Below are 55,128 nucleotides of genomic sequence, written 5' to 3'. Positions count from 1 at the left end.
CTTGCCCCCAGCTCCGCCAGCCGGCTTCGTCCCAGGCGCCTTGCCCACCGGCGGGACCACCCGGCGGCCCTGGCCGGCCTGCTGGGTCAGGAAGGTCTTGCCTTTCGGCCCCTTCTCCCGCGGCTTGGCGGTGGCGCCGACCGGCTGCCAGGCCGGGATCAGCTGCTCCTCGCCGGGCCCGATCAGATCCTCGCGGCCCATGCGCTTCAGCGCCTCGCGCAGGATCGGCCAGTTCTCCGGATCGTGGTAGCGCAGGAAGGCCTTGTGCAGGCGGCGCTGCTTCAGCCCCTTCGCCGACGACACCATCTCAGACCCGACGCGGCGCACCGGGCGCAGGGGGTTGCGCTCGCTATGGTACATCGCGGTCGCCAGCGACATCGGCGAGGGCAGGAAGGTCTGCACCTGATCCGCCTTGAAGCCGTTCCGCTTCAGCCACATCGCGAGGTTCATCATGTCCTCGTCGGTGGTGCCGGGGTGGGCGGCGATGAAGTAGGGGATCAGATAGAGCTTCTTGCCCGCCTCCTTCGCGGCCTTCTCGAACATCCGCTTGAACTCGTCGTAGGCGCCCATTCCGGGCTTCATCATCTTCGACAGCGGGCCCGGCTCGGTATGTTCCGGCGCGATCTTCAGATAGCCGCCGACATGGTGGGTCACCAACTCCTTCACATATTCCGGATTGCGGACGGCGAGGTCGTAGCGCAGGCCGGACGCGATGTGGATCTTCTTCACGCCCGGCACCGCGCGGGCCTTGCGGTAGAGCTGGACCAGCGACGAATGGTCGGTGTTCAGGTTCTTGCAGATGTCCGGGAAGACGCAGGACGGGCGCCGGCAGACCGATTCCGTCTCCTTGTCCTTGCAGGCGAGCCGGTACATGTTGGCGGTCGGCCCGCCCATGTCGGAGATCACGCCGGTGAAGCCCTTGGTCTTGTCGCGGATCTGCTCGATCTCGCGCAGGATCGACCCTTCCGACCGGCTCTGGATGATGCGCCCCTCATGCTCGGTGATCGAGCAGAAGGAACAGCCGCCGAAGCAGCCGCGCATGATGTTGACCGAGAAGCGGATCATCTCCCAGGCCGGGATGCGGGCGTCGCCATAGGACGGATGCGGCGCCCGCGCATAGGGCAGGTCGTAGACGCCGTCCATCTCGTGGGTTTCGAGCGGGATCGGCGGCGGGTTCAGCCAGACGTCGCGGTCGCCATGGCGCTGGACCAGGGCGCGGGCATTGCCGGGGTTGCTCTCCTGATGCAGGACGCGGCTGGCATGGGCGTAGAGCACCTTGTCGGCCGTCACCTGCTCGAAGCTGGGCAGCCGCACCACCATGCGGTCGGCGCCGGCGGCGCGCGGCGACACCGGCACCGACGGATCGTCGATGGAGCTGCTGTCGACCACCGTCCAGCCTTCCGGCACCGAGGAGCGCATGATGGCGGTGCCGCGGATGTCGGTCATCGCCTTCGGCGATTCGCCCTTCAGCGCGCGCTGGGCGATCTCGATGATGGCGCGTTCGGCGTTGCCGTAGACCAGCATGTCCGCCTTGGAATCGACCAGGACGGAGCGGCGGATCTTCTCGCTCCAATGATCGTACTGGGCGATGCGGCGCAAGCTGGCCTCGATGCCACCGAGGACGATCGGCACGTCCTTGAAGGCTTCGCGGCAGCGCTGGGAATAGACGATGACTGCGCGGTCCGGCCGCTTGCCACCCTCGTCGTTCGGCGTGTAGCTGTCGTTGTGGCGCAGGCGGCGGTCAGCCGTGTAGTGGTTGACCATCGAATCCATGTTGCCGCCGGTAACGCCCCAGAACAGCCGCGGCTTGCCCAGGATCTTGAACGGCTCCGCACTGCTCCAGTCCGGCTGGGCGATGATGCCGACGCGCAGGCCCTGCGATTCCAGAAGCCGGCCGATGATCGCCATGCCGAAGCTGGGATGGTCGATATAGGCGTCGCCGGTGACGACGATAACGTCGCACTGGTCCCAGCCCAGCCGGTCCATTTCCGCACGCGACATCGGCAGGAAGGGTGCGGCCTTGGGGCGCACACTCCGGTCGGGGCGGTGAGTGAACAGGTTGGGGGCCGCGAGCATCGCGTTCTCCGGGTCTCGATCGAAAATGCGGATGGATAAGCCGACACTCTTACCCTGTCGGCCGGCAAATTCCCACCGCTGATAACGCAGCGGAGCAATGGGACATTGTTGGACATGGGGCACGGTAGCTCGCCCGCTATGTGGGACGCCCCACAGCCGGTGCAAGGGGAGGGCAGGGTGACAGCGTCAGGCTGCCATGCTGCCGGCCTCCTCCGTTCGTCCGTTGCGGCGCGCCACCGCCCAGCCGATCAGCGCCCCCACCAGCATCACCAGCGCCGCGATCAGGAAGGCGGCGCCGGGGTGCGGGAACAGCGGATCGCTGCTCACTGATGCCGAATAGACCGTACCGAAGAAGACCGGCGCCAGAATGCCGGCGACGCTCGCCACGCTCATGTTTGCACCCTGCAACTGGCCCTGTTCGGATGGGCTGACCCGCTGGGTCATCAGCGACTGGATGGTCGGCATCGCCAGCCCCCACAGGGCGTTGGGCACGATGGCGAAGGCGAACCAGCCGCCATCCGGCGCCAGCCCCATGCAGGCCAGCCCGACGGCACCGCCGAACAGGCCGACGACCATCGTGCCGCGGTCGCCCAGCCATTTGACCATGCGCGACACCACCACCCCCTGCATGAGCATGTCGAGCGCGCCGACCATCGCCAGCAGAAGCCCGACATCCCAGGCGCTCCAGCCATAGCGGTGCGCGGCATAGAGTACGAAGACGGCGGGGAAGACCTGATGGGAGACATGCAGCATGAAATTGACCAGCGCCAGACCCGACAGTTCCGGGTGCGAGCGCAGCAACAGGAACGCGCCGAACGGGTTGGCCCGGCGCCAGGAGAAGGCCATCCGGCGGTCATGCGGCAGCGATTCCGGCAGCACCACCAGACCATAGAGGAAAGCCAGCCCGCTGAGCAGGCCCGCCCCCCAGAAGGGTGCCCGCGGCGAGATTTCGCCCAGGATCCCGCCCAGCAGCGGACCGGCGATGAAGCCGGCGCTGAAGGCGGCGCCGATCAGACCGTAGGCGCGCGCCCGCTGCTCCGGCGGCGTCACATCGGCCATATAGGCGAAAACGGTGGTGAAGCTGGAAGACGTGATGCCGGCAACGGCACGGCCAACCACCAGCCACCACAGGTCAGGCGCCATCGCCATCAGCACATAGTCCGCCGCCAGCCCCAACGCCGACAGCAGGATGACCGGACGCCGGCCAAAGCGGTCCGACAGCGACCCGATCACCGGAGAGGAGAAGAACTGCATCAGCGCCCACAGCGCCACCAGCGCGCCGTTGATGGTGCCGGCCTGCGCGTCGGCCCCGACGAACTGCTCGATCAGCGCGGGAAGCACCGGAATGACGATGCCCATCGCCACGATGTCGAGTGCGGCGGTGACGAGAATGAAGGCCATGGCGGCCTTGCGTGGACGAAGAACGGGAGACATGGAAAACCTTCAGGAACAAACAGGTCTAAAGCGTCCAAATGAGGCACGCAGGCGTGCCCCGGCCGAAAAGGGCGGGCCGGGCTGCATCGCGAACAGAGGCGCGATCATAGAGGAAGCGAAGGTGGTTTGGAAGCGGAATATTTCCAATATCGGATGCTTTAGCGCGCCGTAGGGTCGGCAAACTCAGGATGCGGTTCAGCGGGAATTTGCCGGGATCACGGTCCCGGCACCTGCGAAAAAGTTTGGGCCATCGGCGGATGTTTGGGTCACGTTTCAGTGGAGTCCCTACGGATTCCAGGTTCCCACATTCATACCGCGAGGCGCGCCTTGATCTCGGCAACGGTATCACCGCCAACGGCGATATCGGTATCCGGCAGTTCGTGAACAGCGACGAAGAACAGCTCTTTCGGGATACCGGTCACCTGCACAGAAACCTCGGTCAGGCGACGTATCAATTCGGCTTTAACCTCGGGTTTCATTTGGCCCGCTTCAAAAACGATCAGTGGCATTGAGGATTTCCTCTGCTCAGCTAATGACGATGGGATAAAGCGACAACACGAGCAGCGCCGCCATCGTGATGTTGAAAGCGCCGACATAGGATGGCTTGGTCAGCAGGCGCCGCAAGCCGACACCGAAGATCGCCCATATGCCGACACAGGGAGCGTTCACAACGGCGAAAATCAAGGCGAGGACAGCAACCCCCATGATGGAGGTCTGTTGGGGCAGATAGGTCGTGATGGCCCCGAGAGCCATGATCCAGGCCTTGGGATTCACCCATTGGAAGGCGGCCGCCGCAAGGAAACCCATCGGCCGCTGCGCTGTCCGGTCGTCGGCCCGGCCGAGGGGAGACGACGTTGCGATGCGCCATGCGAGATGGACGAGATAGACGGCGCCGACACACCGCAAAATGTCGTGGATGACCGGATAGGTATCGAACACCGCGCTGAGACCCGCGCCCACGAGGACGACCATGATCGAGAAGCCGATGCTGATCCCAACGATATGCGGCACGGAGCGCGTCAAACCGAAGTTAACACCCGATGCCAGCACCATCATATTGTTCGGACCCGGCGTGATCGAGGTCACGAGTGCATAGAGCATAAAACCGGCAAGCATTTCGGGCATGATCATCTTCACAGCCTTCTTTGATGAAAACGCCCCATGATCATTTTCTCCATGCGTTCCGTGATCGACATTACGCGATGAGATGCTTATGATGAAATCCAATAGTGTCACAAAACACTTTTGGGTCGACCGTGCTCCTGAAATCCCCGTGGAAGCCACGCCTCGCAGATACCGAAGCAACGGTCGCCGAGCGGCTGGTCCAGGCCTTGGCCGATGACATCGCAGCCGGAACCTTGGAAACCGGAGATCGCCTGCCGGCTCACCGGGAACTCGCCTGGGCTTTGGAGATCGGCATCGGCACGGTCACGAAAGCCTATGCGATCCTTGAAAGGCGGGGACTGGTGCGTGGGGTGAAGGGGCGTGGAACTTTCGTTGCCGCGTATCAGGCCCGGCAAGGAACGCTGATCGACCTCTCGATCAATGCACCGCCTCCCATCCTTTCACACCGCGCTCTGGCGCGCTCGTTGATGGCGATAAGCCGAAAGGTCGATGCCGATTACTTCACCCTCTACGCGTCGCCGGCCGGTCATCTGGAACATAGGCGGTTGCTCGCCCGCTGGCTCGAAACGCTCGGCCTCGTCGCGGACCCGGCACGGCTCGTCCTGACCGGAGGAGCGCAACAGGCCCTCGCTTTGGCCTTCGATCTCGTCTGCGGCCGTGACGGCGTCATCTTGACCGAACGCCTCACATATCCCGGAGCGATCACTCTTTGCCGTCATACGGGCTTGAGAATGCGCGGCGTGGCAATCGACGACGAAGGCATGGTGCCGTCATCACTCGCCGAAGCGCTGGATTCGGAGGGCACCTCCCGCCGCAGAGCAGTCTATGTGACGCCGACGCTGCACAATCCAACGACCGCCACCATGACTCTGGCACGGCGGGAGGCCATTGCCGACATTTGTCGGCTGCATGACGTGCCGATCATCGAGGATGGCGTCTACGGATCGGGAACGGAAGGCACGCCGATCGCGATGCTGGCCCCGGAACGCTGCCTCCATGTCAGCAGCCTGTCCAAGACGATCAGTCCCGGCTTGCGTGTGGGCGTCCTGCTCGTCACTCCGGCGATGGAATGTTTGGCTACAACGGCGTTGCAAGCCTTGCCTTTTTCGCCGTCGCCCCTGTCATGCTGCGTCATCGAGGATTGGCTTGCGAATGGAACGATCCGCTCCGTTCGTCTGGAGTTGAAGCGCGAGGCGGCGCGCCGAAGCGAGTTGGCGAAGGCTCTTTTGGCTGACCGGACGCTGGTGAGCCACCCGGACGCCTACCAAGCCTGGCTACCCATGCCGCGCGAAGAAGCCGATATGTTCGCCTCCAGCGCCGCGAGTCTGGGCATCGCCGTGACACCTCCGTCGGCCGTCATGGTCGCCCCGGAGGAGAGTGACAGTGGTGTCCGTCTCTGTCTCGGAGGGGCGTCATTCGATGATCTGACGCGGGCGCTCTCTCTTCTGTCGGGCATTGGGCGGAGCACGCGGCCTCTTTGAGAGTCGGATCTGAAGCCACCAGCGCGCACAGGCCATCGCCCAGCTCTGGTGGTGGGAATGCATGACCCTACCCAGAAGCAGAACTTTGAGCGTATAATTTCAATTATGGAAATAAATTGGGCCTCGGACTCTCGCGACTATCCGATGGAGTAATTCAGGTCATGGGTGACGTGCGGCAGTTGAAAGGGAAAGGCTCCCGCCACCGGATGGCAGCGAGAGCCTTTCGCCGTACGGGGCATTCCGCCGATGGCGTCAGCCGAAACGGCCGGTGATGTATTCGGACGTCTTTTCCTTGGTGGGGTTGGTGAAGATCTCTTCCGTGTTCCCGAACTCGATCAGCTCGCCCAGATACATGAATGCGGTGAAGTTGGAGATGCGGGCCGCCTGCTGCATGTTGTGGGTGACGATGGCGATGCAGTAGTCGGAACGCAGCTCGTCGATCAGTTCCTCGCACTTGGCGGTGGAGATCGGATCGAGCGCCGAGGTCGGCTCGTCCAGCAGCAGGACCGACGGCTTGACCGCGATGGCGCGGGCGATGCACAGGCGCTGCTGCTGGCCACCGGACAGGCTCATGCCGTTCTGGCGCAGCTTGTCCTTCACCTCGTCCCACAGGGCGGCACGGCGCAACGAGAACTCGATCCGCTCCTCCATGTCGGCCTTGGACAGCTTCTCGTAAAGCCGCACGCCGAAGGCGATGTTGTCGTAGATCGACATGGGAAACGGCGTCGGCTTCTGGAACACCATGCCGACGCGGGCGCGCAGCAGGTTCAGATCCTGCTTGGGCGACAGGATGTTGACACCGTCCAGCAGCACCTCTCCGGTGGCGACCTGCTTGGGATAGAGGTCATACATCCGGTTCAGGATGCGCAGCAGGGTCGACTTGCCGCAACCCGACGGACCGATGAAGGCGGTGACCTGACGGTCGTACAGCGGCAGCGAGATGTTCTTCAGCGCCCGGTAGCCGTCATAGAAGAATTCCAGGTTCCGGACGCTGATCTTCTCGGGCAGCCCGGCGCCGGCGATGGGGCGGTCCGCGGCGGTCCCGGCCATCATGCCGGGGGGCATCTGGTGGCTGCCGTGGGCGGGGCTGTTGGCGTCCATGTGGGTCATCGTCATGGTTACTTTCTCGTCGTGCCGAGACCGGCCAGCAGCCGGGCGCCGATGTTGAGGAGCAGGATGGCGACCGTGATCAGCAGCGCGCCGCCCCAGGCCAGCTGGCGCCAGTCCTCGTAGGGCGACATCGCGTACTGGAAGATGACCACCGGCAGGTTGGCCATCGGCGCGTTCATGTCCGCGCTCCAGAACTGGTTGTTCAGGGCGGTGAACAGCAGCGGCGCGGTCTCGCCGCTGATGCGGGCGACGGCCAGCAGCATGCCGGTGATCATGCCGTTGCGGGCGGCACGGTAGGCGACCATCGTGATCACCTTCCATTGCGGAGCACCGAGCGCGGCGGCGGCCTCGCGCAGGCTGTTGGGCACCAGCTTCAGCATGTCCTCGGTCGTACGGACGACGACCGGGATGACCAGCACCGCGAGCGCCATGGCGCCGGCCCAGGCCGAGAAATGGCCCATGCGGACGACCAGCACCTCATAGACGAACAGGCCGACCATGATCGACGGCGCGCTCAGCAGCACGTCGTTGATGAAGCGCACCACCTCGGCCAGCTTCGTATTCCGGCCGAATTCGGCCAGGTAGGTACCGGCCATGACACCGACCGGCGTGCCGACCGCGGTGGCGACCGCGGTCATGACGATGCTGCCGAAGATGGCATTCAGCAGGCCGCCCTCCCCGCCCGGCGGCGGGGTATTCTCGGTGAACAGGCTGAGGTTGATTGCCGACAGCCCGTTGTAGAGCAGCGTCCACAGGATGGCGACCAGCCAGAACAGGCCGAAGCCGGCAGCGCCCAGCGCCAGGGACAGCGCCACTTTATTGGCAATGCGCCGGCGGTGATACAGCCCTCCGATGGGGGTCGCCAGCGTTGCGGAATTGGACATTGTCATGGGCCTCAGACTCCGGCCTTGCGCTGGAGGCGCAGCAGCATCAGCTTCGCGATCGACAGCACGGTGAAGGTGATCAGGAACAGGATCAGGCCCAGCGCCACCAGCGACGAAGTGTAGACGTCGCCGACCGCCTCGGTGAATTCGTTGGCGATGGAGGCCGAGATCGTCGTGCCCGGCGCCATGATCGAGGAACTGATGCGGTGCGCGTTGCCGATGACGAAGGTCACCGCCATCGTCTCGCCCAGCGCGCGGCCCAGCCCCAGCATGACGCCGCCGACGACGCCGGTGCGGGTGTAGGGCAGCACGACGTTCCACACCACCTCCCAGGTGGTGGCGCCCAGCCCATAGGCCGACTCACGCACCATCGGCGGCACCGTCTCGAAGACGTCGCGGGTGATGGAGGTGATGAAGGGCAGCACCATGATGCCCAGGATCAGGCCGGCGGTCAGGATGCCGATGCCGTAGGGCGGTCCCATGAACAGGTTCCCGAGGCCGGGAATCTGGCCCAGCGTGGCGATCAGGAAGGGCTGGACGGTCGACTGCATGAAGGGGGCGAAGACGAACAGACCCCAGATGCCGTAGATGATGCTGGGAATGCCGGCGAGCAGCTCGATGGCGACTCCGAGCGGGCGCTTCAGCCAGGCTGGGCACATCTCGGTGATGAACAGGGCGATGCCGAAGCTGACGGGAATGCCGACAGCCATGGCGATGACCGAGGTCACCAGGGTGCCGTAAATGGGGGCGAGCGCGCCGAACTGCTCGGAAACCGGGTTCCAGACTTCGGTGGCGACGAAACCGAAGCCGAACGCGCGGAGTGCCGGCAGCGCGCCGTCGATCAGGGAAACCGTGACGCCGCCCAGGATCAGCAGGACCAGCAGCGCGAATGCAAGGGTGGCATTGCGGAAAACCGCGTCCTGCAGGCGCTGGCGGCGGGCCCGTCGGGCGGTGGAAGCGTGTGCGTCGGTCAAGGTCAGCGCGATCTCGGTCATGGCCGCTCCGTGAGGCGTGCGGAGGGGACGGCGCAATTTCCGTCCCCTCCGGCGATCATGCCCCCAGGCGGTCCGACAGGCGGCCCGCCCGAGGTCGGGGTGGCCGTCGTTACTTGGCCGACGCGGTCCAGACCGGCTTGCCGTCGGCCTGGATGGTCTGGGCCCAGGTCTTCTGGACCAGCGACACCACGGCGTCCGGCATCGGGACATAGTCCAGCTCGGTCGCCATCTTGGAACCGTTCTTATAGGCCCAGTCGAAGAACTTCAGCGCTTCGGCCGAAGACGCGGCGTCCTGCGGAGCCTTGTACATCAGGATGAAGCTGGCGCCGGTGATCGGCCAGCTCTCCGCACCCGGCTCGTCGGTCAGCAGGACGTAGTAGCCCTTGCTGTTGGCCCAGTCGGCGTTGGCGGCGGCGGCCTGGAAGGCCTCGATCTTCGGCGAGACGGTCTTGCCGTCCTTGTTCTGCAGGTCGAGGTGGGTGATGTTGTTCTGCTTGGCGTAGGCGTATTCGACGTAGCCGATCGAGCCGTCCGTCTGCTTGACCATGTTGGCCACGCCCTCGTTGCCCTTGGCGCCGATGCCGGCCGGCCACTGGACGGAGGTGTTGGCGCCGATCTGGGTCTTGAACTTCGGGCTGGTCTTCGACAGGTAGTCGGTGAACAGGAAGTTGGTGCCCGACCCGTCAGAGCGGTAGACCGGGGCGATGGCGGTGTTCGGCAGGTTGACGTCGGGGTTCAGCGCCTTGATCTGCGGGTCGTTCCACTTGGTGATCTCGCCCATGTAGATGTTGGCGAGAACGGTACCCGACAGCTTGACCTCGCCGGCCTTGATGCCCTTCAGGTTCACGACCGGAACCACGCCGCCCATGATCATCGGGAACTGGATCAGACCGGCCTGCTCCAGCTCTTCCGGCTTCAGCGGCATGTCCGAGGCGCCGAAGGTGACCGTCTTGGCCTTGATCTGCTTGATGCCGCCGCCCGAACCGATCGACTGGTAGTTCAGGCCCGTGCCGGTCTCCTTCTTGTAGGCGTCAGCCCACTTGGCATAGATCGGGTACGGGAAGGTGGCGCCGGCGCCGGAGATGTCGGCGGCCGAGGCGACCGACAGCGGGGCGACCGACACGGACAGAACGGCCAGGGCACCGAAGGCGGCGCAGCGAACGAACGCCGAGGTCATGGTTTTCACGGCTAAACTCCCGATAGGTTTGGACGGTTTCGTTGGGTTTTCGCAAAAGCCCGGCCTTGGCCGGAGGTCGTAACCCGCCTTCTTCGTCGCGGTGACCATAGCCGCCGCCGATGACGGGTTTGTTTTGTTTACGTGTCAGTTTTATGAAACCGACCCGTTGACGGCCGGGACCGCGGATGCAGCGCGGGACTCATCGCGCGGCCCGGATTTCCTGGAGGAACAGATGCACGGCGGAGCCGAGGCTGGTCGCCTCGTGCGACAGGCTTTCCGCCACATGCAGCACGTCGCCGGCCTGGGCGCGCACCTTGGCGGCGGCCTCAGACAGGCCGGCGACATGGTCAGACGCCGCCTGGGTGCCGACCGCGACACGGTGGGAGCTGTCGACGATGCTCGACGTGATGGTCGCCTGCTCCTCCACCGCTGCGGCGATGGCCGAGGCGTTGGATTCGATGCGCTGGACGCTGCCGGTCATGGTCGCGACGACCTCCGCCGTCTGGCGGCTGGCCGCCTGGGTGGCGGCGATCTGGCGGGCGATCTCGGCGGTGGCCTGGGCGGTCTGGCCGGCAAGCGCCTTGACCTCGCCGGCGACGACGGCAAAACCGCGGCCCATCTCCCCTGCCCTCGCCGCCTCGATGGTGGCGTTCAGCGCCAACAGGTTGGTCTGACCGGCGATCTCGTCGATCAGGCCGACGACGGTGCCGATCTCCCCCGCCGTGCTCGACAGGTCGGCAACGGTCGCCTTGACCTGCTCCGCCCCGGCGGCGGTGTCGCCGATGATGCGGGCCGATTCGCCGGTGCGCTTGCTGATCTCGGCGATGGACTGCGAGATTTCCGAGGCAGCGGTCGCCACCTGCTGAATCCCCGCCGCCATCTCGCCGGACAGCTGCATCGCGGCCTCGGCACGGTCGTTGGCATTGGCGGCGATGTCGGTCAGCGAGCGGGCACGGGCGGCCATCTGGCGGGCGGCGTCGGCCAGCGTCTCGACGCTGCTCAGCACGTTGCGCTCGAACTGGTCGGCGATCTCCAGCATGCTGGTGCGGCGGGCCGACGCGGCGTTGCGGCGCTCGATCTCCACCTTCTCGTGCGCTTCTTCCATGGCACGGGCGTTGGCGATGAAGACGAACAGGGCACGGGCCATGTCGGTGATCTCGTCGTTGCCGTCGGCCTTCTGCTCCACCGTCAGGTCGCCGCCGGCGACCCGGCGCATGGCGTCGGCCAACGCCTCCATCCGGCCGACGACCCGGCGCCCAACATAGAGCGAGACGATCAGCCCGGCCAGCAGCACGCCGGCGGTCGCCAGCATGATCTGCACTTGGTTGGTACGCTCCAGCGCCTCATGGGCTGCGGCGGCGCCATCGGCCGTCGCCGTCTGCGCCGCCTGGACCAGCCCGTCGACCATGGCGGTCAAAGCGGCGCCGGTGCGGCGGTTGCTGTCGATCAGCGTGGCATTCTCGGCATAGGCAGCCAGTTCACCGGCACGCAGTGCCAGAATGCCCTCGTTGCCGAAGCCGAGATCGAGCAGCCGCTCGGCCAGCCGGCGGACCTCGGGGCCCAGATCGTCGCGCGACTCAGTCAGGGTGCCGCGGATCGTCGCCGCCAGCGGGTCCAGCGTGCGACGGGCGGCGGCCAGCCGGGCCGGCGTTTCGGCGTTGCCAGCCTCCGCCAGCTTGCCGGCCAGCAGGTTGGCGTCGGCCATAAGATCGCTCAGCACGGTGTAGCGATGTTGGGCCGCTGGCACGGTGTTGGTGGACAGATCCTGCATCCGCTCGGCGATGGCGTTGCCGGCCTCGGCGATGCGGCCGCGCGAATTCAGCATCAGCGGCAGCATGCGGGCGTTGGCGTCGCGGTCGAGCCGCACAATGTCGTCGACGCTGGCGTTCAGCGACTCGGTCAGCTTCTGCGCCTCCGCCTCGGGAATGCCGGGGGTCAGCTGGCGGACGCGACGGGTGTAGACGCTGGCATCGCCGTCACCGAAGGCGGCAAGCTCGTTGATCATCGCCGCCACCGGGGCCGCCGCTTCGCTCTTCGCCAGCGGGCGCAGCGCACCTTGCAGATCCGACAGGGCGGAGTCGAAGTCGGTGGACAGCGACATCACTTTGGACCGGTTGGTTTCAAAGGCGCCGATCAACAGGGATTTGGCGAGAGCGGCCTCTGCGCCGCGCAGCTGGAACAGCGGGATCACCGTCTGCCCGAGTTCGGCTCCGATGACCGCGGAGGATTGCGAGGTCGCCTCCACCATCGCTGCGATCGCCTGGGCCAGTTGCCCGCGCGAGGCTTGCATGTCGGGCTTCAGCGCGGCGAGCAGTTTGGCATGAGCATCGCTCAGTTCCGCCAGCCGGCCGCTGCGCTGTTCCTGCAAGGTCAGCCGCCGGCCGGTCGCCGTCCCCAGCGCGTCGATGGTGCCGAGCAGCGTGCGCGCGGTGCCGGTCAGCTCGGCAACACGGTCGGCATCGCCGCCGCTATGCCCTTGCCCACCGGCCAGTTGGGCGAGCTGCCCGTCCAGCGTCCGGCGCTGCTCGGCCACCGCGGTGCGCAGCCGGCCCAGATCCTCGTCGGAGGACGCGGCGTCGATCAATGGCCCCAGCGCCAGCACCCGCGCCGTGGTGGTCGCAAGCCCCTGAGCGGCGCTGAGCACCGGAACCTGCGTTCCCGTTATGTCGGCGACATGGCCGCGGACGGCGCCGTAGGACATCCAGCCGACCACCGCCGCGATGCAGGGAAGTGCCGCCACGGTTCCGAAGGCGATCAGCATCTTCGACTTGATGCCGGACCGCCGGCGCTGGTCGATAGGCTTTGCCATATGGCCCACCCGTGGCTTGGAGATTGTCCGTCCCGCGCCCGCGGTTCTCCGCGGGCCGGCGGCGCCATGGGTAGCCCTTCTGGTTGGATGATTCGGTGACGGTTGGATGAAGTTTTCGCTACGCACAATCGAAAGAGTGACGGGAACGGGAAATCATCCGTCCCGCGGCTGTTCATAGTGAATCGATCGTAAACAGCGCGCGAAAGCAAAAGCGGCGCCCGGCTCTGCCGGACGCCGCTTTACTGCACGTATTCCGCGTAAAAACTTTGGAGCGAACGCAGGCCTTATACCGGTGGCGCCGTCCGCCGCAGGCTGTCGCGGTCGGATGCCTCGGCGAACCATTCGGTCAGCGCCGGTCGATCCTGGCGCCAATCCTCGTGGCCGAAGCGGAAATCGAGGTAGCCGAGTGCCACCAGGACCGCCAGACGGCCGATGGTCGGCTCACCTCCCAGTGACGCGGCCTCCGCCTCCAGCAGATCGAGTGAGCGGGCGACCGCCTTCCGCTGGCGCTCCATCCAATTGGCCGATTTCTCACCGTCCGGGCGCATGGATTCCAGCCGGCGCAGGATGGCGGCGTCGCAGATGCCGTCGGCGATGGCCTGCTGGCGCAGTGCCGTCCAGCGCGTCGGACCAGCCGGCGGGACCAGAGGCGCCCGGTCGCCCAACGAATCGAGATACTCGACGATCACCGGGCTGTCGAACAGGGTGGTGCCGTCCTCCAGCGTCAGGGCGGGCACCTTGCCCAACGGGTTGTCCTTGGGCAGATCGGTATCGGCAGACCAGGGATCGGTCGCCACACGCTCCACCCGGTCCTCCAGCCCGCGTTCGATCAGGACCATCATCACCTTGCGCACATAGGGCGAGGTGGGGCTCCAGCGCAGTTTCATCATGGGCGCTCCCTCCGCTTTCGATCGGTTGAAAACAGACTAGCGTCGGACGGAGCCGCAAATCCATGCCCCGCCCCGCAGCCTTTTCGACAATCCTCACCCGCGGAAATGGTCCTTGCGCCGGCGCAGCTCGGCGAAAACCTCCACCGCCGGGGCGCCGGCCATGCCGATGGCGGTCTGGACGCCGGGATCGTCGGCGCGCAGGAAGGGATTGGTGCGCCGCTCAATGCCGATGGTGGTGGGAATCGTCGGCCGGTTCCGGTCGCGCAACTCCGCGACCTCCTCCATCCGCTGACGCAGCGCGGCGTTGGCCGGATCGACGGTCTGGGCGAAGCGGCCGTTCGACTGGGTGTATTCGTGGCCGCAATAGACGCGGGTCTGGTCGGTCAGTGCCCGCAGGCTTTGCAGCGACTCCCACATCTGCGCCGGCGTGCCCTCGAACAGCCGTCCGCAGCCCAGCGAGAACAGCGTGTCACCGCTGAACAGCGTCTCCGCCGCCTCGAACCAGAAGGCGATGTGGCCGCTGGTGTGGCCGGGCACGGCAAAGACGCGGGCGGTCTGTTCACCGAACACCGTGCGGTCGCCGTCGCCGAGCATCACGTCGAGGCCGGGAATGCGGTGGGCGTCGGCACGAGCACCGACCACGCTGGCGCGATAACGGTCCTTCAGCGCCGCCGCGCCACCGATATGGTCGTCATGGTGGTGGGTCAGGAAGATGTGGGTCAGGGACCAGCCGCGCCGCTCCAGCTCCGCCTGCACCGGCGCGGCGTCGCCGGGATCGACCACGCCGACCTTGCCGGATGCCGCGTCGCGCAGCACATAGATATAGTTGTCGGCGAAAGCCGGAACGAGAATGACCTCCACGGCAGCGGACTCCCTGCTGTTGCGATACGAAACCCGTGTTACGCTTGGGATACCATGTACACAGATATCGTCGATCTGAGGGAGTTCTACGAGTCCGGATTGGGGCGCACCGCCCAGCGGATGATCCGCCGGCGCATCCGCACCATCTGGCCGGACGTGCGCGACCAGATCGTTCTCGGCGTCGGCTACACCACACCCTACCTGCGTCCCTTCATGGGCGAGGCCGACCGGGTGGTGGCGGTGATGCCGGCCAGCCAGGGCGTCAGCTTCTGGCCAGCGGAAGGACCCGGCATGGTGGCGCTGGGCGACGAGGCCGACCTTCCCTTCGGCGACAACACCATCGACCGCGTTCTTCTGGTCCATGGGCTGGAAGGAACCGAACAGCTGCGCCCGATGATGCGCGAGATCTGGCGCGTGCTGGCCGGCGGCGGCCGGGTTCTGGCGGTGGTGCCCAACCGTCGCGGCCTGTGGGCCCGCGCCGACTGGACGCCCTTCGGCCACGGCTTTCCCTACTCGGCCTCGCAACTCAAGCAGGTGCTGCGCGACACCATGTTCGTGCCGGAACGCACCCGCCACGCCCTGTTCATGCCGCCCTTGCGCTCGCACTTCCTGCAAAAGACCGCACCGGCTTGGGAAGAGGTCGGCAGCCGCTGGTTCAAGGCCTTCGCCGGGGTGACGATGATCGAGGCGTCGAAGCAGATCTTCGCCGGCGTGTCGCGCCGGGCGGCCCAGCAGCCGGTGAAGCGCCGGCTGATCGTGCCGCTGCCGGGTGGTGCCGCCCCCGCCGCCCGCAGCGGCAACACCCGCACCACGATCGCCCGCACCACCATCACCGGCGGCGACTCCGTCGACTGCCAGCAGCCTTATCCCCGGACTTGATCAATTGCGAGCCTGACGCAGCACGTCGGTAACCCGGCCGGCGAGGCCGCTGCCCAGGCTGCCGGCCCGGTCGGCGATGGTCCGGCTCAGCGTGGTCAACTCCTCAAGCGTGCGGGTCACGCCGCCCAGCGTCTGTTCGGCATCACCGATCCGCTGTTCCGCCGCCATGGCATCCTGGCGGGAGCGGTCGAGCGAGCGCGCGACGTCCGAGGTCAGGGTCGCCTGCTCGTCGATCGCGGCGGCGACGGTGCCGTTGATCGCCTGGATCGAGCCGATGGTGGAATGAATGCGGCCCAGAGCCTCGTCCACCGCGGCGGTTTCCTTCTGCAGGTTGGCGACCTGATCGGCGATCTGCTTGGTGGCGTCGGCGGTCTGCCGCGACAGCGCCTTCACCTCGTTGGCGACGACGGCGAAGCCACGCCCGGCTTCCCCCGCCCGCGCCGCCTCGATGGTGGCGTTCAGTGCCAACAGGTTGGTCTGGCTGGCGATCGCGTTGATCAGCTTCACCACACTGGCAATCTGTTCTGCGGCGGAGCGCAGGGAGTTCATCACCGTGGTGGCACGGTCGCTGTCCGATGCCGCGGCGAGGCTGATTTCCCGCGCCTTGCTGGTGTCGCCGGAAATCTGGTCGGAGGTGGAGGCAAGCCGGTCGAGCATGCCGGCGATGGCGCTGACCGACCCGTCCACGGCGCGCGCCGCGCCGGCTGCATCGGCGGCCTGCCGCAGCCCCTCGGTCCCGGCGGATCGGACGGCGACAACCGCCGACTCCAGCTTGCGGCCGGCATCGGCCAGTTCGGCGGCGAATCCGCCGACCTCGCGTTCCACCCGCTCGGACAGGTCGCGCATCAGGCTGACTCGGCGGGTCTCCGCCGTTTCCGCCCGCAGGGTCGCCAGCACCCAATGGCGGGCGAGGCGGGCGAAGCGGCGCGCCTGATCGGCCGGTGCCGCGATGGCGAGCGCACCGACCCGCTCACCGTCCAGATCGATGGCGATGACATAGCCTTCCCTCATGGCGCCACCCGATTTGGCCGCCTCATCACGGGTGACGGCGCGCTCGTCCAGCCGGCGGGCCGTGATATCGCTGGCGACCGGATGGTTGGTGCCGATCCGCTCCCGCGCGGTGGAGGCGACGACTGCACCGCTCTTGCCGGCGATGGAGACGACGGAGTCCAGCTCACGGCCGATGGAGTCGCAGAGTTCCTGTGCAACGGTAGCGCTGATGTCCAAGACGCTTCTCCCCTTTTTCCGTTTATGGTTTTCCATTGTTGCTTAACGGCATGGCGCAGCATGCGGAACCACCCATCGGAGAGCAGGCGCCAGACCCGAGCAATTATCCGATAGTACATCCAACATTTATGAACGCGGAGTTGAAAGAATGACGCAGCCGACCATTCTGGTTCTTCCCGGCCTCGGCGACTCCGGGCCCGATCACTGGCAGAGCTGGCTGGAAGGCCGGGTGCCCGACCTGACCCGCGTCGATCTGGGCGATTGGGACGCACCGGAGCCGGAGCGATGGGTGGAGCGGCTCGACTCGGCGGTCCGTGTTGCCGCCGGTCCGGTGGTGCTGGTCGCCCACAGCCTCTCCTGCATCCTTGTCGCCCGCTGGGCAGCAGGAAGCAGTGCTGCGGATAAGGTCGCCGCCGCCCTGATGGTCGCCCCGCCCGATGTCGAATCGGCCCGGATCGTGCCGGCCGGGGCCTGCCGTTTCGCCCCGGTGCCGTCCGATCCCCTGCCCTTCCCGGCCGTGGTGGTCGGCAGCCGCAGCGATCCCTACTGCACCGCCGCCCGCGCCTGCGGCTTCGCCGCGCTGTGGGGCGCCGACTTCATCGACGCGGGCGAGGCCGGCCACATCAACAGCGCCAGCGGCCACGGCCCCTGGCCGATGGGCGAGACACTGCTGAAGGATCTGTTGGCCCAGATCTGAAACCACCTTTTCAACCAGCCTCTTGCCGCTGCGGTCGAAAGGGTGCGACACAGGACGCGTCGTCGCGCGCCCGCCAGCGGACTGGAGCTTATGACCGGCATTTCCATCGTCGAGGCCGCACCGGCCAAGCTGAACCTCTACCTGCACGTCACCGGCCGCCGCGCCGACGGCTATCACGAACTGGACAGCCTCGTCGCGTTCGCCGAGTTCGGCGACAGCATCGCCCTGACACCGGTTGCCGCACGGGTCGCCCTGCGCGGCGCCGACCTGCCGCCGGCCGGCCCGCGTCTGGCCATCGCCGGCCCCTTCGGTCCGGCCTTGATGGGCGAGACGCCGGCCGACAATCTGGTGATGCGCGCCGCCCATGCGCTGGCCCTCCGCCTCGGCCGCGAGGCCGACGTGATGATCGCACTGACCAAGGCTTTGCCGGTCGCATCGGGGATCGGCGGCGGATCGGCCGATGCCGCCGCCTGCCTGCGGGCGCTCGCCCGGCTGTGGGACGTGCCGCCCGGCGACCCGGCGCTGTTCGCGGTGGCCGCCGGGCTGGGAGCCGATGTGCCGGTCTGCGTCGCCGGGCAAAGCTGCTATTTCAGCGGCATCGGCGATGTGCTGGACGAGGCGCCGGAACTGCCGGACACCCATGTGGTTCTGGTCAACCCGAACGTCCCGGTGCCGACCCCGGCGGTTTTCAAGGCGATGGCCGCCGCCCGCGCCCGGAACGGCGCCGGCTTCTCCGCCCCCGCCCGCTTCACCCGCAAGCCGGCCGATGCGGCCGACCTCGCGGCGCTTCTGCTGGAGCGGAACAACGACCTGACCGCGCCAGCGCTGACGGTCGCCCCGGCGATCGCCGACGTGCTGGCGGCTCTGGAGCGCAGCGCCGGCTGTCTGCTGCCCCGCCTGTCCGGCAGCGGCGCCACCTGCTTCGGCCTCTACGCCACGGCGGCGGCGGCCGAATCCGCGGCCAAGTCCATCGCGGCGGCGGAGCCCGGTTGGTGGGTCAAGCCGACCCGCCTGCGCCCCACCCCCGCCGACGCCCCGGCCCTGCCGCGCGGCATCGTCGCCGATCCCGCCGCAGCCGTCCCGCCGCCCTCCGTGCCCTTCCCGGACACCGGCGGCTGGGGCGTGGGCTGATGAAGGCTTACGCCCGCATATAGCCCCAGCCGTCTGCCTGCGCCTCGGCGATGTCGAGGACGCCGGCGGCGACCACCGTCAGCCCTTCGGCGGTCCGGCCGGTCTTCGCCAGGGTATTTCCGCAGACGCGCAGATGCCGGTCGGTCTCGGCATCAGGAGTGTCGAGCGCCGCAGCGACCGCGCCGGCATTGACGACGATGCGCACCTCCGCATCAGGCCGCGCCTTCAGCAGGTTGCGGGCGTTGTTGCGCGCCCGCTCCAGCGCTGCCGGGGTCGGAGCATGGATGACCAGGCGCAGGTTCGACGCCATGTCGGTCACTTTCCCTTCGCCGCATCGTGGAAGGAGAAGTCGAACAGCGCGTCGACATCCACCGGCTCGGTGATCTGGTCCAGCGACTGCTGGAAGGCCTGCATCCGCTTGGTGGAGTCCAGGATCACCCGCGGGTCGTCGACGAAGGTCGTCGCGTCGGAGGTCAGCGCCGCCCGCATCACCTCGCGTTCGACCAGCCCCTTGCCGATGATGTCGGTCACCAGTTCGGCCGTGCGGTCCGGGTTGGACTTGGCGAAGGCGGTGGCGCGGATGTGCAGCTTGACCAGCGCGGCCACCGCGTCGCGGCTTTTGGCGATGGCGTCCTCCGTCACCACCAGCACCGCCCCCGGCTGCTTGGGGAACATGCTGCCAGCCTTGGCGACGATGGCGGCATCCTGAAGACGCGACTGCACCAGCGTCAGGATCGGCTCCAGGATCGAGGCGCCGTCGATCGCCCCGCTCAGCAGCGCCTGCTGCAAGGGCTGTTCGCCCATGCCGACGATCTCGATATCCTCCGAGGAGATATGGGCGATTTCTGACATCCAATAGCGCAGCACCGTGTCCGGCACCGAGCCGGCCGGCAGCGAGCCGATCTTCGGCCTCCGGCCGTTGGCTGCACGGAAGGCCTTGATCCCCTCGGCCGGGCTGGCGGCACCGGCCATCGCCTTCACCAGCGGACCACGGCCGATCAGCGCCACCTGATCGATGACGTTGGCGGCGACGACCTTCAGCTTCACCCCTTTCGAGCGGGCGATCATCGCCGGGCCGATGCCGACATAGGCGACGTCCAGGGTCCCGGACGCAAGCGCCTGGATCATCGCCGGCCCCGACTGGAAGCTTGTGGTCTGCAGCGCCAGTCCGGCCTCGGCGGCCCATCCCTCGCCCGTCAGCACGTAGAGCTGCGTCATCGGAATGATCGGAATGTAGCCGACGCGCAGGCCCGTCGCCGCGAAGACGGGCTGCGACAGGGAAGCGGTGACCGCGGCAACGCCCAGCGCCGCGGCGCCCGCCAATAGATCGCGCCGGCTGAACCGGTGACTGGTGTCAGGACATTGGCCCGGCGGAATGGTCTGCGGCATGACGGTCTCCTTTTGCCGCGCCACCCTAGTGCGCCGGGCTGTGAATTTCAATTCACGCCCGCCCACGTTCGCCCATGCCCGGGACTCTCCTGATTCTACAATCCGTGCCCGTCTTACCCTCAGACCGGCAGCCGGCGGCGGACCGGGCGGATCAGCCACAGGTTCAGCGCCAAGCTGACCAGCGCCGCACCACCGATCACCCCGGCCATCGGCAGCGCGCTGCCATCGGCCATCAACCCGACCGCCCAGCCGGACACGGCACCGCTACTGAATTGCAGCATGCCGGCGAGGGCAGACGCGGTGCCAGCCATCTGCGGGAAGGACTGCAACGCCCCGGCCATGGAGTTGGCGAAGCAGAAGCCGGTGACCGACATGAACAGGAACAGGCAGCCGACCAGCCCCCACAGCCCGCCCCAGCCGCCCAGCACGCAGGCGACCAGCAGGATGCCGCTTGCGGCCGACAGCCAGACGCCGATCCGCAGCATCATGTCGGAGCCGAAGCGCATCACCGCGCGGCTGTTCAGCGTGTTGACGATGATCATGCCGACGATGTTCAGCCCGAACAGGAAACCGTAATTCTCCGGCTGTACGCCGAACAGCTCGATGTAGACGAAGGGCGAACCGGAGATGAAGGCGAACATCCCGGCATAGATGAACGATGATCCCACCGCATAGCCCAGGTACCGCCGGTCGGTCAGAAGCTTGCGGTAGGACTCCGCCAGCACCATCGGGCGCAGGCTGGTGCGCCGCGTCTCCGGGTGGGTTTCCGGCAGGCTGGCGAGCGCCAGCAGCGCCACCACGCCGAAGGCCGCCTGGGCCCCGAAGATCCAGCGCCAGTTGGCCCACACCAGGATCTGGCCGCCGATCAGCGGCGCGATGATCGGAGCGGCGCCCATCACCAGCATCATCATCGACAGGACGCTGGCCGCCCGGTCGCGTTCGAAGACGTCGCGGATCATGGCGCGGACCAGCACAGGCCCGGCACAGGCCCCCACCGCCTGCACGAAGCGCCAGACTGCCAGATGCCCGACGTCGACGGTCAGCGAACAGCCGACGCAGCCGATGGCGTAGAGCAGGATGCCGGTCGCCACCGGGATGCGCCGTCCGAACCGGTCGCTCAAGGCACCCCACAGCAGCTGACCGACGCCGAAGCCCAGGAAGAAGGCCGACAGCGTCCACTGCACCTGATCCTGCGCCGCATGCAATTCCCGGCCGATCGCCGGCATCCCGGGCAGATACATGTCGGTGCCCATCGGCCCGAACGACATCAGCACGCCCAGCGCCGCGATGAAGAACGGGCTTTCGGCAGGCGAACGGGAACGGACGGCGGCAAGGCGCGCGAGCATCGGTAAATCCGGATATGAAGGGATGGAGAATCGGCCGGACGGAGTCCGCAGCTTTTAAGCTGATCCCTTCCCCCGCGGACGCAAAGTCCTGTCTCGGCATAGCAGCCTTGAGAGAAGCGCGACTTAATGACGCCGCGACAATCTATGTTCTGAACGGTTCATGGTGGCGGCAGCGTAACAAAATTCTGGTTCGGCCCAGTGATCCATGCCTAAAATTGAATCCGGATCATGCGCTTCCACTCAGCCTGAGGCCGCGCCATGCCGCACCCAACCCGCCGGTCGGTCCTGTCCTTCGGTGCTGCCGTCACTGCATTGGCGATGCTGCCGAGCCAGTCACGGGCCGCAGCCATTCAGCCCGGTTTGATCTATGCGGCGGGTCAGAAATTCGACAAGAGCTTCAACGAGGGCGCTTTCGCCGGGGCGGAGCGGTTCAGGACAGCCACCGGCATCGCCGTCGCCGAATATCTGCCCTCCACACCGGTGCAGTTCGATCAGGCGGCGGCCTCGCTGCTGCGGCGCGGGGTGACCGATCTGGTCGCCATCGGTTTCTACTATGCGACACCGCTGGCCCGACTGGCCCCAGCACATCCGGGGGTGCGCTTCACCCTGATCGACGCGGTCGCGGAAGGGCCGAACATCCGCTGCGTCACCTTCAAGGAGCAGGAGGGAGCCTTTCTCGTCGGGGTGCTGGCGGCGCTGGCCTCGAAAACCGGGACGGTCGGCTTCATCGGCGCGCTCGACATTCCGCTGATCCGCAAATTCATCGCCGGCTTCGAACAGGGTGCCCGCCATGCCCGGGGCGACATCAAGGTTCTGGTGAATTTCGTCGGCACCACACCGGCTGCCTTCAACGATCCCGCCACCGGCGCGGAGGTGGCGCGCAGTCAGTTCCAGCGTGGCGCCGACGTGGTGTTCGCCGGGGCCGGCGTGTCGAATTTCGGCATCTTTGCCGCAGCGAACGAGGGGCGGAGGCTGGCCATCGGCGTCGACAGCAACCAGAACTATCTTTATCCCGGCACCATCCTGACCTCGATGCTGAAACGGGTCGATCTGGCCGTGGAATCGAGTTTCGAGGCGGCCCGCCAGGGCAAATGGACGGCCGGCACGGTGGCGCTCGGCCTTGCCGACTCGGCGGTCGATTATGCCCTCGACGAAAACAACCGCGATCTCGTGACGACCGAGATGATCGAGGCGGTGGAGGCGGCGCGCCGGGGCATCGTTGCCGGCCGTATTCCGGTGGCGGACGGAAGCTGATCCGCCCCTACGCCGGCGCCTCGAAGGGTTGCCAGCCACGGGCGGCGGACAGGTCGGCGCCTTTCAGGGTGGCGAAACTGGTCTTGATCGCCGTCAGGTCGGTGCCGCGCAGCACCACGCCGGCAAGGCTGGCGTCGCGCAGATCCGCACCGTTCAGCCGCGCCTTGGCGAAGCTGGTCGGCCACAGCCGGCTGCCATCGCCACTGAGGTCGACCTTGCGGAACTTGGCCCGCCACAGCTTGGCGCCGGCGAGATTGGCCCCCTCAAGATTGCAGCCGGACAGGTCGGCGCTCGTGAAGTCGGCATCGCGCAGGTCGCTGTAGGACAGATCGGCCATCATCAGCTTGGCGCCGGAGAAATCAGCTCCGCGCAGCCCGCAGAACCGCATCACCGCCCCGCACAGCAGCTGGTTGGCGAAATTGTAGCCGCGCAGATCGACCCGTTGCAGCTGGATGCGATCGCCGCCCTTGCCAAGCTTGTCCACCCAGATTTGATGTTCGGCGATCAGCTCGCTCATCCGTGCCGCGGTGGTGGTCAGGCCGGTACCGTCGACATCGACCCCGTGCCGCTCCAACGCCGTGCGCAGCTCGTCGTTCAGCCGGGCGCCGCACATCAGCACGCCGTCCAGCGTCGTCTTGCGCATGGTCGCCCCGGTCAGGTCGGCACCGATCAGGATGGCGCCGCTGAGATCGCTGCCGGTGAGATCGGCCCCGGACAGGTCGCTGCCGCTGAAGTCGCACTGCGCCATCCGGCAATCGGTCAGCACGGCATCGGACAGGCTGCAGCCGACGAAGGTGGTGGTGCCGTCGGTGTTGCCGGCCGCCCGGAATTCGCCGCTGTCCAGCACCATGCCGCGGCGCAGGTCGGCACCCTGGAGGTTGGCGTTCAGCAGCCTGGCGCCATCGACCCTGGCCCCGCGCAGGTCGGCGCCCTGCAACTGAGCCCCGGACAGATCGGCCTTCGACAGATCGGCGCCATAGAGATCGGCCTTGGACAGCAGCGTCCCGACCATCCGCGCCCGCGTAAGACAGGCCCCGGTCAACTTGGCGCCCGACAGGTTGACGCGGTTGAGGCCGAGTCCGGTCAGATCGTAGAAGCTGAGATTGGCGCGCCGCCCCTGGCCTGCGGGGTCGCGCAAAAGCCATTGCTGGTGCCGCACCAGCGAATCGCGAACCGCCCGGAGGTAGCGTTCATCCATCATGCGGCGCGTCGTTGCCCCGGCATTTTCGTCCCGGACACGCTGTCCCGGACTGTTGGCGTCCTGGATGTTACCGAAACCGGTTCAATTCCGGAAGGTGGCAGCCGTCGAACCTTCGACCGATCGGCAAGAATCTTTTGCCGCAGGAGCATTTCCGGTCTGGAATACACCGGATTGCCGGTCACAACCGCGTGATCCGCGTCTTCCCCGGCTTGGGTAGGCGGAACGGCGACCCAATATAGGGGGCTCAGGATACCGATCATCTGCATGGGAGACCGGCGGCATGCCCGAATCGGACAAGACGCTATCGGACAAAAGCGAGCAGGCGAAAAGCGAGCAGGATTGGAAACGGGAGCTGTCGCCCAACCAGTTCAAGGTTCTGCGCGAGCATGCCACCGAATATCCGGGAACCAGCCCGCTGAACGATGAGAAGCGTCGCGGCGTCTACCGCTGCGCCGGCTGCGGCCAGCCGCTCTACGCCAGCGACACCAAATATGAAAGCGGCTCGGGCTGGCCCAGCTTCTGGGAGCCGCTGCCGGACGCCGTGGAGACCTCCACCGACCATAAACTGGCCTATCCGCGAACCGAGGTCCATTGCGCCTCCTGCAAAGGACATCTCGGCCATGTGTTCGACGACGGGCCGCGTCCGACAGGCAAGCGCTATTGCATGAACGGCGTCGCCATGAGCTTCGAGCCAACGGAAAAGTCCGACTGACCAGCAGAACTATGACCGGCCGCCTGCTTTCCTTGTCCTGTTCGGCGCCGGGTCATAAACCCTCCCAAAAAAGGCGGGTTTACCCTTATTTCGGCTAAAAATGACAACCCTGACACGGAGCGCGATGGTATGATGCGCTCCGTGCGACGGGTTGTCGCGAGGGCATCGCCGCCCTTCGCCTGCCGTGGCACCATGCGTCGACAGACCGGCGCAAGAATTCGGCGCGGCTGGCGGAGGGCGAATGGTCATTTCGACCGAATTCCTGGGGATGCTGCTTCTGATCGCCAGCGCCGCCGCGCTTGGACTGTCCATCGTCGTCGACGTCGGCCGTGTCAGCGCGGAAAAGACGCGCGAAGCGATGAACCAGCGCCAGTATGACAAGAAGCGCGCGGCACTCGCCGAATGGCGCCAGAAGACAGAACGCAAGCGGGTCGACCTGATCACGCTGCAGGCGCGCCTCACCGAGTTCAACGGCCGGCGCCAGAAGGCCCTGACCGAACTGCGGGCGCTTGAGTTCTCCAAGATCGAGTTGGTCCATGAACTGGGCGATCTGGACGGCGACGGCGACATCTATTGGGCGCAGCTGGCGGTCGGCCCCAACTTCAACGAGCTGGACCGCAAGGACATCATCTTCTCCCGACAGATTTGGGAATATCGCAACGTCGCCCACATCACCGCCCCGTCGGCAGAACAGGCCCATATGACGGTGCGGACCAGCTTCTCCGACCGCAACGGGCTGATCTGCTCTCCCGTGGTTCCCCTGGCGCTCGCCCCCGACCCGGAAGTCGAGGCCACAGCGGCATGACTGGGGGCAGCATGATCGGGGGACGCATGATGGAGACGGCACCATGACCGGCATGATGCTGTATTTCGCGCTGGGCCTGATGGTGCTGACCGTCCTGTCCAACCGTTATTGGCGCCGTCAGCTGGTTGTGACGCGGATCGCGATGTCCAAGCTGAAGGAGAAGGTGGACGACGTGACCAAGGAGGTCGCCGACGTCGCTTCCGACTATGCCCAGCTGGCGCACCATTATGCGGATATGGAAAAGCGCGTCCAGAAGGCGGAGATCGACATGCAGGCGGCCATTCTGGAGCTTGACCAGAAGAAGTCGGCCGCCATGCAGCGCTATTTCGTCTTCGACCGGAGCGAACCGCGCCCCGGCCGTTTCTGGGAGGTCGCGGTGCGCTGCCAGCCCGGCGGCGCCAGCCTGTCAGACCAGCGGGGATTTCGCGGCTGGACCGGGGTGCGCCGCGTCCTGCTGATCGCCGATGGCGATCGCGAGGCCCGCGAGCGCGTCGCCGCCCGCTATCCCCGCAAGGCCGGCTTCGAAATCGTCGAGGTCGCCGGCTGCCGGTTGAATGGTCTGACCGTCAACCGCATCTCCGAACTCAGCACCTTCCGCAAGCCGGGCAAGCCGGAGGACGAGGGTGCCGCGGCCGCCCGCCCGCAAAAACGGACCTCACCCGCGCAGTCTTGATTCCGGCCGTCCTTTCCCGAGGCTGACAGCGCCCTATCTGCATTCGGGCCATGCCGAAACATGTCCTGAAACGACAAAAGCCGAAACGCCGGGTGTTCACCCCTCTCCTGCTTGTACCGCTGCTGGGCGCCTGTTCCGGCCCGCAGATCGTCGACGCGCTCACGCCGCGATCGGGCTACACCGTCACGACCGGCCTGCCCTTCGCCGACGATCCGCGCCTGCGGTTGGATCTCTACCGGCCCGACCAGCCGGCGCCGGGCGCGCCGACGGTGGTGTTCTTCTACGGCGGCAATTGGGAAGACGGCGACAAGAGCATGTACCGCTTTGTCGCTCAGGCGCTGACCAGCCGCGGCTACAGCGTCGCCATTCCCGACTACCGGCTCTATCCGCAGGTACGCTATCCGGACTTCCTGCGCGATTCCGCCGCCGCGGTCGCCTGGGTCCGCCGCCATGGCGCGGAACACGGTGCCCAACCTGGACCGGTGGCGGTGATGGGCCACTCGGCCGGCGCCTACAACGCGCTGATGCTGACGGTGGACCGGCGCTGGCTCGCCGAGCAGGGGCTGGACCCCGCCCGCGACCTGCGCGCCGCGGTGGGGCTGGCCGGCCCCTACGACTTCCTGCCCCTGCAAAGCGACATGCTGAAAGATCTGTTCGGACCAGAGGAGACGCGGCCGGACACCCAGCCGATCAACCATGTCGCAGCGCCACCGCCTCCGCTGTTCCTGGCAACCGGCACCGCCGACGAGACGGTCCTGCCCCGCAACACCCGCCATCTCGCAGCGAGGGCGCGTGACGTTGGTGCAAGCGTGCGCACGGTGGAATATGACGGCATCGGCCACGTCCGCATCATTGCCGCGCTGGCCGCACCGCTGCGCTGGCTGAACCCGGTGCTGGACGATGTCGACGATTTCCTGAAATCACTGCCGGACGCCGGAAGCTGATCGATCCAGCCGATCAGCTCCCCGGTCAGTCCAACCAATCAGCCAGCCCGATCAATCGACTGCGGCCTGGAACATGTATCCCATGCCATGGACGGTGACGATGCGGGTGGGATCGGCCGGGTCCAACTCCACCACCCGGCGCAGGCGGCGCACCAGCCGATCGATCGAACGGTCGTAGGGCACAGAATCGCCGCGCAAGGTCAGGTCGAGAAGATCGTCGCGGCTCAGAACCCGCCCAGGATTTTCGACGAAGGCGGCAAGCAGCTCGAACTCGGCGGAGGTCAACCGCGCGTCCTCCCCGTCGGGACCGCGCAGGCGGCGCTTGTCCAGATGCAGCTCCCAGCCGTCGAACCGCTTCACCCGTCCACCGGCCGGCCGGGTCGGCTTGGCGATACGACGCAACAGGCTGCGGGTGCGGGCCAGGATCTCGCGCGGCTCGAACGGCTTGGTGATATAGTCGTCGGCACCCAGCTCCAGCCCGATCAGCCGGTCCATCCGATCGGACCGGCCGGTGATGAGAATGATCCCGATGTTGGAGGCCGCCCGCAGTTCCCGCGTCACCGCCAGACCATCCTTGCCGGGAAGCCGGATGTCCAGCAGCAGCAGGTCGATCCGTCCGCGCGCCAGCAGCGCCGACAGTTGATCGCCGTCCCGCGCCAGCATCACCCGATAGCCCTCCCCCTCCAGGTAGGCCTTCAGGGTTTCGCGGGTGATGGGATCGTCGTCGACCACCGCGATGGTGTGCATTGTCCCCCGTACCGGACTGCGATGGGTGGCGGATTGTCTGCCACACCCCACACCGAAGCTATCGGTTCCGGCAACCGGACACAAGGTGGCGTGTAACGGAACTGCGACAGGGATTTGCGGATTGTTCCGCTCTGAAATGCGCACCGATGGGGACAATCGCGCGGACCTTGCCAGCGGTTCGGGACAATGCCACATTTGTCCCCATGACAAACTGGACCCCGAACTTGGAAGGCCGGCCCGGCCCGCTCTACCGCGTCATCGCCGACGCGCTGGCCGACGACATCGCCGAGGGCGTGCTGGCGACCGGCACACGGCTGCCGACGCATCGCGATCTTGCCTTCCGCCTGGGCGTGACGGTGGGCACGGTAACGCGCGCCTATACGGAGGCTGAAAAGCGCGGGTTGATCGGTGGCGAGGTTGGCCGCGGCACCTTCGTCCTGGGGCAGCGCCCGCCGACAACCCCTCTGCCGCTCGGCTGGATGCCGCCTGGGGAGACCGCGTCCGGTCCGGCCATCGTCAACATGACGACGCTCCGTTCCGAGCATGCGGTGGCTGTACAGACCTTCGGCCAGACGCTGTCCGCCATCGCGGCCTCCGGGCATGCGGCGACACTGATCGGCTACGGCCCCCATGGCGGCCTGCCCGACCATCGCGCCGCCGCCGCCCTCTGGCTGGAGCGCCAGCACCGGGTGAAAGCGACCGCGGAGTCGGTGCTGCTGACCACCGGCGCGCAGAACGCGCTGGCCGTGACGATGGCCGCCGTCGCCCGCCCCGGCGACGTCATCCTGGCGGAACGGCTGACGAACATCGGCACCAAGGCGCTGGCCGCGACCCAGGGCTATCACCTGGAAGGTGTCGCGATCGACGAGCATGGCCTGGTCCCCGACGCCTTCGACAGCGCCTGCCGCCGGCTGGGACCGAAGGCGGTCTATCTGGTGCCGACCCTGCAGAATCCGACGGCGGTGGTCATGCCCGCAACCCGCCGGCGCGAGATCGTCGAGATCGCCCGCCGCTATGGCGTGATCCTGATCGAGGACGACGTGTTCGGCTTCATGGTGCCGGATGCCGTGCCGATGCAGACGATGGCGCCCGACATCACGCTCTATGTGTCCAGCGTGTCGAAAAGCCTCGCCGCCGGGCTGCGGCTGGGCTTCGTCGTCGCCCCGCCGGAGCTGCGCACGCGCGTCGAGACCGCCATCCGCGCCCTGCAATATTCAGCCCCCGCCCTCCCGGCGGAGGTGGCGTCACGCTGGATCCAGGACGGCACCGCCGACCGCATCGTCGCCACCCAGCGGGAAGAGGATCTGGCCCGCCAGCGGCTCGCCCGCTCCATCCTGCCGGCCGAGACGATCTGCGGCCATCCGGCAGCCCAGCACCTGTGGCTGGTCCTGCCCGAACCTTGGCGCCGCGAGGATTTCATCGGCGAAGCCCGCCGCCGCGGGGTGATCGTCACCGGTGCCGATGCATTTGCGGTCGGACGCGCCAGTGCACCCCACGCGGTGCGTGTCGGACTGTGCATGCCGCGCAGCCGCGACGAGGCAGCCTGCGGCCTGCGCGCTCTTGCCGATGCGATCGACGCACCGGCGGCGGCTATGCTGTCGATCGTATGAGGACCGGGGACGTGTGAGCGGCCGAAAGTCGCTCACACGTCCTCCGCCAACCCGCATCTCCAGCATGGCTGCCCGGCCGCAGGGTCGTGACCGAAACCGCCGTAACAAGGCTCGCTGCCGGACGTCGCCCTCCCACTCCGCGAAATGGGGTCCGCCGGACGGTAGAGCCCTGTTGCGGAAGGATTCGTGGGACCATGAATGCTGAGTCTTGGCGGGTCGGCGGCATTGCGCTGGCAGCGGGCGTCATGCTGGTCGCAGCACCGGCTGGCGCGATGACCTTACAGGAAGCCCTGGCACGTGCCGAGGCGACCAACCCGACGCTCGCCGCCGAACAGGCCCATCTGCGTGCGGTGGACGAGCAGATTCCGCAGGCGATGTCCGGCTATAAGCCGACGGTGACGGCGACGTTGGGCATCGGCCGCGACCTGACCAACACCCGTTATCAGGCCGGCGGCGGTGAACGGACGGAAACCAACGCGAAGAGCGCATCGATCAGCGCCAGTCAGCCGCTCTACGATGCCACCGTCGCCCCTGCCGTGCGCCGGGCGGAGCGGCTGGTGGAGGCGGAACGGGCCACCCTGCTGGCAACCGGGCAAACCGTGCTTCTCAACGCGGCGACCGCCTATATGGACGTGGTCAAGAACCAGGAGCTGGTTGCGCTGAATGCTGCGAACGAAAAGCTCCTTCAACGGCAACTCAAGGCGGCGCAGGACCGCGCCCGCGTCGGCGAATACACGCGCACGGATGTTGCCCAGGCCGACTCCCGCCTCGCTCAGGCCGTTGCTTCGCGGCTTTCCGCCGAAGGCACGCTGGAGAGCGCCCGCGCCACCTTCGAGCGGCTGGTCGGGACGGCACCGGGCACGCTCGCCTCGCCCAAGCCGTCCTTCCGCCTTCCCCGGACGATGGAAGAGGCGGCGTCCCTCGCCCGGGCCAACAATCCATCGGTCCTCAGCGCCGCCTACACCGAAGACGCCCAGCGCCATCGGATCGACCAGCAGTTCGGCCAGCTGCTGCCGTCCGCGAGCCTGTCGGCCAGTGGGTCGCGGACCTGGGATCCCGGCCGCGACGATGGGGTCGACTACACCCGGACCGACAGCCTGACCGCCAGGGTGCAGGTGGTGGCCCCGCTCTACCAGGCCGGCCTGCCCGATTCCCAGGTGCGCGAGGCGAAGCAGACCGCGCAGCAATACCGCCTGCAGACGCAGGACCAGGGCAACCAGAGCGTGGAGAGCGCCGTCACCGCCTGGGCCGCTCTGGAGGCGGCGAGAGCGAACATCCAGTCCTACCGCGACCAGATCAAGGCCGCCCAGACCGCGCTGGACGGCCTGCGGGAGGAGGCGAAGGTCGGCAGCCGCACCTTGCTGGACGTTCTGGATCAGGAACAGGAACTCTTGAACAGCCGCGTCAATCTGGTGAGCGCGCAACGTGACGAAACGGTCGCCGCCTTCCAGCTGCTGGCCGCCTGCGGGCAGCTGTCGCCGGAACAGCTGGGTCTGACGAAGGCAAAGCGGTGAGGGAGGCATCCGGAGGGGGCACCACTGGGATGGCGGTGGGAAAATCCTGCCGCCCCGCCGGTCCAAACCTGCCGCCCGGCACAGAGAGAGCTATAGCAAATCTATTTATATCAACGCTTTAGCTTTGGCCTGCATTCTGCAAACCCCTTGATCGCCATTTCCTGACGGGAATGCGGAACGAGGGGAGCCCACCATGGTCAGCCTGTCCAGTTACGCCGATGTCGGCAGCATGGCCCAAAGCCTGCAGCAGTCGATCGATGCCGCGGTCAAGCGCGTGCAGCAGCAGGCGACGGGCAATGGCGGTGCCATCGGCAATGTCCAGGAATACGAACAGAACGTCGCCAAGTCGGCGATGAACACCGCCCCCTTCGCGACGAACATCGGTACGCTGGTGAAGGACACCAGCCGGCTGAACGTCTTCAGTTCGCTGGCTTCCAACGATCCCGCCGACTTCTACAAGTTCAACGTCACCACGTCGGGGCCCGTCACGCTGGGTACGGTCGGCGATGCCGGCGTCCGGCTTCAGCTGATGGACCGCGGCGGCAAGATCATCGCCGACAGCAACAAGGATGCCGGCGCCACCTATGACGCCTTCCAGAAGCTGAAATCAGGCCAGATGACGCTGGACAAGGGCGACTATACCCTTCGCGTCGCCCGCGACAAGGACGTGCCGGTCAAGGACGCCAAGAGCTACGGCGTCCAGCTGCGCATGGGGAACTACAGCAAGGACTACGACACCATCGCCAAGCAGCCTGCCAAGGGCGACAACCCCTTCGGCGGCAACACCAAGCTGCAGGGCCTTGCCTCGATCCTGGGGGCGGGCAGCGGTTCGTCCAATCCGGCCTCGATCATGCTGGGCGGGTCCGGCGGCAGCTATGGCGGACGCGGCTCGCTGCTGAACGCGCTGCTGTAACCGGCAGGCACCTCAAACCAGCCGGTCCCGCCCCGATTCCTTGACCAGAAGGACCGCCTGGGTGCGGCTGCCGACGCCCAGCGCCTTCAGGACACCGGTGACGTGGGTCTTGACGGTGGACAGATTCAGGCCCAGCCGCTCGCCGATCTCCTGGTTGGACAGGCCTTGGGCCAGCAGATCCAGAACCTCCAACTGGCGACGGGTCAGCCCGTCGAAAATGCCGGATGCCGCCGACCGCGGAGTGGCGGCAGCCGCAGGGGCGGGCGCCCCCGGCATGCCCAGCACCGGCGGCACATAGGATCCGCCGGCCATCACCAGCCGCAGGATGTTTACCACCAGAACATCGTCGGTCGACTTCGGAATGAAGGCGCGAACGCCGCGCGACAGCACCGCGCGCATCTCGTCCGGCGACTCGATCATCGAGAAGATGGCGACCGGGACCGGTGCGACACGCCTGACCAGCGCCTCCACATCGTCCAGTCCGCCCAGGCCCGGCATGCGCAGATCCATCACGATCAGGTCGAAGGCGGCTCGCCCGCCCTGCCCCCCATCCTTCATCGCGCCGTCAAGGATGGCGTTCAACTGGCTGAAACTGGTCGCAGCCACCACGGTGGCCTGCTCGTCCAGTTCACCAACCAGATGGGTCAAGCCGCTGCGGACGATGGAATGATCGTCGGCGATCAGAACCTGCATGTAACGTCTCGGACCGGAGATGCCTTGGGTACCGCACCGTCATACGCTGACGCAACGGTCCGCGCTACCTCCTTCGCACGTCCGGCATCCTGGTTCCACCCCTGTGGCTCCCTCACCACGATGCCTGGAAGGGTTGCAGGCGGCTGCGGGGGATACGCCATCGCCTCTCCCCGGCACATTGGTCGATAGAGGGCGGTCAGGAGATCTTGATCATGATCTGGGCACGGCGGTTCGACGGCTCGCGCACGTTCGGACCGGTTGGGACCATCAGCTGATTTTCGCCGACGCCTTCGATCGTGATGATGTTGGCCGGTGTGCCGTGCCTGATCAACGCCTGCCGCACCGCCTCGGCCCGGCGAAGCGAGAGCTTCTGGTTGTAGGACGGCGCACCCGAGGTATCGGTGTGGCCGATCACCTGGATGCGGACGGCACGGGCCCGGCTGGCGCCCTCGGCGGCATCGCCTATGATCTTGTCGGAATTCGGCGTGATGACCGCCTTGTCCCAGTCGAAGAACACCTGATACTCGCTCTGCGGCTGGGCGGCCATCGGCGGGGCCGACGGGGCCGGGGCCGCGACCGGCGTGACCCGCTCCGGCCCGCCGAAGGTGTAGCGCAGGCCGGCCAGGATGGTATGGTTGCGGTACTCGCCCTTCGAGGTCACCGGCCCCAGCTCGAACTCCGGATCGACCGTGGCGAAATAGCGGTAGTCGAGCGTCAGCGCGACATTGTCGTTGATCGCATAGGACGCGCCGATGATACCCTGGTAGGCGAAGACCCAGTCGCGGTCGCTGGCGCCGTTCAGCGACTGCTTCACGCCGGCGATACCGGCGCCGGCGCCGATGTAGGGGGTGATCGGCAGGCCGATGTTGATGTCGTACAGCAGGTTGCCCATGAAGGCGACCGAGCTCATCCTACCGCCCAGGTTGTTCAGGGCGGGGGTGGCGCTGCTGGTGCCGTCGACGCTGTTGCGCCACCGCCAGGCGGCCTCCAGCTCGGCGCGCAGGCCCATCGCGGTGGCGTAGCCGACCGACAGGTCGCCGATGCCGCCGATCTTGAATTCCTCCTTCAGGCCCAGGCCCGGAGCCGGATAGCTGCCGAGATCGGCATCCTCGGTCCAGTTCACGCCGGCCCCCGCGCCGACATAGAAGCCTTCCGTACCGGCAAAGGCAGCGGTCGGGATGGCCAGCGAAGGAAGGGCGGCGGTCAGTGCCGTGCCCAGCAAAATCCCACGCATCGTCATGTTGTTGTTCCCATCGTTGACGGCGTTGGTCGATCGGGACATCCCGGCCTGCGGCGAAATGCGTGACAGAACGGGCTCCGGCCCCGACAATGGATACGGATTCGCGGCTTCCAATCCTGCTGCCGCAGGCCCATTTCCCCTGTTGCAGATTTGCCTCAGCCGGCTTAGGGGCGTTTCCTTCCGCGATAACAATAGCTTGGACAGACAGCGCGATGCCTTCTACCCCGGACGGTTCGGTCGACTACCCCCTCTGCACCACCCCGGAGCCCGGCGGTTGGCAGGAGGTGACGCCAGGTGTGCTGTGGATCCGGCTGTCACTTCCCTTCCAGCTCGACCACATCAATGTCTGGGCCCTGGACGGTGGTGCTGCGGGCTGGACACTTGTCGATTGCGGGCTGGGCGATCCGCGCAGCCGCGCGGTGTGGGAGGTGCTGCTGCGCGATGCGCTGGGCGGGCGGCCGGTGGAGCGGGTGGTGGTCACCCATTTCCACCCCGACCATATCGGCGCCGCAGGCTGGCTGGTGGAGCGGACCGGCGCCGGCTTCGCCACCTCGCTGACCGAATGGCTGTTTGCCCGCACCCTGTCGGCCGGCGGCGACGAGGCCACCGAAGCCGTCGTCGAGGAATTCTACCGTCGCTGCGGGTTGGACGAGGACGCGCTGCAATCGCTGCTCGCCCGCAAGGGCGCCTACAGCCGTGGCGTCCCCACGGTACCGGCGACGCTGACCCGGTTGCGGGCCGGCGACCGGTTGCCGGTGGGCGACCGCCAATGGACGGTGATCGGCGGCAGCGGCCACACGGCGGAACCGGTCAGCCTGTACCGCCCGGCGGACGGCGACGGCCCGGGCCTGCTGATCTCCGGCGACCAGATCCTGCCGCGGATCAGCCCGAACATCAGTGTGTGGCCGTCGGAACCCGATGCCGATCCGCTGGCCGACTACCTTGCCAGCCTTCAGGGGTGGAACGCCCTGCCGGCCGACACGCTGGTCCTGCCTTCCCATGGTCAACCCTTCCGCGGCCTGCATCGGCGCGCGGAGGAACTGGCGTTACACCATGTGGAACGGCTGACGGAGATCGAGGCCCTGTGTGCGGAACCCCGGACCGCCGCGGCGGTGACGCGGGCGCTGTTTCCGCGCCCGCTCGACCCGCAACAGATGCTCTTTGCCGTGGGCGAGGCGGTGGCGCACCTCAACCACCTGATCCGCAAGGGGCGGCTGGAACGTATCGCCGGGCCGGCCTGCGGGTCGGCTTCGGTACCGTCGGCCGACCTCTACCGCCTGACGGCGATCACTCGGTGACGATCTCGAACTCATGGGGATCGAGCAGGGTCGCCACCGACAGGGTCTTCAGCGTCTTCGGATCGTCGGTGCGTTTCATCTGGGCATGCTGGGTGCCCATACCGTCCTTGCGGATGGCAATCACCTCCCAATAGCCGCCGCTGGGGGACAGCTTGCGATAAATCTGTCCTTCGACCACCTCGCGCTTTCTGCGCATTCCCGTTCTCCAAAACCCGTCCCGAACCGGCGACCGTCACGGCCGCCGCGAAGGGCGCCATTGAAGCACAAAACCCCCCTGCCGTGGCGAGTGTCCGTTCGGTGACCCTTTACCGATGCCGCATTTGCTTTGCCGCGTTGCAGCACGTCCGGGGCACCCCCGATGACCCTTTGCCGCAGGGCGCATTCAGAGTGGAACAAAAGTCGCGGCTGTGGGTTCATAGCGGTCATGAATACCGATCTCGACGTGCTTGTCTTCGCGACCCGCCTGGTTGATGAACTGGGCGAAACCGCGATTCGCATGAGCCGCGTTCGTCTTGTCGAACTCACGGCCGCCAATCACACCCGCGCCGCCGCCTTCTGGCGGGATGTGATGCGTACCTGCGAACGACTGCTGACGGAGCGGTCGGGCCGGCGTCTGGCGACTGGGCTCTCTTCCCCAAGCTTTGCCGCGGCACAGCCGGCCGTGGTCCAGCATCGCGTCGCCCATGTTCCCCGACCTATTCCCTGACCGGCGCCTCCGGGTCTGCACCCGACCTTCATGAAAAGGAAAAAGGGCCGGCACTGACGTGCCGACCCCTTTTTTACGGAACGCGGGTGCGTTTCGCTTACTTCACTTCGGCGTACTGGCCGTTGTGCCACTTGTACCAGACATAGGCCGGGCTGGTGACGTCGCCCTTGGCGTCGAACCCGATCTTGCCGATGACGGTGTCGTAGCTGCCCTTGCGCAGGACGTCGGCAACCTTGGCAACGTCGGTCGACTTGGCCTGGTTCACCGCGTTCGCCCAGATCTGGAGCGCCGCGTAGGTGTACAGGGTGTAGCCTTCCGGCTCGTAACCGGCCTTGCGGAACTTCTCCACGACGGCCTTGGCGTCCGGCTTCTCGCGCGGATCCGGACCGAAGGTCATCATGGTGTCCTCGCCGGCATCGCCGGTGATGGCCCAGTACTCGTTGGTCACCAGCGCGTCGCCCGACACGATGATGGCCTTAAGGCCCTGGTCCTTCATCTGGCGGGCGATCAGGCCGGCCTCGGTGTGGTAGCCACCGATGTAGACCGCGTCGACGTTCGCCTGCTTCAGCTTGGAGACCAGAGCGGAATAGTCCTTCTCACCGGCCGTATAGGCTTCGTAGATGGCTTCCTTCTGGCCGCCGGCGTTCAAAGCCTTCTGCGTCTCGTCGGCCAGACCCTTACCGTAGGCCGACTTGTCGTGCAGGATGGCGATGTTCTTGCCCTTGAACTTGTCCAGCAGATACTTGCCGGCGATCAGGCCCTGCTGGTCGTCGCGGCCGCAAACGCGGAAGACGTTCTTCAGGCCCTGCTCGGTCAGCTTCGGGTTGGTCGAAGCCGGGGAGATCTGCATCATCCCTTCCTCGGCATAGACCTGGCTGGCCGGGATCGACGAACCCGAGCAGAAGTGACCGGCCACGAACTTCACACCGGCCTTGGCCAGCTGGTTGGCGACGGCCACGGCCTGCTTGGGATCGCAGGCGTCGTCACCGACTTCCAGCTTCAGCTTCTGGCCCAGAACACCACCGGCGGCATTGATGTCCGCAACAGCCTGCTCCATGCCCTTCTTCATCTGCTCGCCGAAGGTGGCGTACTGGCCGGTGATCGGGCCGGCGGTGGCCACCGCGATGTCGGCCTTGGCGGCCGTTGCGGAGAGCGCGGTCGCCGCGATCGCGGCGAGAAGGGACAGCTTGAATTTCATGGGTGTGCTTGCTCCCTGTTCTGTGAGTGGTCCCTGTTGCAACATACCCCCGGCCCTTTCGGGCCTTGCCGCCGGGTCCCCTCCGGCGGGTCTCAGAATACCATACCCCAAGTGGCGCACAGTGCGACAGTTTCGCGGGCACCAATCAGCCGTACGGTCTAATTCCTTAAGCCTGGTCGGTAGTCCCGGTGCGCTCCCGCCAGGCGAACGGCCCAGCGCGCTCGTAGAGCCAGGGATACTGGTTGACCATGCGGCGCGCGATGGCGATGCGGTGTGCGGTCAGCGTGATGAGGCCGATCACCACCGTGTGGACGATGAAGCCCCACACGGACAGCAGCTGTTCACCGAACAGGCCCCAGGCCAGGAAGCGGTCGCCAACCCCCAGCAGCAGCGAGTAGGCCAGCACGCTGGAGACCGGCTTCCACCCCTCGGCCAGCGTCTGTCCGGTCAGCACCCCGCAGCCGCCGAACACCAGAACCGTCAGGAACACGAACACCGGAAGCGAAGAGCCAAGGATCGTTTCCATCTCAGTGGCCCCCTTCCAGATAGGCAGACCGCACCTCCGGGTCGGCCAGAAGCTGCGCCCCCGTCCCCGTCATCGTGATCTTCCCCGTCACCATCACATAGGCCCGGTGCGCCAGCTTCAGCGCATGGAAGGCGTTCTGCTCCACCATGAACACCGTCATCTTCTGTTCCCGGTTGATCTCCTGGATCACCTGGAAGATCTGCTTCACGATCAGCGGCGCCAGACCCAGGCTGGGCTCGTCCAGCAGCAGAAGCCGCGGCTGGCTCATCAGCGCACGCCCGATCGCCAGCATCTGCTGCTCGCCGCCCGACATCGTCCCGGCGCGCTGGTTGATGCGCTCCTTCAGACGCGGGAACAGCGTCAGAACCCGCTCCAACTCGCGCTCGAAGCTGCCGGGCTGGGCCACGATCGAGCCCATCTGCAAATTCTCCAGAACCGTCATGCGCGGGAAGATGCGCCGGCCTTCCGGAGACTGCGCGATGCCGCGCCGCACGATCTCGTGGGTCGGCAGGTCGGTGATGTCCTCGCCCTCGAAGAACACCCGGCCCTGCCGCGCCCGCGGGCTGCCGCAGATCGTCATCAGCAGCGTCGACTTGCCCGCCCCGTTGGCGCCGATCAGCGAGACGATCTCGCCGGCGCCGATCTCGATGTCGATGCCCTTCAGCGCCTCGATGGCGCCGTAGAAGGTGTGGACGCCCGATACCTTCAGCATGGATCAGGCTCCCTTCTGCGCGGCTTGCGAGCCGGCATTCTGCGGCATGTGCAGGTCGGCGGCGACCTCCGGCGGCAGCGCCTCGTCCTCGTCCTCGCCGAGATAGGCGCGGATCACCGCCGGGTCGTTCTTCACATGCTCCGGATCGCCGTCGGAAATCTTCCGGCCATAGTCCAGCACCACAACATGGTCGGAAATGCGCATCACCACGCTCATGTCATGCTCGATCAGCAACACGCCGGTCCGGTGGCCCTGCGGCGTCTGCACGTCACGGATGAAGGTCAGGATCTCGGCCAGCTCCCCCGACTCGCGCGGGTTCAGGCCGGCCGCCGGTTCGTCCAGGCACAGCAGCACCGGCTCGGTGCACATCGCCCGCGCGATCTCCAGCCGGCGCTGGGCGCCATAGGGCAGGTTGCCGGCTTCCCAGTCGGCGAACTCGGTCAGGCGGACCCGGTCCAGCCAGTATTTCGCCAGCTCAACCGCCTCATGCTCGGCCTTGCGGAAGCCGGGCAGGCCGAGCAGCCCGGCGATGGCGAAGCCCGACGCCCGCATCAGCTTGTTGTGCTGGGCGACGATCAGGTTCTCCAGCACGCTCATCCCGCCGAACAGCCGGATGTTCTGGAAGGTGCGCGCCACCCCCGCCAGCTGGGCGATGCGGTAGCCCGGCATGCGCTCCAGCAGGAACTCCTTGCCGGCGGGGTGGCGCAGCGTCAGCCGCCCCACCGTCGGCGTGTAGAAGCCGGTGACGCAGTTGAACAGCGTCGTCTTGCCGGCGCCGTTCGGGCCGATCAGCGCGGTGATCTCGCCCGCCCGCGCCTCGAACGACACGTCGTTGTTCGCCACCAGGCCGCCGAAGCGCATGGTCAGGTGTTCGACGCTCAGCAAAGGCTTGTCGGTATTCATCGTCGCGACGCTCATTTGGCGGCTCCCGTCGCGGCGGCTTTCTTGCCGCCATGCAGGAGGATGGTCGGGTCGCGGTGGGCCAGCAGGCCGCGCGGACGCCACAGCATGATCACCACCATGCCGGCGCCGAAGGCCAGCATGCGGTAGTCGGCCAGCTCGCGGAACGCTTCCGGCAGGCCGATCACCAGCAGCGTGGCCACCACCACGCCGATCTGGCTGCCCATGCCGCCCAGCACCACGATGGCCAGGATGATCGCCGACTCGATGAAGGTGAAGCTCTCCGGGCTGATGAAGCCCTGGCGCGTCGCGAAGAAGGACCCGGCGAAGCCGCCGAACATCGCCGCGATGGCGAAGGCCGCCAGCTTCATGTTGGTGCGGTTGATGCCGAGCGACGCACAGGCGATGTCGTCCTCGCGCAGAGCCTCCCAGGCCCGGCCCAGCGGCAGCTTGCGCACGCGCAGCGTGAACAGGTTCACCACCAGCGCCAGCGCCAGGATGAGGTAGTAGAGGAAGATGATGCGGTGGAGCGGCGAGAACTCCAGCCCGAACAGCTCGTGGAAGGCGGCCATGCCCTCGGCCGGCGTGCGGCTGAAGTCGGCGATGCCGAAGAAGCTCGGGCGCGGGATGCCGGAGATGCCGTTGGGGCCGCCGGTGAACTGGTACCAGTTGACCAGGATGATGCGGATGATCTCGCCGAAGCCCAAGGTCACGATGGCGAAATAGTCGCCGCGCAGCCGCAGCACCGGGAAGCCCAGCAGCACGCCCGAGCAGGCGGCCAGCAGGCCCGCCAGCGGCAGGCAGAGCCAGAAGCTGAGCCCGAAGTAATGGGCGAGCAGCGCGTAGCTGTAGGCGCCGACGGCGTAGAAGGCGACATAGCCGAGATCGAGCAGGCCGGCGAGGCCCACCACGATGTTCAGGCCCCAGCCCAGCATGATGTAGGTCAGCAGCAGGATGCCGATGTCCAGGATCATGCGGTCGGCCAGCGGGGTCAGCGGCAGCACCGCGGCGAAGGCGACGGCGACCGGGCCGATGTAGCGGCTGGCGTGCTGCACCTTGGCGGCGACGCGGTCCATGCGCTTGTCGCGGTCGGCCTGGGACAGCTTGGAGCGGCCGGTGGCCACCGTCATGGCGGCGCGCAGCGCGATGACGCCGCCGCCCAGCACCAGCACCAGGCGCAGCACCTGGGTCGGCATCGGCAGCACCAGCCCGACGCCGGCGCAGACCAGCGCCAGGATCAGCACCGGCAGCGCCATGCCCTGGCGGATCAGCCCGAGCCCGAGCCGGCCGAGGAAGACCAGCAGCAGCGAGGCGATGACCTCCTCCGGCCGGGCCTCGATGCCGAGGCCGGTGGGGCGGTCCACCGTGCGCAGGCCCACCAGCGGCACGGTCAGCAGCAATGCCACGAAGGCGGCGAGGCCGGCGTCCTTGACGGTGGCGGCCCAGTCGACGCCGGGGCGCTTGCCGTTGATGTGGTAATGGGGGTGCGACGGCGCGTGGGAAGGGGTGGTCATGGCGCTTACACCTTCTCGATCTCGGGCCGGCCGAGCAGGCCGGTGGGCCGGAAGATCAGGACGAGGACGAGGATGGAGAAGGTGGCGACGTCCTTCCATTCGGAGCCGACATAGCCCGACCAGAAGGCCTCGATCAGGCCGATGACGACGCCGCCGAGCATGGCGCCGGGCAGCGAGCCGACGCCGCCGAGCACGGCGGCGGTGAAGCTTTTCACGCCGGCCAGGAAGCCGATGTAGAAGTCGATGACGCCATAGATCAGCAGCACCATCATGCCGGCGACGGCGGCCAGCGCGGCGCCCATGACGAAGGTCAGCGAGATGACGCGGTCGACGTTGACGCCGAGCAGCCCGGCCATCTTCTTGTCCTGCTCGCACGCCCGCTGGGCGCGGCCCAGCGAGGTGCGGTTGATCAGCATGGTGAAGCCGACCATCAGGACCAGGGTGATGATGATGGTGGCGAGGCGGACGTAGCTGACGGAGACGGCGCCGTCCATCAGGGTGAGGTTGCCGGGCAGGATGGGCTGCAGCGGCTTGGAGCGGGCGCCCTGGAGGATCTGGATGTAGTTCTGCAGGAAGATCGACATGCCGATGGCGGAGATCAGCGGCGCCAGCCGCGGCGAGGAGCGCAGCGGCCGGTAGGCGATGCGCTCCACCGTCCAGCCATAGACGCTGGTGAACAGCATGGAGGCGAGCAGCATGATCAGCAGCGCCAAGGGCACCCAGGTGATGCCCAGCGCGCCGATGGCAAGGAAGGTGATCAGCGCCACGAAGGACCCGATCATGTAAATCTCGCCATGGGCGAAGTTGATCATGCCGATGATGCCGTACACCATCGTGTAGCCAATCGCGATCAGGCCGTAAATCGCACCAAGCGACAGCCCGTTGATCAATTGCTGAAGAAAATAGTCCATATCCTCATCCCACCTTCAGCGCGGCGCAAAGGCAGGGTGCGGCGGCACGGGCACACTCGGCACACCGGTCTCGCAACAGCAGCCCCCCTGTCTGGTGCACTCTGTCTGGTGCAGCCCGTCCAGTCACCAAACGGAATGCCGTATCATCCGGAGTTCCGTCTATTGGTCTGACGGACCATGGTTTTTCCTGTTCGGAGGCGGTTCCTGCGATCCGGCCGGGCCGGCTCACGGGTGCCCCTCCTGACCTTTTCGGTAGTACCAGCCTGACGGATTTTTGCAAGACAGATTTGTGCTGCCCGCATGCGTCGCCGCCAAGGCCAAAGGCTGAAAATGCGAAACGCCCCACCGGCGATTGCCGGCAGGGCGTTCTGCAACACGATGCAGACGGTCGGAACGTCAGCGGACGGTGACGGACTGCGTGGCCGGGGCGGCCGCGACCTTCTGCTTCGGCTTGGCCGGAGCGGCGGCCTTGGCCGGCTTCGCCTTGGCGGTCGTCGCCTTCGGCGTCGCTGCCGGAGCCGGCGCGGCCGAGGCGACGGCGATGACCGGGTCCGGATTGCTGACCACCTTGACGTCGCAGAGCGGGCGGCTCGCCAGATGCATCAGGCCGGCGCCCTTCTCGTCACTGGTCAGGGTGCGCAGGTCGTCCGCAGTCAGATCCTTGGCGGCGACCGAGCGGTCGACGAAATTGGCGCAATATTGCGGGATGCCGATGGTGGCGGCACGGCGGCTGATCTCGTTCGCCAGCTCCGTCCGGAACATGTCGAACTGGCGGGTGGCGTTGCCGCCGGCGCCCGAACGCTTGTAGTAGCTGATCAGCGACGCTTCCGAGCTGGACAGGAGGGCCCGGTTCTTGACCGAAAAGTCCTGGTACAGGTCGAAGGGCTTCTTCTCCGGGACGACCGTACGGCAGGTCAGGCCGATCACCATCATCTCGGTGTGCATGCGCATCAGCTGCTCGGCCGCATGTTCGGCGCGGTTGTAGCAGGCGGGCGCGGCCGGAGCGCTCGACTTCGCCGGGCGAGCCGCCTTGGCAGCGGCCGGCTTCGCGGGCTCCTTGGTGGCAGCGCCGGCGGACGCCGGCAGGGCGAGCAGCGCGCCGAGGACGGCGGCGCCGGTCAGGGCTTTGAGAGAATGGCGGAGGGCGGCGCGCTGGCGACTCATCAGGGGCTCCGGTGGCGCGGTACAATAGGACGGGGTCGGGCGGAGATCGGCATCGCCCGACAGTCGGCGACCTTCTACCCGAACGCCGTGACGGGTCAATGGGATTTGGCCGCTGCTTGCGTTTTGTCCCATCGACGCGGCGAGGAAGCAACGCGAATCTGCCGACAGATACGGTCGTCGGTTCGAACAGCGCCCATCCGGCCATGGTCGCCGTCCGTCGCTGGACGGAAGGGGGGCTGCGACGCTATGGATGGGCACAGGACAGTTGGATGGATGACAGGGCATGGCAGCCACCGGATCGCAATCGGCCGGAACGGAAACCGGAACAGGGTATGGAAGCGGGTACCGCATCGGCATCGACCTGGGTGGCACCAAGACCGAGGGTATTCTGCTCGACCGAAACGGCAACCAGCTGGCGCGCCACAGAGTTCCCACGCTGAAAGGCGATTACGACGGCAGCGTCAGGACGATCCGCGATCTGGTCGCCCGGCTGGAGGCGGAAATCCCCGCCGGCGGCAAGGCGACGGTGGGCTTGGGCATTCCCGGCGCCATCTCTCCCGCCACCGGGCTGGTGAAGAACGCCAATTCCACATGGCTGATCGGCCGCGACTTCACGCGCGATCTGACCCAGGCGCTCGCCCGGCCGGTGCGGATCGAGAATGACGCCAACTGCCTTGCGGTGTCGGAGGCGACCGACGGCGCCGGGGCCGGCTGCGGTGTGGTGTTCGCGGCGATCCTCGGCACCGGCTGCGGGGCGGGGATCGTCGTTCACGGCCGGGTGCTGGGCGGACGCAACGCCATCGCCGGGGAGTGGGGTCACAACCCGTTGCCCTGGCCGACCGAAGGCGAGCGGCCGGGGCCGGCCTGCTACTGCGGCAAGCATGGTTGCCTGGAAAATTACGTGTCGGGGCCGGCGGTGGCGGCCGACCATTTCGCGGCGACCGGAGAGAAGCTGGACACCGCGACGATCCTGACCCGCGCCGTCGATCCGTCCGGCGATGCCGGATGCAAGGCGACGGCGGACCGGCTGGTCGGCCGGCTGGCCCGCGGACTGGCGGCGGTCGCCAATCTGCTGGACCCCGACGTCATCGTGCTGGGCGGCGGCCTGTCGAACGCGGATCTGCTGTACGAGCGGCTGCCGGCGGCGATGCAGCCCTGGGCCTTCAGCGACCGGCTGGACACACCGGTGCGCCGCGCCCGCCACGGAGATTCCAGTGGCGTGCGCGGTGCTGCGTGGCTGTGGCGGCCGGGAGAAATGCCGCCGGAAACATCAGCCGGCTAAGCCGTCTCAGTCGCGGCGCGCTGTCCGCGGGACCGGCGGAGCGTCGGCACTCTGCGGCGCCGCCATCACACGCTTGGCGGCGGCAGGGTCGACCGGCGGCGTCAGCGAATGGGACGCGGAATAATGCTTGTCCGTCCGCTTCACGTCGGTGCCGTAGCGCACCATGCCGGCCCGGTCCGGTCCGGCCTTCGTCGCCCCCCAGTGGGACGGCGCCGGGCCGGGCAGCGGCTGGGCCTGATCCAGGTTGCGCAGGAGCGGACCGGTCGGAACCATCTGGTCGTACACCCAGGGCGCATACTCCTGCTTCTGGGCGTAAGCCGGCAGCGACAGCGTCGTCACCGCCAGCGCGGCGGTGAATGCGGAGACGGCGATCTTGGCGGGGACGGCAACGCGGGTCATCGAACAGGCACCTTTCGTCCGGGAAAACGGATCGGAAGGGGCAGTCGACCGCAAAGCCCCCGTGGCGTCCAATGCGGAGGCGCATTACCCACCCCGGTCGCCGCATCGCCAAGGGAGGCATAGGCCCCACCTTACGATACGGCACCGGGTTTAGGTCAGGGGGCCGGCAGGCGGTAGAGTGTCAGGTGCAGACGCTTGCCGGTGTTGTAATTGAAGCCCGACAACTCGGCCAACGGCAGGGGCGTGGCCGTGCCCAGGCTGTCGAGGAAGGCCGGCGCCTCCCGGTCCTCCACCAGCGCGAGAGCGCAGGAACGGTCGGCCATCAGATGCGCGGCGGCCCCGGCGCCGTGGACCAGCTTGGTCGGCGTGCCGAGCAGGAAAACCAGGCTCGGTTCCGAATAGCCGGCGGTGGCCACCACGCTGTCAGGGCAAAGCCGGGCCTGGGCCACCGCACGGGCGGCCTGCCGGCTGACCCACACGCCGTCGATGTTCGGCAGCACGGCGGCATAGGTTCCGGCATAGAGGATCGCCGCGGCTCCCACCCCGGCGGCGAGCCCGGTCCGTCGCTCTCCCCGCAGCAGCGAGCGCAGGGACAGGGCGAAGAGGCCGCCCACCACCGGCACCAGCGCCACCCCGACCGGATCGATCCGGTGATCGACCAGCCAGGGGATCACCGCCACCGCCAAGGTCAGGGCGCCGAAGCCGATCACGCCCAGCGCGACAGCAACGGTGACCAGCCAGCGGCGCGGCCGTTCCCGGCTGCGGTCGAAGCCGTCGATCAGGGCGGCGGCGGCGAGAGCGGCGATGGCCGGGAAGACCGGGAGGGTGTAGTGCAGCAGCTTCGTCGGCACCGCCTCGAACACCAACCAGCTCGGGACGATCCAGGCGATGCAGAAGCGCACGGCGTCCAAACGGCGCCGCGCCCACATCCAGGGAACCGCCAGCAGGGCCAGCAGCGACCAGGGGGCGAAGGTCACCCAGAAGGTGCCGAGATAATAGCCGGGCGGCAGTCCCTTGCCCTCTTGCCCGCCCGACACCTTGCCCAGCATGTCGTGGCCGACGGATTCGGCGAAGAAGGCGCCCTTGCTCTTGATGGCGATGGCGATCAGCCAGGGGGCGGCGATCGCGACGACGATGCCGAGACCGGCCAGAGGCTTCAGCCGCCTCACCCACGCCGCCTCGCGGTCCCACAGCGCCAGAACCAGGGCGGTGCTGCCGGACACCAGCAGGACCATCGGCCCCTTCACCAGCACGCCGATGCCGGCGGCGATCCAGAAGACCAGCGGCGCCGTCCAGGCTGCCCGCCCGACGGGAGCAGGCTCGCGGCGGCGGAGATAGAGGTGGGCAAGCACCGCCTGCCCGATCACCACGGTGGCGAGCAGCACGGCGTCGGTCTTGGCCATCCGCGCTTCGACCCCCAGCACGACGCAGGAGGCCATCATCAGTCCGGCGATGAAGCCGGCCGGTCCGCTGAAAAGCCGCGCCGCTGTCCAGGCGCTGGCGAGAACGGCGAGGATGGCGCCGAGGAAAGAGGGGATGCGGTAGGTCCAGATGACCTTGTCGGCGCCGACCGGAATGCCGCGGACGGCATCGGCAACGGCGGTCGCGGCAGTTTGCAGCCAGTAGATGCCGACCGGCTTCTTGTAGCGGGTCTCGTCCTGGAAGCGGATGTCGACATAGTTGCCGCTGTCCAGCATCTGCGAGGATGCCTGGGCAAAGCGGGCCTCGTCCCGGTCGAAGGGCGGCAGGACAGTGAAGCCCGGCAGGAACAGCGCCGCGGCGATCACCGCCAGCAACGCATAGGCCCAGATCGGCAGGCTGTTCCGCTGGCCGTTCCGCTGGGAGGACGAGGGCGCTGCGGTCACGGCTTGCTCGGCACCGCGTCGCCGGTGGCCTGCGTCTTCTTGTGCGACCAGACGAAATAGACGTTGCGGGCGTAGATCACCAGACCCATGCCCTGCCCCAGCATGAACACCGGGTCGAAGCGGTAAAAGGCGTAGGCGAACAGCAGGACGCCGCCACCCAGCGAGAAGTACCAGAACATCTCCGGCACCACGCTGCGGCGCGCCTTTTCGCTGGCGATCCACTGCACGATGAAGCGCATGGTGAACATCAGCTGGGCGAAGAAGCCGATGCCGACCCAGATCAGGTCGGTGGTGCTTTGTCCCTGGAACCACGCTGCGGCGCGTTCAATCATCGTAGAATCCTGTCCCGACCGGGTCGCTAAAGGTCAATCAGAGGCGTTCGGAGACCGCGGACAGCTTCGTCCGCCGCTTCAGCCAGTAAACGCCCAGCAGATCGACCACGCCGATCAGCCCGCGCCGCCAGTTGTTGTATTTTGACACGCCGCGTTCGCGCGGGCGATGGTTCACCGGAACATAGGCCACCGGGTGGCCATGCGCGCGGAACAGCGCCGGCAGGAAACGGTGCATCGCCCCGAAGAAGGGCAGATCGAGGAAGGCGTCGCGGCGGAACAGCTTCAGCCCGCAGCCGCTGTCGGTGCAGCCGTCCTGCAGGAAGGACTGGCGCACCGCGTTGGCGACCTTGGAGGCCCAACGCTTCGACAGCGTGTCCTGCCGCTTCTTGCGCAGGCCGCCGACCAGCACCGGCGCACCGGCCTCGCCCGTCGACACCAGCGCGAACAGCGTCGGGATGTCGGCCGGGTCGTTCTGGCCGTCACCGTCCAGTGTCACCACGAACTCGCCGCGCGCCGCCTTGACGCCGCTGCGCACCGCGGCACTCTGGCCGGAGCGCTGGACATGGCGCAGCACGCGCAGCCGGCCGGCATCGACCGCCGGGGCAAGGCGCGCCTGGGTATCGTCGTCCGACTGGTCGTCGACGAAGATGACCTCGAAACCGCCGACCGGAGTCAGTGCCCGCTCGATCTCTTCGAGCAGCGGCAGCACGTTCTCGGCCTCGTTGAAAACGGGGACAACGACCGACAGCCGCACCGGCTGGCCGTTCTCCGGATAAATGCTCACGGTTTGCCATCCCATTCGCCAAACGGGCGGCAAATTACTCTCGCAGCGCGGCGAACGGTAGAGGAAAAGGATGAGGCGGAAGCGGGGCAGATCTCCACTTCCGTCTCATCCGGTTTCAGAACGGCCGGATCACCCCTTCTGACCGCCGGCCGCGGGAGCAAGCGGAAGCGGGACATAGCGCAGATCGCCGCCGCGGCTGACCAGCATCAGCAGGGTCTTGCGCCCCTGTTCCTTCGCCTTGGCGATGCGGCTTTCCAGATCCGCGGGGGTCGCCACCGGTTCCTGCCCGGCCTCGACGATGACGTCGCCGAGGTCGAGCCCGCGCTGCGACGCCGGGCTGTCGCGGTCGACCTCCGTCACCACCAGCCCGTCGACATCGTCGCCGATGGAGAAGGTCTCACGCAGGCCGGGGGTCAGCGGAGCCAGCTTCAGACCCAACGCAGACTTGCTCTCCTCCGGCTGGGCGGAGCGCGGCGCGCCACTCGATCCCGACATCGCCAGCTGCTGCGGCTCGTCGCGCAATTCGCCGACGGTGACCTGGACCGACTGCGCCTTGCCGCCGCGCAGCAGGGTCAACGGCACGGTGCGGCCGATCTCGGTGGAGGCGACGAGACGGGGGAGCTGGCGCATCTGCTCCAGCGGGCCGCCGTTGAAGGCCGTGATGACGTCGCCCTGGCGCAGGCCGGCAGACGCCGCCGGGCTGCCGGGCGAAACGCTGGTGACCAGAGCCCCGCCGGTGCCGTCCACGCCCAGGCTTTCGGCGATGTCCGGCGTCACCCGCTGGACCTGGACGCCCAGCCAGCCGCGCCGAACCTTCCCGTCCTCCTTCAACTGGTCGATGATCGGCTTTGCCAGCGAGGACGGAATGGCGAAGCCGATACCGACCGACCCGCCGGTCGGCGAATAGATGGCGGTGTTGATGCCGATCACCCCGCCGTTGGCGTCATAGAGCGGTCCGCCGGAATTGCCGCGGTTGATGGCAGCGTCGGTCTGCAGATACTCGTCATAGGGGCCCTGCTGGATATCGCGGGCGCGGGCCGACAGGATGCCGGCCGTCACCGAGCCGCCGAGGCCAAAGGGATTGCCGATGGCGACCACCCAGTCGCCGACCTCCACCGTCTCGCTGTCGCCCCAATGGGCGGCGGTCAGCGGCTTTGCACTCTCGACCTTCAGCAGGGCGAGATCAGTCGGCGCATCGGATCCCAGCAGCTTGGCCGGCAGCTTGGTGCCGTCATGCAGGGTAACGGCGATCTCGGCCGCGTCGGAGACGACATGGTTGTTGGTGACGATCAGACCCGACGGATCAATGATGAAGCCGGAGCCGAGCGCCATGCTCGGCAGGCCCTGTGGACCACCATTTTGCGGACCACCGCCCCGGGGACCGCCATTCGGCCCGCTTTCCTGGGAGCCGCCGCCCTGCCCACCCTGCCCACCCTGCCCGCCCCGCTGCCGGTTGCGGAATTCGCGGAAGAACTCCTCCAGCGGCGAGCCGGGCGGGATGTCCATTCCCTCCGGCAGACGGCCGCCGCCGGCCGAGGCCTGGGGCGCCTGGGTGCTGGAAATGTTGACCACCGTGTCGATCTGCGTCCGGGCAAGGTCGCGGAAGGACGGCGGCGAGTAGGTCCTGCTCGCCCCCGGCGGCGCCCCGACGGCGGCCGCATCCTGTGCGGCGGCCGGCCCCACGGGAAGAACCGGCAGCAGCATCGCACCGGACAGCAACGCGCACAGCGCCGCGGCCGGAAGGCGTCGGAAGATCGGGTACGAACGCGGCACGGACGCATGCGGCATGGACGGTCTCCGCGAAAACGGTTGGGCGGGAACAAAGGGCCTGCGGCCCCGACCTGGGCTGCTTTCTCAAACTGAAAACACCGAACCCCCCGTCCGGGGTCCATCGCACCTTTCAAAACTGCGGCGGTCTGCGGATGGATGCCGGCCGCGGATTTGTGCCACCGGGGGTTTACGATCACCGCCGGTTTTTAAAAGCGCGGGTTTCCACCAAGCCTCGTAACGCGGTGTGACACCGGACACAAAATCACGATTCCGTGCAAAGTTATGCTGGCATTTTCGAGAAGAGTTTCCGATAGTCATCCGTACCGAAAACATCGCCCGCCAGCGTGAAGCCTCGATGCTGCTGACGCACGCGCCCGCGTGGTCCCGCGTCGGAAGCGTGCGGTCCGGGTGGACATGCTGACGAATGACTGAAAATTCACTTTGGCAACCGAGCGATATAATGAACGCAGAAACCGGGAGCGAACCGGAGTCTCCCAAGAAGCGTGGGCGCATTCCGCAGTCGGCGTGGCCCCAAATTCTTGATCGCTACCGCAGCGGTGCAACCCTTTCGGCGATCGCGCGCGAATTCGAATGCACCCCCAGCGCCATCTCCTACATCATCAAGAAGGCGGAGGCCGCCAGCGGCCAGGGCGATGCCGCCTCTGGTGAAGGAACGCAGGATGACGTGCAGACCGCCGACGCCTCCGGTTCTTCCGCAGCATCGGAACCGGCTGGCGAGGCGGCCGCTCCGGTGATTGCCGCGGCGCCGGTCGAAGCACCGGCCGCCACTCCCGCTGCGGAGCCTGAGGTTCCGGCAGAACCGCGCCGCACTGTGGGCCGCACCGGCCGCGCGACGCTGACCCGCGCACCGCGGGCGGAATCGGCGGCCGATCAGGCTCCGGCGGAAGCTCCGGCCGCCGCTCCCACGCCGGCTCCGACGGAAACGCTCCGCCTGAACCGCCCGGACCCCACGCCGGCCCCGGCTCCCGCGCCGACTCCCGCCGCAGTGCCGGCGCCGGCCACTGCGGAGGCCCCGCGCGCTCCCGGCCAGCCGACTCCGCCGGTGGATGCGGTGGAAGGCCGGCTGCGCGACACCGCCAAGGCCTGCATTTCCGCCTATCGCGGTTGGCGTCAGCAGCCGAGCGAGGCGACGATCCAGGCCCTGTCCGATACCGTCCATGAACTGCGCAAGGCCCTGGCCCGCGTTGAAATCGACATGTCGGCCAGCCGTCGCGAAGAGCAGGCGATCCGCCCGATCCCGATCCCCGCGCACCGCGCCTCACGCCGCCCGAACTGAACGGGCTTTTGAAAAGGGGTTTGAAAACACTCCTTGCAAAACCTCCGTCCCCTGTGGGGCGGAGGTTTTTTGTTGCCGTGCCTCCCTGTCATTCTCCGCATGAAAGGGGCTTGACGCCCCCCTATCGAAAGGCTACTCCTCTGCGCCCCGATGGAAGGGTGGCCGAGTGGTTAAAGGCAGCAGACTGTAAATCTGCCCGCGTTAGCGTACGCTGGTTCGAATCCAGCCCCTTCCACCATCTCCTCACAGTCGATGCACGGAATTACAGCTCGTTCGGCAGAGAGATGTGCCCAACGGTGTAGAGTTGCATCGTCTCCCTCACCAACTCCGGCAGATTGGGCCAGAGGGTGAATTTCACCATCATCCATTTCGTTGGATCGAACGCAGCGACGGCGGCCAGCGCGCCGGCCGCGATTGCCGACTTCGCCTCCGCGACGGCACTGTCCCGTTGCGACGCCAGATCCGAATAGGGCGCGATCGGCACCGTCTCGCGGGCGGCGAATGTGGCCGCTGCCAGATTCGCCGTCAGCTCCACATGGCGAACCAGCCATGTCTGCACCGACGGCCAGCCGAAATCGCGCGACACCGCCGCAAAGCCGGGACTGGAAAGAAAAGCGTCGATCCCTTCCGGCTCATCCCACAGATAAAAGGGCGCATAGAGGTTTTCGCCACTGGCGAAGCCGGCATCCTGCTTTCTTGCGGCGAGATAGGCTTTGAAACGCAGGTGTGGAAAGCCATCGAGCAGCGGCCCCCTGTCACGAATGCGGCGATCGATGATCGACATGTCGTAATCGGCAGGCAGCACCAAGCTGTATTGCATAGCGATCATCGGGAAAAATCCTCCTGTTCGACAGCCTCCATCCAATGGACGGCGGTGCCGCCCCGGACTGGTTGGACGCTGATGTAACTGAATGGGCTGGACGGTGCCGCACCATGCCAATGGCGCTCGCCGGGCGCGAACCAGACGGCGTCGCCCGCGCGGACCTCGACCGGCTCGCCGTCGGCGCGCTGAACGAGGCCGACGCCATCGAGCACGAACAGAAGCTGTCCGGAGGGATGGCTGTGCCAGTGGGTCACGACACCCGGCGGGATGAAAGCGCGCATCGCCGTCATTTCACCCTCGGCCCGGCTCGACAGCAGCATCTGGACGAGGAAGGAACCATTGGCGATTCCCTCGGGTGCAGCGGCAATGTCCTCGCCGGCACGTCGGACGGTCATGGACGGCGGGCAGGACGGCTGCATCTCGAAATAACCGGTCATCGGCGGTCCTCCTCCACCGACAGGCCGGCGGACTGGCCGGCTGCGAAAGACCAGTCCTCGAAGGTCGAATTGGCGATCGCCACCATCACGTCCTCCGGACGGACGCCCGGAGCCGCCGCGAGATTTTCGACCAGCCGCCGAAAGAATCGGGCTTTGGTTTCCGCCGATCGCGCCTTTCCCGTGGTGATGTGGAAGAAAATGTAGTCGTCCGAACGGGGACCGCCGCGATAGGTGCGGTCGAAAATCAGTTCTCCCGGCTGGTGCTGGTGGATTGCGGCGAAGCGGTCGTTTTCCGGCACATCGAAGCAATCAACCAGCGCCCGGTCGAGGGCGCTGGACACTGCCGCGAGATAGTCCGGGGATTTGCCCGCAAGCAAGGAAATCCGGGTGAAGGGCATGCTGTGCCGCTCCTGTGAAAGCGATTGACAGGGGGCAGTATGGCGCGCCACGATCATCCTGATAATCGGATTATTCAGTATTTATAATCCTGCTTTTCAGGACTTTCCGATGCGCTTGACCAACCTCGACATGGATGCGCTGCGCAGCTTCGTCGCCGGCATCGACGCCGGGTCCTTTGCCCAGGCCGCCAACCGCCTGGGACGATCGACGTCGGCGGTCAGCGCACAGCTCAAGAAGCTGGAAGATCAGGCCGGAACGGCGCTTGTGCGCAAATCGGGCCGCGGATTGGCGCTCACCGATGGCGGCGAAGTGCTGCTGTCCTATGCCAGACGCCTGCTGAACCTGAATGACGAGGCGGTGAGCGCCATCCGCGGGGTGGAGCTGGAGGGATGGATCCGTCTCGGGATTCAGGAGGATTTCGGCGAGACCGTGCTGCCGGAGGTGCTCGGCCGCTTCGCCCGTGCCCATCCCAGGGTCCGGATCGAGGGACGCATCGCCCGCAACAGCGAACTGTGCGAAAAAGTCGCGTCCGGCCGCCTCGATCTGGCGCTGGCCTGGGATGACGACACCGCGTCGGCTGGCGAAAGGATCGCATCTTTGCCGCTGTGCTGGCTGAGCGCAACGGCGGAGGAGCCGATCTGGCGGCCCGACGGAAACGAGCCGTTACCGCTTGCGGCTTTGGAGGCGCCGTGTCTCCTGCGCACCATCGCCTGCGACCATCTCGACCGGCAGGGCATTGCCTGGCGCATCGCCTTCATCAGCCCGAGCCTCGGCGGCCTGTGGGCGGCGACGGCGGCGGGCCTCGGCATCGCCTTGCGCACGCCGATGGGGCGGCCGCCAACCGTGCGCGCGCTCGATCCTGTGGCCCATGGCTTGCCGCCGCTGCCATCGCTCGGCCTCAGGCTTCTTCGATCGGACAAGGGAGCGAACCCGATCTGCGATCATCTCGCGACGATCATCCGGCAGGCGTTGCAGGAAACACTGCCGACAGACTGGATGACTCGACCGCAGAACGCCGACTGAAACCGCCTTCAGAGCGGCAGCGGACCAGCCGGCGTCTCGCGCGGGAAGCGCAGGGTAAAGGCGGTTCCCGCTCCCGGAGCGCTGTCCAGCCGCAGCCGTCCGCGCAAGGTTCGGGTGACCAGCGTGTAGACGATGTTGAGCCCCAGGCCGCTGCCGCCACGGTCGCGGCAGGTGGTGAAGAAGGGCTCGAACACCTTGCCGTGCAGGTCTGCCGGAATGCCACGCCCGTCGTCGGCATAGACCAGTTCCACCTCGCCGTCCGTCTCCGTGACGGTCACCGTCAGCCGGCCGCGCACGCCCGGATCGTAGCCGTGAAGGAGGGAGTTGATGACGAAGTTGGTCAGGATCTGGCCGAAAGCGCCGGGATAGCTGTCGAGCATCAGCGTTTCCGGGCAATGGACATCGACCGAATGCCCGCTGCGGCGGATGCGCATGCCCAGGCTGCGCAGGATCTCGTGGATGTAGTGATTCAGCTCGAAGACGCGGCGTTCCTCGCTGGCCTGGTCGACGGCGATCTGCTTGAAGCTCTGGATCAGGCGGGTGGCGCGCTCGACGTTCAGCAGCATCAGCTGCGTCGCTTCGTCAGCGATGTCGATGTAGTCGGCAAAGTCGCCGCGCCGCAGGCTGCCGGCCTCGAACAGCTGGCGCAGGACACGGGTCTTCTCCGCCAACAGCGAGGCACCGGTGAGGGCGATGCCGACCGGCGTGTTGATCTCGTGCGTCACACCGGCCACCAGCGACCCCAGCGCCGCCATCTTCTCCGCCTGGATCAGCTGGACCTGCGCCTCCTTCAGATCCAGCAGCGCGCGTTCGGCCTCGTCTCTGGCGGCACGCACCGCCTCGGCCGCATGGACGCTTTCGGTGACATCGGTGTGGGAGCCGACGATGCGGAAGATCCGGCCGTCATTCCCCGCCACGGCAAGCGCGCGGGTCTCCAGGAAGACGATGTCGCCGGAACGATGGCGGAAGCGCTGGAGTTGACGGCTTTCCGACTGGCGGCCGGTCGCCAGCTCCTCCACCATCTCCAGCGCGGCGCCGCGGTCCTGCGGGTCGAGGAGTTCCTCCCAGCGGCGGCGGCTGTTGTCCATCTCCGCTTCGGAATATCCCAGCAGACCCCACCATTGCGGAGAAAACCACACTTCGCCGCTGTGCAGATCCCATTGCGAGATGCCTTCACGCGCCGCGCGGATCGCTTGTTCCAGCAAATCCCGGCTGGAGGCCAGTTCCCGCTCCGCCTGCTTGCGCCGGGTGATGTCGGTGTAGGTGGTGACGAATCCGCCGTCGGGGAGCGGCAGCGTCACCGTCTCAATGATGAGGCCGTCGGGTCGCACCCGTTCATTGTAGAAGGGCCAGGATGCGTTGCGGATATACTCCAGCCGCTGCGCCACCAGATCGTCGACATTGCCGCGACCGTAACCGCCCTGTTCGGCGATGTGGCGGACCACCGCCTCATAAGGCTGGGCATAGCGCGGAAATCCAGGATCGATGTAGAGCAGTTCCAGCACTCGCCTGTTCCAGGCGACCAGCCGCAGGTCCTGGTCGAACGCCATCACCCCCTGGCTGAGACAGTCGAGCACGGAACTGGTCCTCGCCCACGGTTCATGCTCCGCCTGGGGCCCGGCGGCGACCGCATCGACCACTGACAGCAGCCATTGGCCCGCTCCGCCGCTGCCCAACGCCAGCGTCACGGCGCTGCCGTCGGGAAGTCCCCGCGTCATCGGACAGCCGCGGCGCAGATCAGCCATCGCCCCGCCCAGCAGGCCGCCGAACAGACCCTCCAGCGTCGCGCCGCCGGCCACGGCGAACCGCGCCGCAAAGGCGGCATTGCTCCATACCAGACGTTCGTCGGCGTTAAAGCGGGCGAACCCGGTCTCCACCATGCCCGTGCCGGCTCCCTCCATAGGTTCGTCCGCAGTCGAAATCGCGTGCAAATCTTACAACCAATATCGGTGATTACGGGAATACTCAGGA

Annotated in this window: 53 protein-coding genes and 1 tRNA gene (1 of these 54 only partly in view); 18 read left to right on the top strand and 36 right to left on the bottom strand. The window is 67.0% G+C overall.

Annotated elements, in window-relative coordinates; genetic code table 11:
• The 4 genes from E6C72_RS29530 to E6C72_RS29515 all read right to left on the bottom strand — a co-directional run.
• Positions 1-2,076 carry the 5' portion of a YgiQ family radical SAM protein gene (locus E6C72_RS29530; protein ID WP_109865159.1) on the bottom strand. 45 nt of this gene lie to the left of the window's left edge, so the window shows 2,076 of its 2,121 coding nt (coding positions 1-2,076); the start codon lies at positions 2,074-2,076; its stop codon lies off the left edge, out of view.
• Between the two features lie 186 nt (positions 2,077-2,262).
• Positions 2,263-3,510, bottom strand: a complete 1,248-nt coding sequence (locus E6C72_RS29525; RefSeq protein ID WP_109865160.1) for a TCR/Tet family MFS transporter — start codon at positions 3,508-3,510, stop codon at positions 2,263-2,265.
• Between the two features lie 308 nt (positions 3,511-3,818).
• On the bottom strand, positions 3,819-4,019 hold the full coding sequence (locus E6C72_RS29520; RefSeq protein ID WP_109865161.1) for a tautomerase family protein: 201 nt from the start codon (positions 4,017-4,019) through the stop codon (positions 3,819-3,821).
• 16 nt (positions 4,020-4,035) lie between these two features.
• Entirely contained in the window at positions 4,036-4,641 is a 606-nt protein-coding gene (locus E6C72_RS29515) for a LysE family translocator (protein WP_199229003.1), read from the bottom strand.
• 125 nt (positions 4,642-4,766) lie between these two features.
• Between E6C72_RS29515 and E6C72_RS29510 the strand changes: the two genes are divergently transcribed.
• On the top strand, positions 4,767-6,116 hold the full coding sequence (locus E6C72_RS29510) for a PLP-dependent aminotransferase family protein (RefSeq protein ID WP_109865162.1): 1,350 nt from the start codon (positions 4,767-4,769) through the stop codon (positions 6,114-6,116).
• Positions 6,117-6,368: 252 nt separating this feature from the next.
• Here E6C72_RS29510 and pstB read toward each other — a convergent pair whose 3' ends face one another.
• The 7 genes from pstB to gloB form a co-directional block, all read right to left on the bottom strand.
• Entirely contained in the window at positions 6,369-7,181 is an 813-nt protein-coding gene (pstB, locus tag E6C72_RS29505) for a phosphate ABC transporter ATP-binding protein PstB (protein ID WP_109865192.1), read from the bottom strand.
• A gap of 53 nt (positions 7,182-7,234) precedes the next feature.
• Positions 7,235-8,116, bottom strand: coding sequence for a phosphate ABC transporter permease PstA (gene pstA / locus E6C72_RS29500; RefSeq protein ID WP_109865163.1), 882 nt, complete (start codon positions 8,114-8,116; stop codon positions 7,235-7,237).
• 5 nt (positions 8,117-8,121) lie between these two features.
• Positions 8,122-9,105, bottom strand: a complete 984-nt coding sequence (gene pstC / locus E6C72_RS29495) for a phosphate ABC transporter permease subunit PstC (protein WP_109865164.1) — start codon at positions 9,103-9,105, stop codon at positions 8,122-8,124.
• Between the two features lie 109 nt (positions 9,106-9,214).
• Positions 9,215-10,282 carry a phosphate ABC transporter substrate-binding protein PstS gene (gene pstS, locus E6C72_RS29490; RefSeq protein ID WP_109865165.1) on the bottom strand — a complete coding sequence of 356 codons (1,068 nt, stop codon included), beginning with the start codon at positions 10,280-10,282 and terminating at the stop codon, positions 9,215-9,217.
• Positions 10,283-10,481: 199 nt separating this feature from the next.
• Positions 10,482-13,091 (bottom strand): methyl-accepting chemotaxis protein, encoded by a 2,610-nt coding sequence (locus E6C72_RS32675; RefSeq protein WP_282183313.1) that lies wholly within the window; start codon positions 13,089-13,091, stop codon positions 10,482-10,484.
• 284 nt (positions 13,092-13,375) lie between these two features.
• A complete protein-coding gene (locus E6C72_RS29480) occupies positions 13,376-13,981 on the bottom strand; it encodes a glutathione S-transferase N-terminal domain-containing protein (protein WP_247876132.1) in 606 nt (201 codons plus the stop codon).
• 93 nt (positions 13,982-14,074) lie between these two features.
• Positions 14,075-14,842 carry a hydroxyacylglutathione hydrolase gene (gene gloB, locus E6C72_RS29475; protein WP_109865166.1) on the bottom strand — a complete coding sequence of 256 codons (768 nt, stop codon included), beginning with the start codon at positions 14,840-14,842 and terminating at the stop codon, positions 14,075-14,077.
• Positions 14,843-14,896: 54 nt separating this feature from the next.
• Here gloB and E6C72_RS29470 point away from each other — a divergent pair, with 54 nt between their 5' ends.
• Complete coding sequence (locus E6C72_RS29470) at positions 14,897-15,721, top strand: methyltransferase domain-containing protein (RefSeq protein ID WP_109865167.1); 825 nt, start codon at positions 14,897-14,899, stop codon at positions 15,719-15,721.
• Here the strand turns inward: E6C72_RS29470 and E6C72_RS29465 are convergent, their stop codons facing one another.
• A complete protein-coding gene (locus tag E6C72_RS29465) occupies positions 15,722-16,948 on the bottom strand; it encodes a methyl-accepting chemotaxis protein (RefSeq protein WP_109865168.1) in 1,227 nt (408 codons plus the stop codon). It abuts the gene before it with no gap.
• 148 nt (positions 16,949-17,096) lie between these two features.
• Between E6C72_RS29465 and E6C72_RS29460 the strand changes: the two genes are divergently transcribed.
• Together E6C72_RS29460 and E6C72_RS29455 are read left to right on the top strand one after the other, a co-directional pair.
• Positions 17,097-17,645: an alpha/beta hydrolase gene (locus E6C72_RS29460; RefSeq protein WP_109865169.1), complete on the top strand. Its 549-nt coding sequence runs from the start codon at positions 17,097-17,099 to the stop codon at positions 17,643-17,645.
• Positions 17,646-17,735: 90 nt separating this feature from the next.
• The gene (locus tag E6C72_RS29455; protein ID WP_109865170.1) at positions 17,736-18,776 is read left to right on the top strand and encodes a 4-(cytidine 5'-diphospho)-2-C-methyl-D-erythritol kinase; all 1,041 of its coding nucleotides are present in this window, start codon (positions 17,736-17,738) and stop codon (positions 18,774-18,776) included.
• 7 nt (positions 18,777-18,783) lie between these two features.
• Here the strand turns inward: E6C72_RS29455 and E6C72_RS29450 are convergent, their stop codons facing one another.
• The 3 genes from E6C72_RS29450 to E6C72_RS29440 form a co-directional block, all read right to left on the bottom strand.
• On the bottom strand, positions 18,784-19,086 hold the full coding sequence (locus tag E6C72_RS29450; RefSeq protein ID WP_109865171.1) for a hypothetical protein: 303 nt from the start codon (positions 19,084-19,086) through the stop codon (positions 18,784-18,786).
• Positions 19,087-19,091: 5 nt separating this feature from the next.
• Positions 19,092-20,165 carry an ABC transporter substrate-binding protein gene (locus tag E6C72_RS29445; protein WP_109865172.1) on the bottom strand — a complete coding sequence of 358 codons (1,074 nt, stop codon included), beginning with the start codon at positions 20,163-20,165 and terminating at the stop codon, positions 19,092-19,094.
• A gap of 119 nt (positions 20,166-20,284) precedes the next feature.
• On the bottom strand, positions 20,285-21,511 hold the full coding sequence (locus E6C72_RS29440) for a Bcr/CflA family multidrug efflux MFS transporter (protein ID WP_109865173.1): 1,227 nt from the start codon (positions 21,509-21,511) through the stop codon (positions 20,285-20,287).
• 258 nt (positions 21,512-21,769) lie between these two features.
• Here E6C72_RS29440 and E6C72_RS29435 point away from each other — a divergent pair, with 258 nt between their 5' ends.
• Positions 21,770-22,765, top strand: coding sequence for a BMP family protein (locus tag E6C72_RS29435; RefSeq protein ID WP_109865174.1), 996 nt, complete (start codon positions 21,770-21,772; stop codon positions 22,763-22,765).
• 7 nt (positions 22,766-22,772) lie between these two features.
• Here the strand turns inward: E6C72_RS29435 and E6C72_RS29430 are convergent, their stop codons facing one another.
• Complete coding sequence (locus E6C72_RS29430) at positions 22,773-23,966, bottom strand: pentapeptide repeat-containing protein (protein WP_109865175.1); 1,194 nt, start codon at positions 23,964-23,966, stop codon at positions 22,773-22,775.
• Between the two features lie 280 nt (positions 23,967-24,246).
• Between E6C72_RS29430 and msrB the strand changes: the two genes are divergently transcribed.
• The 4 genes from msrB to E6C72_RS29410 all read left to right on the top strand — a co-directional run bounded on the left by msrB (position 24,247) and on the right by E6C72_RS29410 (position 27,100).
• On the top strand, positions 24,247-24,678 hold the full coding sequence (gene msrB, locus E6C72_RS29425; protein ID WP_109865176.1) for a peptide-methionine (R)-S-oxide reductase MsrB: 432 nt from the start codon (positions 24,247-24,249) through the stop codon (positions 24,676-24,678).
• A gap of 241 nt (positions 24,679-24,919) precedes the next feature.
• The gene (locus E6C72_RS29420; RefSeq protein WP_109865177.1) at positions 24,920-25,483 is read left to right on the top strand and encodes a hypothetical protein; all 564 of its coding nucleotides are present in this window, start codon (positions 24,920-24,922) and stop codon (positions 25,481-25,483) included.
• A 43-nt stretch (positions 25,484-25,526) separates the two neighbouring features.
• Positions 25,527-26,156, top strand: a complete 630-nt coding sequence (locus E6C72_RS29415) for a hypothetical protein (RefSeq protein ID WP_109865178.1) — start codon at positions 25,527-25,529, stop codon at positions 26,154-26,156.
• A 92-nt stretch (positions 26,157-26,248) separates the two neighbouring features.
• Positions 26,249-27,100 (top strand): alpha/beta hydrolase, encoded by an 852-nt coding sequence (locus E6C72_RS29410; RefSeq protein WP_211100509.1) that lies wholly within the window; start codon positions 26,249-26,251, stop codon positions 27,098-27,100.
• A gap of 51 nt (positions 27,101-27,151) precedes the next feature.
• On the opposite strand, the gene E6C72_RS29405 is transcribed toward E6C72_RS29410, so the two are convergent.
• A complete protein-coding gene (locus E6C72_RS29405; protein WP_109865180.1) occupies positions 27,152-27,847 on the bottom strand; it encodes a response regulator in 696 nt (231 codons plus the stop codon).
• Between the two features lie 203 nt (positions 27,848-28,050).
• Here E6C72_RS29405 and E6C72_RS29400 point away from each other — a divergent pair, with 203 nt between their 5' ends.
• The 3 genes from E6C72_RS29400 to E6C72_RS29390 all read left to right on the top strand — a co-directional run bounded on the left by E6C72_RS29400 (position 28,051) and on the right by E6C72_RS29390 (position 31,884).
• On the top strand, positions 28,051-29,457 hold the full coding sequence (locus tag E6C72_RS29400) for a PLP-dependent aminotransferase family protein (RefSeq protein WP_109865181.1): 1,407 nt from the start codon (positions 28,051-28,053) through the stop codon (positions 29,455-29,457).
• A gap of 194 nt (positions 29,458-29,651) precedes the next feature.
• Positions 29,652-30,971, top strand: a complete 1,320-nt coding sequence (locus E6C72_RS29395) for a TolC family outer membrane protein (RefSeq protein WP_109865182.1) — start codon at positions 29,652-29,654, stop codon at positions 30,969-30,971.
• 193 nt (positions 30,972-31,164) lie between these two features.
• The gene (locus E6C72_RS29390) at positions 31,165-31,884 is read left to right on the top strand and encodes a hypothetical protein (RefSeq protein WP_109865183.1); all 720 of its coding nucleotides are present in this window, start codon (positions 31,165-31,167) and stop codon (positions 31,882-31,884) included.
• 12 nt (positions 31,885-31,896) lie between these two features.
• Here E6C72_RS29390 and E6C72_RS29385 read toward each other — a convergent pair whose 3' ends face one another.
• Positions 31,897-32,577, bottom strand: a complete 681-nt coding sequence (locus E6C72_RS29385) for a response regulator transcription factor (RefSeq protein ID WP_109865184.1) — start codon at positions 32,575-32,577, stop codon at positions 31,897-31,899.
• Positions 32,578-32,773: 196 nt separating this feature from the next.
• Positions 32,774-33,859, bottom strand: coding sequence for an OmpA family protein (locus E6C72_RS29380; protein ID WP_247876133.1), 1,086 nt, complete (start codon positions 33,857-33,859; stop codon positions 32,774-32,776).
• 170 nt (positions 33,860-34,029) lie between these two features.
• Here E6C72_RS29380 and E6C72_RS29375 point away from each other — a divergent pair, with 170 nt between their 5' ends.
• Positions 34,030-35,115 carry an MBL fold metallo-hydrolase gene (locus E6C72_RS29375; protein WP_109865185.1) on the top strand — a complete coding sequence of 362 codons (1,086 nt, stop codon included), beginning with the start codon at positions 34,030-34,032 and terminating at the stop codon, positions 35,113-35,115.
• Here E6C72_RS29375 and E6C72_RS29370 read toward each other — a convergent pair.
• Complete coding sequence (locus E6C72_RS29370; RefSeq protein ID WP_042696427.1) at positions 35,105-35,311, bottom strand: hypothetical protein; 207 nt, start codon at positions 35,309-35,311, stop codon at positions 35,105-35,107. The genes E6C72_RS29375 and E6C72_RS29370 overlap by 11 nt on opposite strands.
• 228 nt (positions 35,312-35,539) lie before the next feature.
• Here E6C72_RS29370 and E6C72_RS29365 point away from each other — a divergent pair, with 228 nt between their 5' ends.
• Positions 35,540-35,821 carry a hypothetical protein gene (locus E6C72_RS29365; protein ID WP_109865186.1) on the top strand — a complete coding sequence of 94 codons (282 nt, stop codon included), beginning with the start codon at positions 35,540-35,542 and terminating at the stop codon, positions 35,819-35,821.
• Positions 35,822-35,918: 97 nt separating this feature from the next.
• On the opposite strand, the gene E6C72_RS29360 is transcribed toward E6C72_RS29365, so the two are convergent.
• The 7 genes from E6C72_RS29360 to E6C72_RS29330 all read right to left on the bottom strand — a co-directional run bounded on the left by E6C72_RS29360 (position 35,919) and on the right by E6C72_RS29330 (position 42,746).
• Positions 35,919-37,019 (bottom strand): branched-chain amino acid ABC transporter substrate-binding protein, encoded by a 1,101-nt coding sequence (locus tag E6C72_RS29360; RefSeq protein ID WP_109865187.1) that lies wholly within the window; start codon positions 37,017-37,019, stop codon positions 35,919-35,921.
• Positions 37,020-37,185: 166 nt separating this feature from the next.
• Positions 37,186-37,545 (bottom strand): DUF6867 family protein, encoded by a 360-nt coding sequence (locus tag E6C72_RS29355; RefSeq protein WP_136700870.1) that lies wholly within the window; start codon positions 37,543-37,545, stop codon positions 37,186-37,188.
• Position 37,546: 1 nt separating this feature from the next.
• Positions 37,547-38,257, bottom strand: coding sequence for an ABC transporter ATP-binding protein (locus E6C72_RS29350; protein ID WP_012978041.1), 711 nt, complete (start codon positions 38,255-38,257; stop codon positions 37,547-37,549).
• A gap of 3 nt (positions 38,258-38,260) precedes the next feature.
• The gene (locus tag E6C72_RS29345) at positions 38,261-39,175 is read right to left on the bottom strand and encodes an ABC transporter ATP-binding protein (RefSeq protein WP_247876159.1); all 915 of its coding nucleotides are present in this window, start codon (positions 39,173-39,175) and stop codon (positions 38,261-38,263) included.
• The gene (gene livM, locus E6C72_RS29340) at positions 39,172-40,671 is read right to left on the bottom strand and encodes a high-affinity branched-chain amino acid ABC transporter permease LivM (RefSeq protein ID WP_109865421.1); all 1,500 of its coding nucleotides are present in this window, start codon (positions 40,669-40,671) and stop codon (positions 39,172-39,174) included. Before livM ends, E6C72_RS29345 begins: the two co-directional genes overlap by 4 nt.
• 5 nt (positions 40,672-40,676) lie before the next feature.
• Entirely contained in the window at positions 40,677-41,582 is a 906-nt protein-coding gene (locus tag E6C72_RS29335; protein ID WP_109865420.1) for a branched-chain amino acid ABC transporter permease LivH, read from the bottom strand.
• A gap of 396 nt (positions 41,583-41,978) precedes the next feature.
• The gene (locus tag E6C72_RS29330; protein WP_247875522.1) at positions 41,979-42,746 is read right to left on the bottom strand and encodes a hypothetical protein; all 768 of its coding nucleotides are present in this window, start codon (positions 42,744-42,746) and stop codon (positions 41,979-41,981) included.
• 283 nt (positions 42,747-43,029) lie between these two features.
• Between E6C72_RS29330 and E6C72_RS29325 the strand changes: the two genes are divergently transcribed.
• Positions 43,030-44,028, top strand: coding sequence for an ROK family protein (locus tag E6C72_RS29325; protein WP_109084642.1), 999 nt, complete (start codon positions 43,030-43,032; stop codon positions 44,026-44,028).
• Between the two features lie 6 nt (positions 44,029-44,034).
• On the opposite strand, the gene E6C72_RS29320 is transcribed toward E6C72_RS29325, so the two are convergent.
• From E6C72_RS29320 to E6C72_RS29300, 5 genes are all read right to left on the bottom strand, one after another.
• Complete coding sequence (locus E6C72_RS29320) at positions 44,035-44,427, bottom strand: hypothetical protein (RefSeq protein ID WP_109084641.1); 393 nt, start codon at positions 44,425-44,427, stop codon at positions 44,035-44,037.
• A gap of 155 nt (positions 44,428-44,582) precedes the next feature.
• Positions 44,583-46,292, bottom strand: coding sequence for a glycosyltransferase family 39 protein (locus E6C72_RS29315; RefSeq protein WP_109084640.1), 1,710 nt, complete (start codon positions 46,290-46,292; stop codon positions 44,583-44,585).
• Positions 46,289-46,624, bottom strand: coding sequence for a lipid-A-disaccharide synthase N-terminal domain-containing protein (locus E6C72_RS29310; RefSeq protein ID WP_109084639.1), 336 nt, complete (start codon positions 46,622-46,624; stop codon positions 46,289-46,291). The genes E6C72_RS29315 and E6C72_RS29310 overlap by 4 nt, the downstream gene beginning before the upstream one ends.
• 37 nt (positions 46,625-46,661) lie before the next feature.
• Positions 46,662-47,423 (bottom strand): glycosyltransferase family 2 protein, encoded by a 762-nt coding sequence (locus tag E6C72_RS29305; RefSeq protein WP_109084638.1) that lies wholly within the window; start codon positions 47,421-47,423, stop codon positions 46,662-46,664.
• A gap of 114 nt (positions 47,424-47,537) precedes the next feature.
• Positions 47,538-49,196, bottom strand: a complete 1,659-nt coding sequence (locus tag E6C72_RS29300) for a DegQ family serine endoprotease (RefSeq protein WP_109084637.1) — start codon at positions 49,194-49,196, stop codon at positions 47,538-47,540.
• Positions 49,197-49,638: 442 nt separating this feature from the next.
• On the opposite strand from E6C72_RS29300, the gene E6C72_RS31920 reads away from it, so the two are divergent.
• Together E6C72_RS31920 and E6C72_RS29285 are read left to right on the top strand one after the other, a co-directional pair.
• Positions 49,639-50,475, top strand: coding sequence for a hypothetical protein (locus tag E6C72_RS31920; RefSeq protein ID WP_158280124.1), 837 nt, complete (start codon positions 49,639-49,641; stop codon positions 50,473-50,475).
• A 152-nt stretch (positions 50,476-50,627) separates the two neighbouring features.
• Positions 50,628-50,713: transfer RNA gene (locus E6C72_RS29285), tRNA-Tyr, on the top strand.
• A gap of 24 nt (positions 50,714-50,737) precedes the next feature.
• On the opposite strand, the gene E6C72_RS29280 is transcribed toward E6C72_RS29285, so the two are convergent.
• Genes E6C72_RS29280 through E6C72_RS29270 form a run of 3 tightly spaced genes read right to left on the bottom strand, consistent with a single transcriptional unit; the run spans position 50,738 to position 52,190 of the window.
• Positions 50,738-51,304: a DUF4865 family protein gene (locus E6C72_RS29280; RefSeq protein ID WP_109865079.1), complete on the bottom strand. Its 567-nt coding sequence runs from the start codon at positions 51,302-51,304 to the stop codon at positions 50,738-50,740.
• Positions 51,301-51,735 carry a cupin domain-containing protein gene (locus tag E6C72_RS29275; protein WP_109865078.1) on the bottom strand — a complete coding sequence of 145 codons (435 nt, stop codon included), beginning with the start codon at positions 51,733-51,735 and terminating at the stop codon, positions 51,301-51,303. The genes E6C72_RS29280 and E6C72_RS29275 overlap by 4 nt, the downstream gene beginning before the upstream one ends.
• Positions 51,732-52,190: a tautomerase family protein gene (locus E6C72_RS29270; RefSeq protein ID WP_247876120.1), complete on the bottom strand. Its 459-nt coding sequence runs from the start codon at positions 52,188-52,190 to the stop codon at positions 51,732-51,734. The genes E6C72_RS29275 and E6C72_RS29270 overlap by 4 nt, the downstream gene beginning before the upstream one ends.
• 73 nt (positions 52,191-52,263) lie before the next feature.
• Here E6C72_RS29270 and E6C72_RS29265 point away from each other — a divergent pair, with 73 nt between their 5' ends.
• Positions 52,264-53,157 carry a LysR substrate-binding domain-containing protein gene (locus E6C72_RS29265; protein ID WP_247882183.1) on the top strand — a complete coding sequence of 298 codons (894 nt, stop codon included), beginning with the start codon at positions 52,264-52,266 and terminating at the stop codon, positions 53,155-53,157.
• Positions 53,158-53,165: 8 nt separating this feature from the next.
• Here the strand turns inward: E6C72_RS29265 and E6C72_RS29260 are convergent, their stop codons facing one another.
• Positions 53,166-55,037, bottom strand: a complete 1,872-nt coding sequence (locus tag E6C72_RS29260) for a PAS-domain containing protein (protein ID WP_247876119.1) — start codon at positions 55,035-55,037, stop codon at positions 53,166-53,168.
• Between the last annotated feature and the right edge of the window lie 91 nt (positions 55,038-55,128).

This window comes from Azospirillum sp. TSH100 (assembly GCF_004923295.1).
GTDB lineage: Bacteria > Pseudomonadota > Alphaproteobacteria > Azospirillales > Azospirillaceae > Azospirillum.
The sequence above is the reverse complement of the archived record's forward strand: the minus strand, read 5'-3'. Positions and strand labels throughout refer to the sequence as shown.

What these genes read in the sequence shown, in the direction of transcription:
- pstB (WP_109865192.1), bottom strand. Translation starts at nt 7,181, where the DNA reads ATGCCCCCCGGCATGATGGCCGGGACCGCCGCGGACCGCCCCATCGCC.
- E6C72_RS29375 (WP_109865185.1), top strand. Translation starts at nt 34,030, where the DNA reads ATGCCTTCTACCCCGGACGGTTCGGTCGACTACCCCCTCTGCACCACC.
- E6C72_RS29480 (WP_247876132.1), bottom strand. Translation starts at nt 13,981, where the DNA reads ATGATGAAACTGCGCTGGAGCCCCACCTCGCCCTATGTGCGCAAGGTG.
- E6C72_RS29445 (WP_109865172.1), bottom strand. Translation starts at nt 20,165, where the DNA reads ATGCCGCAGACCATTCCGCCGGGCCAATGTCCTGACACCAGTCACCGG.
- E6C72_RS29385 (WP_109865184.1), bottom strand. Translation starts at nt 32,577, where the DNA reads ATGCAGGTTCTGATCGCCGACGATCATTCCATCGTCCGCAGCGGCTTG.
- pstC (WP_109865164.1), bottom strand. Translation starts at nt 9,105, where the DNA reads ATGACCGAGATCGCGCTGACCTTGACCGACGCACACGCTTCCACCGCC.
- E6C72_RS29280 (WP_109865079.1), bottom strand. Translation starts at nt 51,304, where the DNA reads ATGATCGCTATGCAATACAGCTTGGTGCTGCCTGCCGATTACGACATG.
- E6C72_RS29305 (WP_109084638.1), bottom strand. Translation starts at nt 47,423, where the DNA reads ATGGGATGGCAAACCGTGAGCATTTATCCGGAGAACGGCCAGCCGGTG.
- E6C72_RS31920 (WP_158280124.1), top strand. Translation starts at nt 49,639, where the DNA reads ATGAACGCAGAAACCGGGAGCGAACCGGAGTCTCCCAAGAAGCGTGGG.
- E6C72_RS29260 (WP_247876119.1), bottom strand. Translation starts at nt 55,037, where the DNA reads ATGGTGGAGACCGGGTTCGCCCGCTTTAACGCCGACGAACGTCTGGTA.
- E6C72_RS29405 (WP_109865180.1), bottom strand. Translation starts at nt 27,847, where the DNA reads ATGCACACCATCGCGGTGGTCGACGACGATCCCATCACCCGCGAAACC.
- E6C72_RS29310 (WP_109084639.1), bottom strand. Translation starts at nt 46,624, where the DNA reads ATGATTGAACGCGCCGCAGCGTGGTTCCAGGGACAAAGCACCACCGAC.
- msrB (WP_109865176.1), top strand. Translation starts at nt 24,247, where the DNA reads ATGCCCGAATCGGACAAGACGCTATCGGACAAAAGCGAGCAGGCGAAA.
- E6C72_RS29455 (WP_109865170.1), top strand. Translation starts at nt 17,736, where the DNA reads ATGACCGGCATTTCCATCGTCGAGGCCGCACCGGCCAAGCTGAACCTC.
- E6C72_RS29330 (WP_247875522.1), bottom strand. Translation starts at nt 42,746, where the DNA reads ATGAGTCGCCAGCGCGCCGCCCTCCGCCATTCTCTCAAAGCCCTGACC.
- E6C72_RS29265 (WP_247882183.1), top strand. Translation starts at nt 52,264, where the DNA reads ATGGATGCGCTGCGCAGCTTCGTCGCCGGCATCGACGCCGGGTCCTTT.
- E6C72_RS29300 (WP_109084637.1), bottom strand. Translation starts at nt 49,196, where the DNA reads ATGCCGCATGCGTCCGTGCCGCGTTCGTACCCGATCTTCCGACGCCTT.
- pstA (WP_109865163.1), bottom strand. Translation starts at nt 8,116, where the DNA reads ATGACAATGTCCAATTCCGCAACGCTGGCGACCCCCATCGGAGGGCTG.
- E6C72_RS29345 (WP_247876159.1), bottom strand. Translation starts at nt 39,175, where the DNA reads ATGAGCGTCGCGACGATGAATACCGACAAGCCTTTGCTGAGCGTCGAA.
- E6C72_RS29360 (WP_109865187.1), bottom strand. Translation starts at nt 37,019, where the DNA reads ATGAAATTCAAGCTGTCCCTTCTCGCCGCGATCGCGGCGACCGCGCTC.
- E6C72_RS29520 (WP_109865161.1), bottom strand. Translation starts at nt 4,019, where the DNA reads ATGCCACTGATCGTTTTTGAAGCGGGCCAAATGAAACCCGAGGTTAAA.
- livM (WP_109865421.1), bottom strand. Translation starts at nt 40,671, where the DNA reads ATGACCACCCCTTCCCACGCGCCGTCGCACCCCCATTACCACATCAAC.
- E6C72_RS29350 (WP_012978041.1), bottom strand. Translation starts at nt 38,257, where the DNA reads ATGCTGAAGGTATCGGGCGTCCACACCTTCTACGGCGCCATCGAGGCG.
- pstS (WP_109865165.1), bottom strand. Translation starts at nt 10,282, where the DNA reads ATGACCTCGGCGTTCGTTCGCTGCGCCGCCTTCGGTGCCCTGGCCGTT.
- E6C72_RS29325 (WP_109084642.1), top strand. Translation starts at nt 43,030, where the DNA reads ATGGCAGCCACCGGATCGCAATCGGCCGGAACGGAAACCGGAACAGGG.
- E6C72_RS29380 (WP_247876133.1), bottom strand. Translation starts at nt 33,859, where the DNA reads ATGTCCCGATCGACCAACGCCGTCAACGATGGGAACAACAACATGACG.
- E6C72_RS29395 (WP_109865182.1), top strand. Translation starts at nt 29,652, where the DNA reads ATGAATGCTGAGTCTTGGCGGGTCGGCGGCATTGCGCTGGCAGCGGGC.
- E6C72_RS29355 (WP_136700870.1), bottom strand. Translation starts at nt 37,545, where the DNA reads ATGGAAACGATCCTTGGCTCTTCGCTTCCGGTGTTCGTGTTCCTGACG.
- E6C72_RS29270 (WP_247876120.1), bottom strand. Translation starts at nt 52,190, where the DNA reads ATGATCGTGGCGCGCCATACTGCCCCCTGTCAATCGCTTTCACAGGAG.
- E6C72_RS29365 (WP_109865186.1), top strand. Translation starts at nt 35,540, where the DNA reads ATGAATACCGATCTCGACGTGCTTGTCTTCGCGACCCGCCTGGTTGAT.
- E6C72_RS29435 (WP_109865174.1), top strand. Translation starts at nt 21,770, where the DNA reads ATGCCGCACCCAACCCGCCGGTCGGTCCTGTCCTTCGGTGCTGCCGTC.
- E6C72_RS29415 (WP_109865178.1), top strand. Translation starts at nt 25,527, where the DNA reads ATGACCGGCATGATGCTGTATTTCGCGCTGGGCCTGATGGTGCTGACC.
- E6C72_RS29515 (WP_199229003.1), bottom strand. Translation starts at nt 4,641, where the DNA reads ATGATCATGCCCGAAATGCTTGCCGGTTTTATGCTCTATGCACTCGTG.
- E6C72_RS29525 (WP_109865160.1), bottom strand. Translation starts at nt 3,510, where the DNA reads ATGTCTCCCGTTCTTCGTCCACGCAAGGCCGCCATGGCCTTCATTCTC.
- E6C72_RS29370 (WP_042696427.1), bottom strand. Translation starts at nt 35,311, where the DNA reads ATGCGCAGAAAGCGCGAGGTGGTCGAAGGACAGATTTATCGCAAGCTG.
- E6C72_RS32675 (WP_282183313.1), bottom strand. Translation starts at nt 13,091, where the DNA reads ATGGCAAAGCCTATCGACCAGCGCCGGCGGTCCGGCATCAAGTCGAAG.
- E6C72_RS29470 (WP_109865167.1), top strand. Translation starts at nt 14,897, where the DNA reads ATGTACACAGATATCGTCGATCTGAGGGAGTTCTACGAGTCCGGATTG.
- E6C72_RS29275 (WP_109865078.1), bottom strand. Translation starts at nt 51,735, where the DNA reads ATGACCGGTTATTTCGAGATGCAGCCGTCCTGCCCGCCGTCCATGACC.
- E6C72_RS29450 (WP_109865171.1), bottom strand. Translation starts at nt 19,086, where the DNA reads ATGGCGTCGAACCTGCGCCTGGTCATCCATGCTCCGACCCCGGCAGCG.
- E6C72_RS29335 (WP_109865420.1), bottom strand. Translation starts at nt 41,582, where the DNA reads ATGGACTATTTTCTTCAGCAATTGATCAACGGGCTGTCGCTTGGTGCG.
- E6C72_RS29390 (WP_109865183.1), top strand. Translation starts at nt 31,165, where the DNA reads ATGGTCAGCCTGTCCAGTTACGCCGATGTCGGCAGCATGGCCCAAAGC.
- E6C72_RS29420 (WP_109865177.1), top strand. Translation starts at nt 24,920, where the DNA reads ATGGTCATTTCGACCGAATTCCTGGGGATGCTGCTTCTGATCGCCAGC.
- E6C72_RS29320 (WP_109084641.1), bottom strand. Translation starts at nt 44,427, where the DNA reads ATGACCCGCGTTGCCGTCCCCGCCAAGATCGCCGTCTCCGCATTCACC.
- E6C72_RS29430 (WP_109865175.1), bottom strand. Translation starts at nt 23,966, where the DNA reads ATGATGGATGAACGCTACCTCCGGGCGGTTCGCGATTCGCTGGTGCGG.
- E6C72_RS29440 (WP_109865173.1), bottom strand. Translation starts at nt 21,511, where the DNA reads ATGCTCGCGCGCCTTGCCGCCGTCCGTTCCCGTTCGCCTGCCGAAAGC.
- E6C72_RS29460 (WP_109865169.1), top strand. Translation starts at nt 17,097, where the DNA reads ATGACGCAGCCGACCATTCTGGTTCTTCCCGGCCTCGGCGACTCCGGG.
- E6C72_RS29400 (WP_109865181.1), top strand. Translation starts at nt 28,051, where the DNA reads ATGACAAACTGGACCCCGAACTTGGAAGGCCGGCCCGGCCCGCTCTAC.